37 protein-coding genes and 1 tRNA gene (1 of these 38 cut by a window edge) are annotated in these 57,671 nt (G+C 39.3%); 26 read left to right on the forward strand and 12 right to left on the reverse strand.

Features of this window, described 5'->3' with window-relative positions; all coding sequences use genetic code 11:
* Positions 1-198 precede the first annotated feature (198 nt).
* The 3 genes from DSM106972_RS22065 to DSM106972_RS22075 form a co-directional block, all read right to left on the reverse strand.
* Entirely contained in the window at positions 199-693 is a 495-nt protein-coding gene (locus tag DSM106972_RS22065) for a sterol desaturase family protein (protein WP_127082734.1), read from the reverse strand.
* Between the two features lie 311 nt (positions 694-1,004).
* Entirely contained in the window at positions 1,005-2,522 is a 1,518-nt protein-coding gene (locus tag DSM106972_RS22070) for a beta-barrel domain-containing protein (protein WP_127082735.1), read from the reverse strand.
* A 31-nt stretch (positions 2,523-2,553) separates the two neighbouring features.
* Positions 2,554-5,559: a peptidase domain-containing ABC transporter gene (locus tag DSM106972_RS22075; RefSeq protein WP_127082736.1), complete on the reverse strand. Its 3,006-nt coding sequence runs from the start codon at positions 5,557-5,559 to the stop codon at positions 2,554-2,556.
* Between the two features lie 695 nt (positions 5,560-6,254).
* Between DSM106972_RS22075 and DSM106972_RS53670 the strand changes: the two genes are divergently transcribed.
* Together DSM106972_RS53670 and DSM106972_RS22095 are read left to right on the forward strand one after the other, a co-directional pair.
* Positions 6,255-13,178 carry a choice-of-anchor I family protein gene (locus tag DSM106972_RS53670; RefSeq protein WP_233787402.1) on the forward strand — a complete coding sequence of 2,308 codons (6,924 nt, stop codon included), beginning with the start codon at positions 6,255-6,257 and terminating at the stop codon, positions 13,176-13,178.
* A 668-nt stretch (positions 13,179-13,846) separates the two neighbouring features.
* Positions 13,847-18,349 carry a choice-of-anchor I family protein gene (locus DSM106972_RS22095; RefSeq protein ID WP_127082737.1) on the forward strand — a complete coding sequence of 1,501 codons (4,503 nt, stop codon included), beginning with the start codon at positions 13,847-13,849 and terminating at the stop codon, positions 18,347-18,349.
* 35 nt (positions 18,350-18,384) lie between these two features.
* On the opposite strand, the gene DSM106972_RS22100 is transcribed toward DSM106972_RS22095, so the two are convergent.
* The 6 genes from DSM106972_RS22100 to DSM106972_RS22125 form a co-directional block, all read right to left on the reverse strand.
* Positions 18,385-19,641: a glycosyltransferase family 2 protein gene (locus tag DSM106972_RS22100; RefSeq protein WP_127082738.1), complete on the reverse strand. Its 1,257-nt coding sequence runs from the start codon at positions 19,639-19,641 to the stop codon at positions 18,385-18,387.
* 310 nt (positions 19,642-19,951) lie between these two features.
* Positions 19,952-21,148, reverse strand: coding sequence for an aminotransferase class V-fold PLP-dependent enzyme (locus DSM106972_RS22105; RefSeq protein WP_127082739.1), 1,197 nt, complete (start codon positions 21,146-21,148; stop codon positions 19,952-19,954).
* A 45-nt stretch (positions 21,149-21,193) separates the two neighbouring features.
* Positions 21,194-21,265 (reverse strand) — tRNA-Asn (locus DSM106972_RS22110).
* Positions 21,266-21,510: 245 nt separating this feature from the next.
* On the reverse strand, positions 21,511-22,059 hold the full coding sequence (locus DSM106972_RS22115) for an NYN domain-containing protein (RefSeq protein ID WP_127082740.1): 549 nt from the start codon (positions 22,057-22,059) through the stop codon (positions 21,511-21,513).
* A gap of 195 nt (positions 22,060-22,254) precedes the next feature.
* Positions 22,255-22,923: an energy-coupling factor ABC transporter ATP-binding protein gene (locus DSM106972_RS22120; protein WP_127082741.1), complete on the reverse strand. Its 669-nt coding sequence runs from the start codon at positions 22,921-22,923 to the stop codon at positions 22,255-22,257.
* Between the two features lie 21 nt (positions 22,924-22,944).
* Positions 22,945-23,217: a UPF0367 protein family gene (locus DSM106972_RS22125; RefSeq protein ID WP_127082742.1), complete on the reverse strand. Its 273-nt coding sequence runs from the start codon at positions 23,215-23,217 to the stop codon at positions 22,945-22,947.
* A gap of 427 nt (positions 23,218-23,644) precedes the next feature.
* Between DSM106972_RS22125 and psbD the strand changes: the two genes are divergently transcribed.
* From psbD to DSM106972_RS22170, 9 genes are all read left to right on the forward strand, one after another.
* Positions 23,645-24,703, forward strand: coding sequence for a photosystem II reaction center subunit D2 (gene psbD / locus DSM106972_RS22130; RefSeq protein ID WP_127082743.1), 1,059 nt, complete (start codon positions 23,645-23,647; stop codon positions 24,701-24,703).
* Positions 24,704-25,229: 526 nt separating this feature from the next.
* Positions 25,230-25,511 (forward strand): 4a-hydroxytetrahydrobiopterin dehydratase, encoded by a 282-nt coding sequence (locus DSM106972_RS22135; protein ID WP_127082744.1) that lies wholly within the window; start codon positions 25,230-25,232, stop codon positions 25,509-25,511.
* 468 nt (positions 25,512-25,979) lie between these two features.
* Positions 25,980-27,863 (forward strand): iron uptake porin, encoded by a 1,884-nt coding sequence (locus DSM106972_RS22140; protein ID WP_127082745.1) that lies wholly within the window; start codon positions 25,980-25,982, stop codon positions 27,861-27,863.
* Between the two features lie 195 nt (positions 27,864-28,058).
* Positions 28,059-28,496 carry an RrF2 family transcriptional regulator gene (locus DSM106972_RS22145; protein ID WP_127082746.1) on the forward strand — a complete coding sequence of 146 codons (438 nt, stop codon included), beginning with the start codon at positions 28,059-28,061 and terminating at the stop codon, positions 28,494-28,496.
* Positions 28,497-28,639: 143 nt separating this feature from the next.
* A complete protein-coding gene (gene cysK / locus DSM106972_RS22150; RefSeq protein ID WP_127082747.1) occupies positions 28,640-29,593 on the forward strand; it encodes a cysteine synthase A in 954 nt (317 codons plus the stop codon).
* A gap of 32 nt (positions 29,594-29,625) precedes the next feature.
* Positions 29,626-30,315, forward strand: a complete 690-nt coding sequence (locus DSM106972_RS22155) for a J domain-containing protein (protein WP_127082748.1) — start codon at positions 29,626-29,628, stop codon at positions 30,313-30,315.
* A 98-nt stretch (positions 30,316-30,413) separates the two neighbouring features.
* Positions 30,414-30,650, forward strand: a complete 237-nt coding sequence (locus tag DSM106972_RS22160) for an addiction module protein (protein WP_127082749.1) — start codon at positions 30,414-30,416, stop codon at positions 30,648-30,650.
* 290 nt (positions 30,651-30,940) lie between these two features.
* Positions 30,941-31,813 carry a 6-carboxytetrahydropterin synthase gene (locus DSM106972_RS22165; RefSeq protein ID WP_127082750.1) on the forward strand — a complete coding sequence of 291 codons (873 nt, stop codon included), beginning with the start codon at positions 30,941-30,943 and terminating at the stop codon, positions 31,811-31,813.
* Between the two features lie 56 nt (positions 31,814-31,869).
* The gene (locus tag DSM106972_RS22170; protein ID WP_127082751.1) at positions 31,870-32,064 is read left to right on the forward strand and encodes a hypothetical protein; all 195 of its coding nucleotides are present in this window, start codon (positions 31,870-31,872) and stop codon (positions 32,062-32,064) included.
* A gap of 103 nt (positions 32,065-32,167) precedes the next feature.
* On the opposite strand, the gene DSM106972_RS22175 is transcribed toward DSM106972_RS22170, so the two are convergent.
* Together DSM106972_RS22175 and DSM106972_RS22180 are read right to left on the reverse strand one after the other, a co-directional pair.
* Positions 32,168-33,085 carry a class I SAM-dependent methyltransferase gene (locus DSM106972_RS22175; protein WP_127082752.1) on the reverse strand — a complete coding sequence of 306 codons (918 nt, stop codon included), beginning with the start codon at positions 33,083-33,085 and terminating at the stop codon, positions 32,168-32,170.
* A 245-nt stretch (positions 33,086-33,330) separates the two neighbouring features.
* Positions 33,331-34,998, reverse strand: coding sequence for a DUF3352 domain-containing protein (locus DSM106972_RS22180; RefSeq protein WP_127082753.1), 1,668 nt, complete (start codon positions 34,996-34,998; stop codon positions 33,331-33,333).
* Between the two features lie 437 nt (positions 34,999-35,435).
* Between DSM106972_RS22180 and DSM106972_RS22185 the strand changes: the two genes are divergently transcribed.
* Positions 35,436-38,030 (forward strand): M1 family metallopeptidase, encoded by a 2,595-nt coding sequence (locus DSM106972_RS22185; RefSeq protein ID WP_127082754.1) that lies wholly within the window; start codon positions 35,436-35,438, stop codon positions 38,028-38,030.
* Between the two features lie 42 nt (positions 38,031-38,072).
* Here DSM106972_RS22185 and DSM106972_RS22190 read toward each other — a convergent pair whose 3' ends face one another.
* Positions 38,073-38,417 carry a hypothetical protein gene (locus DSM106972_RS22190; RefSeq protein WP_127082755.1) on the reverse strand — a complete coding sequence of 115 codons (345 nt, stop codon included), beginning with the start codon at positions 38,415-38,417 and terminating at the stop codon, positions 38,073-38,075.
* Between the two features lie 918 nt (positions 38,418-39,335).
* On the opposite strand from DSM106972_RS22190, the gene DSM106972_RS22195 reads away from it, so the two are divergent.
* From DSM106972_RS22195 to DSM106972_RS22260, 14 genes are all read left to right on the forward strand, one after another.
* A complete protein-coding gene (locus DSM106972_RS22195; protein WP_127082829.1) occupies positions 39,336-40,586 on the forward strand; it encodes a glycosyltransferase family 4 protein in 1,251 nt (416 codons plus the stop codon).
* A 176-nt stretch (positions 40,587-40,762) separates the two neighbouring features.
* Positions 40,763-41,950 carry a glycosyltransferase family 4 protein gene (locus DSM106972_RS22200; protein WP_127082756.1) on the forward strand — a complete coding sequence of 396 codons (1,188 nt, stop codon included), beginning with the start codon at positions 40,763-40,765 and terminating at the stop codon, positions 41,948-41,950.
* A gap of 151 nt (positions 41,951-42,101) precedes the next feature.
* Positions 42,102-44,240, forward strand: coding sequence for a GumC family protein (locus tag DSM106972_RS22205; RefSeq protein ID WP_127082757.1), 2,139 nt, complete (start codon positions 42,102-42,104; stop codon positions 44,238-44,240).
* Positions 44,241-44,293: 53 nt separating this feature from the next.
* A complete protein-coding gene (locus DSM106972_RS22210; protein WP_127082758.1) occupies positions 44,294-45,721 on the forward strand; it encodes an O-antigen ligase family protein in 1,428 nt (475 codons plus the stop codon).
* Positions 45,722-45,753: 32 nt separating this feature from the next.
* Entirely contained in the window at positions 45,754-46,767 is a 1,014-nt protein-coding gene (locus DSM106972_RS22215; RefSeq protein ID WP_325052201.1) for a glycosyltransferase family 2 protein, read from the forward strand.
* A 13-nt stretch (positions 46,768-46,780) separates the two neighbouring features.
* On the forward strand, positions 46,781-47,989 hold the full coding sequence (locus tag DSM106972_RS22220) for a glycosyltransferase family 4 protein (protein WP_127082759.1): 1,209 nt from the start codon (positions 46,781-46,783) through the stop codon (positions 47,987-47,989).
* Between the two features lie 2 nt (positions 47,990-47,991).
* On the forward strand, positions 47,992-49,005 hold the full coding sequence (locus DSM106972_RS22225; protein WP_127082760.1) for a glycosyltransferase family 2 protein: 1,014 nt from the start codon (positions 47,992-47,994) through the stop codon (positions 49,003-49,005).
* A 35-nt stretch (positions 49,006-49,040) separates the two neighbouring features.
* Positions 49,041-50,315 (forward strand): glycosyltransferase family 4 protein, encoded by a 1,275-nt coding sequence (locus tag DSM106972_RS22230; RefSeq protein WP_127082761.1) that lies wholly within the window; start codon positions 49,041-49,043, stop codon positions 50,313-50,315.
* Positions 50,278-51,117 (forward strand): ABC transporter permease, encoded by an 840-nt coding sequence (locus DSM106972_RS22235; RefSeq protein WP_127082762.1) that lies wholly within the window; start codon positions 50,278-50,280, stop codon positions 51,115-51,117. Before DSM106972_RS22230 ends, DSM106972_RS22235 begins: the two co-directional genes overlap by 38 nt.
* A 16-nt stretch (positions 51,118-51,133) precedes the next feature.
* Positions 51,134-52,387, forward strand: coding sequence for an ABC transporter ATP-binding protein (locus DSM106972_RS22240; protein ID WP_127082763.1), 1,254 nt, complete (start codon positions 51,134-51,136; stop codon positions 52,385-52,387).
* Positions 52,388-52,430: 43 nt separating this feature from the next.
* Positions 52,431-53,780, forward strand: coding sequence for a glycosyltransferase family 4 protein (locus DSM106972_RS22245; protein WP_127082764.1), 1,350 nt, complete (start codon positions 52,431-52,433; stop codon positions 53,778-53,780).
* A gap of 75 nt (positions 53,781-53,855) precedes the next feature.
* Positions 53,856-55,682: a glycosyltransferase gene (locus DSM106972_RS22250; protein ID WP_127082765.1), complete on the forward strand. Its 1,827-nt coding sequence runs from the start codon at positions 53,856-53,858 to the stop codon at positions 55,680-55,682.
* Between the two features lie 32 nt (positions 55,683-55,714).
* Positions 55,715-56,881: a UDP-galactopyranose mutase gene (glf, locus tag DSM106972_RS22255; protein ID WP_127082766.1), complete on the forward strand. Its 1,167-nt coding sequence runs from the start codon at positions 55,715-55,717 to the stop codon at positions 56,879-56,881.
* A gap of 105 nt (positions 56,882-56,986) precedes the next feature.
* Positions 56,987-57,671, forward strand: the beginning of a protein-coding gene (locus tag DSM106972_RS22260; protein ID WP_127082767.1) for a glycosyltransferase. The gene runs 1,130 nt beyond the window's last position; only the first 685 of its 1,815 coding nucleotides appear in the window; it begins with the start codon at positions 56,987-56,989; the stop codon falls past the right edge of the window.

Consider the following 57,671-nt stretch of genomic DNA (forward strand, 5'->3'; position numbering starts at 1 on the left):
CGCTGCTTGTCCACTTGCTGTTGCTAATGCGGCAACTCCTCTTCCAGTGCTGCTACCCGCTTTTCAAACATATCGGTTGTCGGGTTCATGATGCGCGTGTAAATATTGCCGAATTCTTGCAACGCGAATAAACTGGCGGTAAGCCTATGCAGTTACGTAATTTTATATTATATTATATCTTCAAAGCAAGCTTATCCTTTATGTCCGTTGCAAATGAATTCTTAGTAAACGTAGCCAAGACAGCCAAGCTTTTGCGGGTTTTTCAAAAATGCTGAAGATATCCCCGTAACCAACGCTGGTTTTTTCATGATGCAACCAGTGCCTTTCTGGAGTAGTGATAAAGAGAAACTGACATAAAATATCTAACCATTTTTGAGTTTGCCAACCCAGAGCGCTTGTGTGTCTCCACCATACATGTAACTGACCTAAAAGTAATCCGCTAATAACCCCGATAGGTGAAAATTGCCATAAAAATATCCCAACTATAATGTAGGGAATGGCACCTAAAACACCATCTAAAATAACATCAAAATTCAACGCTAAAACTGCGTAGTGACGAAAGTCTTTTTTCGCTGAATGGTGCGTTTTCAAATGCAAGCTACCAAAAACATGCTCAGGTATATGGTATAAAAATGTTGAAAGGAAGTCGCCAATAAACAGCAGTAGCCAAGCCAAAACAATAGCCTTTAGCATTTTAACTCCCGTTATAGTTGTGAATATCGCACATAATTTCAATCGATTATGTGCATACATCTAAAAATAGATAAACATATGAAATTTTACGATGCTCAGACAATAATTCTTTGATTATGGCGATACAAATAAAAAGATTCCTAATTTCTTAATAAAATCAAGAATCCAAATAATTTCAAAAAATTAAAGTAATGCTAAATGTTATATATAATACATTAATGCATCTGGTGAGTCGTCTCCTGTCTCTATGTACCCTGTGTCTCTATGGTAAAAAAGGCTACGTTACTTTAAAACTTCTGTCGAATTTAATTCTATCGAACTTGTTTAAGGTTATCAGCTTGATTTGTAAACATGTCGGTAATTAAGTTGATGACTCTTCGTTCTTCACGAATTTTAACGTTTGCGGTTATTGACATACCAGATTGTACACCAACTTCCCTACCTTTAATATTGAGCTTTTGTTTTTCTAATACGACTTTGGCAGGAAAACGATAGAATTGATGCGTTTGGTCGGGTGGTAATGCATCTGAAGCTATCCATGATATATTACCTTTAATTTCTCCAAATTCACTGTAAGGAAATGAATCAACTCGTACATCTACTTTCATTCCTTCTTTGACAAAACCAATATCTTTATTAGTAATGTAAATCTCTGCTACATAGTTATCGTTCGGGACAATTTTTAGTAGCTGCTGTGTCGGACTTGCTACAAACCCGGCATTTTTAGCTTGTAGATCAAATATAGTTCCAGCAATAGGCGCCCGTAGTTCCTGATATTTCATATTTAATTTTGCTTGAGCTAGTTTACTGTTGGTATCAGCTAAACGTTGCTCGTTCTCTAGCATAATTTTAGTAAATTGAGTATCTATTTCGGCAATATTTTTCTTATTATCGGCGATTTTATCATGAATATTCTTACCAGAAACAGCTACAGTATTGTCGGTTTGCTGGCGCCCTTGTTCAATTTTATATTGAAGACGCTGCTGTTCTTGTATGAGTGTAGCAATTTCAGCGTTGCGATTTTGCACTTTTTGCTGCTGTTGCAAATATTGAAGTTGAGCAATAGCGCCTTGTTCAGCTAATGGTTTGAGTTTATCTAAAATACTTTGTTCTATCTTTAAACTAGCTTGTGAGTCTTCGATTTTAACTTGATTTTGTGCTAGCTCTTTTTTGACTTGCTCTACTTCTAAACGTGCAGCAGCTGTACGAGTATCAAGTTCTTTTTTTGCAAATTGTAAGCGTTGTTGAGAGTCGTTATCAAATTGTTGCCCCTCACCCGTATTATCTAACTCTTTCCGCAGTAATTGATTTTCGGCTAGTAGTGCAGTGCGACTTTTGAGTAGAAAAATAACTTCGCGCGGTAATTTTTTTTGTAATAATTCTATTTGAGTAGGCGCCAATGAATCTGAAACTGTCAAGCTACGGTAAAGCTGGTTTTGCTGTAATATACTTGCACGAATCTTTTGTAATGATTCTATTTCTGCTCTGTTGGCGCCAGAATCAAAAGTTAATAGTAAATCCCCAGCTTTGACTTGTTGTCCATCTTTAATATAAAGTTGTTTGACAATTCCGCTAAACGGCGCCTGAACTTCTTTAATAGCTTCTTTAGGTTTTAATTGTCCGACTGCTGGTACAACTTGTTCAATTTTGGCGACACAAGCCCAAATTATACTAAAACAAGCTACACCCATCAAGGATACCATTATCGCACGCGACCATATTGGAGATTGACGCAATACAACGGATTGTTCAGAGGTAAAATTATGGCTTTTTGTCACCATTGGTAAATCGCGTGCGTCACGTATTGAACCGTTTTGTTTAGTTTTCATAAATTAATTGTTTTGAGTGAGTATTGTTAAATTAATTCGCCCCGACCTGTTGCTGATTGTATAAGTAATAATAATTACCTTTTTTAGCAATTAATTCTTCATGGTTGCCGTATTCTGCTATTTTTCCTGCTTCCATTACAAGGATAATATCGGCGTTACGGACTGTATTTAATCTATGTGTAATAAAAAATACTGTTGTTCCTTTGAAGGCGCCTGCTAAGTTAAGACAAACTTGCCGTTCGGTGGGATAATCGAGGGCACTAGTTGCTTCGTCCATCACTAAAAGTCTGGGTTTTTGCAAAACTGAACGCGCGATAGCTATTCGCTGTCTTTGTCCTCCAGATAATGAGGCACCTCTTTCTCCAACACGGGTGTTATAACCGTTAGGTAAACTCATGATAAAATCATGGGCAACTGCTATTTTTGCCGCTTCAATAATTTCTTCGGTACTTGCATCAGGGTTGGTTAGGGCAATATTTTCTTGAACGGTACCATCAAATAATAATGTATCTTGTGGAACTACACCGATTTGGCGCCGTAATGAATAAAGTTCAACCTTAGAAACATCGTAACCGTCAATTAATATTCTGCCAGCTTCAGGTTCGTATAAACGAATTAGTAATTTAGTTAGTGTACTTTTTCCGGCGCCGCTTTGCCCAACAATTCCCACAAACTTACCAGCCGGAAATTCGATACTAACGTTATTTAGCTGTAACGCGGTATTGGGATTAAATCGAAACGAAACGTTTTCATACTTGACCGTACCTTCAATAGCAGGAAGAGGGATATTGCCTTTATCTTGTTCTGCTTCTTGAGGTGTATCAACGATATCACTCAAACGTTCTAAAGATAATGCGACCTCTTGGAAACTTTGCCAAAGTTGGGCTAAACGTAATATGGGACTAGTTACATAACCAGAGATAATTCTAAAAGCGATTAATTCACCTAGCGTTAGCTCACCCTGAAGAACTAAATAGGCGCCTACCCATAGTACCAACAAGGCACTGAGCTTGTTGAGAAAATTACTAGCAGAACTTGCGAGTGTTGATGTAATAACTGTTTGGAACCCAGCACCAACAAACCGTGCGTATTTTTCCTGCCAAGTAAACCGTGAATGTAACTCGATATTTTGTGCTTTCACGGTTTGAATACCTGACATCACCTCTACTAAATATGACTGTGTTTCAGCATTGCGTTCAGCTTTTGCACGCAGTTGACGACTAATTAAAGGAGAGGCAACAATTGTCAACAAGATGAATATGGGGATAGTTCCCAAACCCACTAAAGTCAATTGCCAGCTATAAAACAGCATAACAACGATATAGACTACTGAAAATATCGCGTCTAATCCTACCGTTAATGCAGTACCAGTAAGAAACTGACGTATATTTTCTAACTCATTGATACGAGTAGAAAGTTCACCTACAGGTCGTTTTTCAAAGTATCGTAGTGGCAACCGTAACATGTGGTCAATAATCTGTGACCCCAAACCCATATCAATACGGTTAGTCGTATCGACAAATAGATATGTTCTAAGCGTAGTTAATATTGATTCAAATAAACTTATAACTACTAAAAGAACACCTAAAATATGTAACGTACCAATACTATTTTGAGTTATTACCTTATCGATAATTAGCTGAACAACAAGAGGGTTCGCGAGTGCAGCTAGCTGGACAAAAAATGAAGCAACAAAAACTTCGGTTAGTACACGCTTATGCTGTGATAAGTAAGGAAGAAACCAACTTAAGCCAAAACGCTGTTGTGGTGTCTCCTTGGTAGTCGAAAGTAATAATATCCGTGCTTGTGGTGGATAGCTACTTTCTTCAACTTCTAATTTTGTGATAAAATCATTTGGCTTACAGCGTTTTATACCTTCTGATGGGATACCGACAACTATTTGACGTTCGGTTGCTTCGTATAAAACTGCGTAGCTCTTACCATATCTAACAAGCGCAGGTGTGGGAAGGCGGGTAACAGAAGCAGCAGGTATATCTATAAGTTGGGGTTTTAGACCAATTAGCTGTGCCACGTACGCGCACATCTGAAACGATATTGTTCCATGACGTTTAATTTGTTCATTTAATATCCGACGCACAACTTCTTTGCGAAAAGGTATTCCCAAATGCTTTGACACCATTTGAAAACACACATAAATACTGTTTAGTTCACCTTTTCCACCAAAGAAAGGATATTTTTGATTACTGGATGTATCGCTTACTGGCAATGCTTCTTCATCGGGTGCATAAGGTATATCTATACTTACTTCTGTATTTTGCGGCACTATCGATGAATCTTTTGGAGTATTACTAGTTTGTGGTTGCTGGTCAAGAAATTCTAAATTTTCCGACAATAAGCCAATCAAACGAACTTGACCGTTGCCCTGCACGTTAATATTATCAGGAGCTTTTAGTGATTTTAAACGGGCGCCAGCTGAATATTTACTATCATTTCCGCCGCTGCTAAAAAACCAGTTTAAAGTATTATCATCTATGTGTTTGAGTTGAACATTTGACGAAGGATAAAAAACACGCGCGTTTTTGTAAACTTCTTCAGTGAGTTCCTTAAGATTAATATTGCTATTAGCTTGAACTTCTGGTTGTGCTGCGAGAATATCAAATACTTCTGCAATATGGCATTGATTCTGTACAACTTTTGCAAAAGCGGGATAATTGTTCAGCAAACGCGAGTACTCAGTCAAGCTGAAGGTTAAACAAGTCAACTCACTCGAAGCAATTACAGTTTCACACATTTGTGAGCGTAGTACATTCACGGCGCCAATGACAGACCCTTTTTCTAGTAACTTGAGGGTGATAGGCAGTTGTGTCCGTGAGTCATACCCTAGCAATCTTGCTTTACCTTCATAGATAATCGCAACACTGTTAGTCGCACGGTCTTTACCGATAATCTTTTGCCCGATTCGATAACGCAGTGGTTGAACCGTGTCAGCAAGGCGCTCGATAACATCTGCCGGCAACTCATTAAATCCCTCAAGGGAACTAAGAAATTCTTTAAAGGAAGTTTTAATATAAGTCATGTACAATTTTAGATTTACAAGATAAGGATTTTAATAAATTTGCAATTATAAATATCCTAAAAAATTAATTAAAATTTTGTATAAACTTGTCTTGACAGGATTATGTCAAAAACAATTTTCTTAAAGTTTTAAAAGTAAACAGGACTATATGAATCTGCTTTGCATATTTTTTATTTACGTTTACAGTGATTCACTCAATATATTAGATTTTTTGAAATTAGATTTTAACAATAGTTTATCTGAACATTATCATTTAATTAAGATTAGTTTAAAAAAGTATACACTTCATGAAAAATCTATTTAAAAAATATTTATCTAAAAGTTTAAATAAAATTTAAATAATGTATTCTAGTTGTCTTGCTTTTTGGCTTGAATGTACCGTATATTTCTCAAATTTTTTAAACCGCTATTCAGAACTTCCAAATATAAAAATCTCCACTCATTTCTTGTGGGTGGGCATCCGAGCAAACACCCCAAGATTAGAACATTAAGGCATTACGACATTATGGTATTAGGACGGGCGAGGACACCCATCCCACAAGATGGTTAAGATTAAGTTAATTTTTGTAAATTACTTAGAGTAAATTTATATTTCTATTGAATTGTTATCGTATAGTCACGCAAAATGTACTTTTGTGCTGTTTGATAGTTGAGTAGTCGCTATTTCTGGTTGATATACGGAGACTAACTCAAAAATGGCTAACGAATACCATAAACTATCTACTGGTGCCTTTACACAAAATTGGAGTAATACAGATTTAATTACAGCAAACGATAATTGGGACGCTGTTCCTAGCATTATTGGCTATCTTGGGGATGATCCAACAACAACTGCAACAGGTGTAGACCCGCAAACAGTTACCGCAGATGGAACTAGTACTGTAGATGTCATTGCTAACCAGACTAATCCTAATATAGCCAATGGTGGTGTCGCTGAGTTTGCTCTGACTGACTCAGTGGTTGCTCTTCAGGGTTCAGGAACTGCGGATGCTCCTTTTTTACTAATTCACCTGGACACCCTTGGTGTAACAAATGTTAATGTGTCCTACACGTTACGCGATATTGATGGGTCAGTAGACAACTCTATTCAAGCTGTTGCTTTACAGTATCGTGTTGGTACATCAGGTAATTTCATCAACATCCCTGCTGCTTTTGTGGCAGATGCGAGTTCCGGCCCAGACCTTGCAACTCAAACAACGACGGTTAACGCTACCCTACCAGCAGGTGCGGAAAATCAAGCACAGGTACAGTTGCGTATTATTACTACTAATGCATTAGGTAGTGATGAGTGGATAGGAGTTGATGATATCAATATATCAGCGGCGCCTGCTAAACCAAATATTCAAATCACCGAGTATATGTACAGCGGTGGTAACGGTGAATTTGTTGAATTTACTAACCTTGGTACTACCCCGGTTGACTTGACAGGTTGGAGTTTTGACGACAGTTCTCGTACTTCAGGTTCATTTTCGCTAACTGGTTTTGGAATTGTACAACCAGGCGAATCTGTTATCCTTACAGAAACCGACAGTGCAGCTTTCCGGACAGCGTGGAACCTACCTGCCTCAGTCAAGGTTATTGGCGGACTCACACAAAATTTAGGGCGTGCTGACGAAATAAACTTGTATGATAACAACAATCAACTTATAGACCGCCTAACTTACGATGACCAAACATATGCAAGTACTATTCGCACTCAGAATATTAGTGGTTGGACTAGAGTAGAGAATCTTAATAGCGAAGTCATCAATACAGATTGGGTACTTTCCACAGTAGGTGATGCTCAGAACTCCTACAGGTCAGTTAATAATGATACTGGCAATCCAGGCGTTTACATTACTAGTTCTGCACCAACTGCTGGTGTCACCGTTACACAGACGGATGGTACAACAAGAGTAACTGAAGGAGGCGCCACTCATACCTACACTTTGGTTCTTAACAGACAGCCAACAGCAGATGTTACCATCGCCATTAATTCAGGTACGCAAACCACTACGGCGCCAAACTCTCTCACCTTCACCAGTGCTAACTGGAATGTTGCTCAAACAGTAACAGTTAGTGCTGTAAATGATACAGCAATAGAAGGCGACCACTCTGGCACAATTACCCATACTGCCACTAGTACTGATACAAACTATAACGGTATTAGCGTACCTAGCGTTACTGCTGCTATTACCGATAACGACTTTGGCATCCTCAAAAAAATCGGCGGTTATGCTGCTGGCACATTAGGAGCAGAGATTACAAGCTACGACCCTGCATCTAAGCGTTTGTTTTTGATTGATGGTTCTGCAATAGCACAGATTCTGAATTTTTCAGACCCTACTAATCCAACATTAATTTCAACAATTAATCTTTCTGCTTATGGTGCAGCAGCTACTAGCGTTGCTGTTAAAAATGGTCTGGTAGCTTTTTCTATAGCAGATAATATTGAGACTGACCCTGGTAAGGTTGTTTTTTACAATACTGCTGGTAACTTTATCAAGGATGTTACCGTTGGCGCCTTACCTGACATGATTACTTTTAGTCCTGATGGCACTAAAGTACTCACAGCTAACGAAGGTCAACCAGGTAATACTATCGACCCTGTTGGTTCTGTAAGCATTATTAATATTGCCAATGGAGCCGCAAATGCTACTGTTACGACAGCAAGCTTCACCAGCTTTGATGGTCAGGAAGCTACTCTGCGAAGTCAAGGTGTTCGCATTTTCCCTAATAAGAAAGTTTCAGAAGATGTCGAACCTGAATATATTGCCTTTTCTAAAGATGGCGCCAAAGCTTGGGTGACACTGCAAGAAAATAATGCTGTGGCAGTGGTAGATATTGCAACTGCAACTGTTAGTAGTATTGTGCCTTTAGGTCTGGTTGATTACAGCCAACCTGGGAATGGCTTGGATACTAGCGATAGAGATGGCAGCATCAATATTAAGAATTATCCAGTATTTGGAATGTATATGCCGGATGCGATTGCTTCGTTTGAAGCTGGTGGTCGCACTTACTACATTACAGCCAATGAAGGAGACACTCGCAACGAAAACGCGCGCGTATCAACTTTAAATCTTGATGCAACCAAGTTCCCAGATGCAGCTACACTCAAACTGGAAACAAATTTAGGTCGGTTGGACGTTTCCACCATTGATGGTGATACTGATGGTGATGGTGATTATGACCGTTTATTAGCTTATGGCGCCCGTTCTTTCACAATTTGGGATGACCAAGGAAAATTAGTTTACAACAGTGGCGACCAATTTGAAAGAATTACTGCTGCCCAAATTCCAAGCCTTTTCAATGCCGAAGGTACTGCTGTTACCTTTGATAGCCGTAGCGATAATAAAGGACCAGAACCAGAAGGTGTAGCTGTTGGTGTTATTGATGGTAGAACTTACGCTTTTGTTGGGCTAGAACGGACTGGTGGTGTAATGGTATATGAAGTTACCAATCCTCAAAAGCCTCTGTTTGTAGAGTATTTACCCAATCAAACCGGAGACCTTAGTCCTGAAGGTGTAAGCTTTATTCCTGCGGCTGAAAGTCCAAATGGCAAAAATTTACTCGTGCTTTCCCATGAGGTAAGCAATACTGTTGCAGTGTTTGAGGTGAATCCACAAGTACGAATTAGCAATATTCAAGGCGCCGCACATACTTCTCCTCTCAACGGGCAAGCTGTACGAAATGTTCCTGGTATCGTTACAGCATTAAGAACCAACGGTTTTTACTTACAAGACCCTAACCCAGATAGCAACGATGCTACATCTGAGGGGATTTTTGTTTTCACAAGTTCGGCGCCTACGGTAGCTGTTGGAGACTCAGTACAAGTCAGCGGTACAGTATCAGAGTTCCGTCCTGGTGGTACAACTGGTACTAACCTGACTACTACTCAAATTAGCAGCCCGACGATTGTAAAACTATCGAGTGGTAATGCTTTACCTAGCGCTACAGTCATTGGTAACGGTGGACGTGCGATTCCCAACCAGGTAATTAGTAATGATGCAGTCGGTGGTACTGTCGAAAATCCTGGTACAGTGTTTGACCCAACCCAAGATGGTATTGACTTCTACGAAAGTGTGGAAGGAATGTTAGTACAGGTTAATAACCCTGTTGCTGTTGGCCCAACAAATAACTTCGGTGAAATCCCAGTTTTGGCAGATGACGGCGCCAATGCTGGTACTCGTACCGCTCGTGGTGGCATAATTATTCAGCCTACAGATTTTAATCCCGAAAGAATTCTCATTGATGATACTCTAATCGCCAATCCACCGCAGGTGAATGTAGGGGATAAATTCAATGGGTCGGTTGTAGGTGTAATGGACTACAGTTTCAGCAACTTTAAGTTGTTCAACACTCAAGCTTTGCCAACTGTTACTCCTGGTGGTTTACAAAAAGAAGTCACGAATTTAACTCCTAATCCGAATCAACTAACTGTTGGCACATTCAACGTTGAAAATCTTGACCCTAGTGACGGTGACACCCAGTTTAACAACATTGCCAACCGGATTGTAAATAATCTGAAGGCGCCAGATATTATTACCATCGAAGAAATTCAGGATAATAATGGGGCGACTAACGATAGTGTTGTTGATGCGAGCCAAACCTACAACAAATTAATTAGTGCAATAGCTGCTTCTGGTGGCCCGACTTATCAATTTCGGCAAATCAACCCAGTAGACGACCAAGATGGTGGTCAACCTGGTGGAAATATCCGTGTTGGTTTCCTATTTAACCCTAATCGTGTGCTTTTTGTAGAACGTCCAAGTGGCACTTCTACTTCAAACACTACAGTAAATAAAGTTGGTGGTGTACCCCAACTTTCTGCTAGTCCCGGTCGTCTTGACCCAACAAATACCGCTTTTACCGCTAGTCGTAAACCGCTAGTAGGGGAGTTTGTTTTCCAGGGTCAAACTATATTTGTAGTTGGAAATCACTTCAATTCCAAAGGTGGTGATCAACCTCTATTTGGACGCTTCCAACCACCAACTTTAACTAGCGAAACTCAGCGTAATCAGCAAGCGACTATAGTTAAAAACTTTGTTGAGAGTATTTTGGCGATTAACCCCAACGCGAATGTTGTGGTGATGGGAGACCTTAACGATTTTGAGTTTTCTAACCCCATTAGTACTTTAGAAAGTGCAGGGTTGAAAACTTTAATCGAAAGTCTTCCCGAAAACGAGCGTTATACTTACAATTTTGAAGGGAACGCTCAATCTCTTGACCACATTATGGTCAGTAACAACTTGTTCAACAATCTTGATGGTTTTGATGTAGTTCATATCAATTCCGAGTTTGCCGACCAAGATAGCGACCATGACCCAAGTGTTGCCCGATTTAATCTCAAAACTCCTGCAAACCAACCTAAAATTACAAATTACGACTTTACCAACCTACCGAAGTTAGGAACTACTAGCAAAGGTCAAGATATTTTCTTAGGTGGTTTCTCTGGATTATATTTCCAAGGATTGGCGCCGAACGGTAACCTCAAATTTGTCACTCACACCGACAGAGGTCCAAATGGCGAACCTACTGGTCAAAATAGACCATTTTTATTACCCAACTTCCAACCAGAAATCGTCAGCTTTGAACTCAACCGCAGTACAAGTGAGATTAACATTACCAAGAGAACGGGATTATTCCGTCAAGATGGTACAACCAAGTTAACTGGGTTGCCTAACCTCCAAGCTGCCGCAGGTGGTTTAGCCTACACTGATGAGGTTGGCGTTGATTTAGACGGTAAAGTTCTAACGAATGACCCACTTGGCGCCGATTTAGAGGGTATTGTTGTAGCTGAAAATGGTGATTATTGGATGGTAGATGAATACCGTCCAGCAATTTACCACTTTGATATTAACGGTAAGCTGCTTGAGCGCTTTATTCCCAAAGGAACTGCCACCGCACCCGAACCCGACCAACCTGCTGGAACATATGGTACTGAGGTGTTACCAGAAGTTTATGCTCAACGCCGCAATAATCGCGGGTTTGAAGCTGTAGCTTTGGAAGGTAACAAACTCTATGCATTTATTCAAAGTGCCATCGACAACCCTGACAACGCTGGAGATACAACATCTAGAAATTCCCGCAATCTCAGAATTCTGGAATTTGATATCGTTTCTAAGGCGGTAACAGGTGAGTACTTATATCTTCTCGACGATATTACAGCTAGTGGTCTTGCCAGAACAGACAAAATCGGCGATGCAGTTTCTCTGGGCAACGGTAAATTTGCAGTTGTCGAAAGAGATGACATCGCTACAACTGCCTCAAACAAGCTAATCTACCAAATTGATTTAGCTAAGGCAACCAATATTAATAACCCTGCTAATTTTAGCTTGCCGACAGGTAAGAGCATTGAACAACTTACCGTTGCCGAGTTAGCTACTGCCAAAATTAGCCCTGTGAGCAAGAGCTTAATCGCCAATGCTGCTCAATTGGGTTACACAGGGGTTGAGAAATTAGAAGGTTTGGCACTGGTGGCGCCTAACACTCTTGCTTTGATCAACGACAATGATTTCAACGTTACAGGAACAACCCCAGTTGAGAGACTAGGCATTCTGGAACTACCCAATAACTTGCCTGTTGCTCAATCTGCTTTGCCTAACAATGTCTACCTAACAAAAGCAACTGATAGTGATACTTTTACACTCACAGGTGGTCGCGGTAAACCTAAGCTTCAAGTTAGTTTGACAGGTCGTAATTCCGGTCTAGTCAACGAACTGGGAGTATTTACCGTTGATGATGCAACAACAGGTAAAATCGGTAACTTAACTCCTGGCGCCGCTGGTTATGTCGAAGCAGCATTAGCACGCAGCAAAACAATTTTATCTGCAATTTCCAATGCTCCTAATGGCTTTAATCAAAGCGAATTAAACCGCTTGCTGGAATTTGGTGATGGCGATAAGCTCAGATTTTACTTAGTCAAAAATAGTACTACTGATGCAGTACGTGCGAATTCTGCACTTCTAGGTAACGTTGTGTTTGCCGACCCAACCACACAGAGAGTGACAGCAAATACTGATGGTAGCTTCTCTTTAGGATTCAAAGATGGTTTAGGTAGTGACTTTAACAACTTAGTTGTAACAATTCAATCTTCAACTCAATCATCATTACTTTTAGGAACCAATCTTCAAGGACAAAAAGAAGGAGAAGTCTTCGATTTACGCTCAACTACGGGTAAAGTCAAGGTTGATTTTACAGTTAACCGCGAAGCAGCGTTCAACAACGTTATTGGCTTCTATAAAGTAGCAGATGAAAATGGCGGTATTGATATTACTGGTGATGGTAAAGCAGATATTGCTACTGGTCAAACTGGTTATGCTCAAGCTGCAATGAACGCGCGCGTTACCGATATCAACTTGGCAGTTGCCAACCAAGGTACGGCAACTTTCAATGATAAGTTGCTAACAGGTGGTAGCATTTTTGCGCCATTCTTACTTACCGATGGTAGAACTATCGAGCAGGTATTAGCTGGACAAGTTTCACAAGCCTACTTTGCATACCTTGGCGCCAACTCTGATAAAGTTGACCACGTTCGCTTATTAGGTAACAACACCTTCGGCTTTGAGGATATAGCTGGAGGTGGTGACTTGGACTACAACGACATCATTGTTAAAGCAACTTTGACTCCTGTCGTTTAGTAATTTATCTTTTTCTTTGTGTCCTTTGTGGTTCATTTTTTCTACCACATTTGGGTTTTGGTGGGCATTGCCCACCTTACAGATACTCAGGGCAACATATATCGTGCCCTTACGGAATATTTGGTTATTTATTAGTGTAAATAAATACAGTATCTATAACCATTATCATTAGCTATAATTGATAATAAGACTTATATATAAAAGCATTAACAGATTGAAGAATCTTCATTTAATGTTTGTTTTAGTATTTTCTTAACTAGTTCTTAACAATATTCAGATAATATAACTTTGAAGAATTGAATAAATGCCTTTTATTAAGGTGTTTATCTTTAACCTTTTGGATTAATGAACATCCACATATAATTTGCTATTCCTTTTGGTGGAAAGTACTTAATAATAGTGCTTTCGAGCAAAAATAGATTAGTATGATTGGTTTCAAAAAAAACAACGAAGACTTAGATCGTGTATTGAAGGTGAAAATGAGATTTATTCTTAAGCTTGTTTTTATTCACTTGTTTCAAATTATCACGAACAAAAAAAATCGGTTGTTTTCTAAATTCTGAAAGCATTCGACCAGAAGGTTTCGATCAGGTATTGGAAGCGCGTGTAAGCCAATCCAGTTCAGACTAAGGGCATCTTGAATTTCGTTTCTTAATTAATATACCAAAATGGCTAATCAACTTCAACTAAAATTTGCTGGCACTATTAAATTAGACGGTGCTGAGATTTCTGATTTTGACCCCAAAACTAAGCGTCTGTTTACAACTGGAGAAGTAGCAGGTAAACCTGTGCTTCAAATTACTGATGTTTCCGACCCTACCAAACCCACAAAAATCGGTAATATTGACCTCTCCAGTTTTGGTGCAGGAGTTCAAAGTGTAGCAGTTAGGAAAGGTACGGGTACTAATAACAGTATTATTGCGGTAGCAGTTTCTGCTACAACTGCTACAGACCCTGGTAAAGTCGTATTTTTCGATGCGACTGTTGGTATTGCGAATCCAACAGCACTTTCCCAGGTGACAGTCGGTGCATTACCTGACATGCTTACTTTTACTCACGATGGTACAAAAGTTCTAGTGGCAAATGAGGGAGAACCAAACGAAACCTACACTGTTGACCCCGAAGGTTCGGTAAGCATTATTGATGTATCTGGAAGTATTGCGGCTTTAGATAATACTAAGGTTACCACTGCTTCTTTTACAGCTTTTAACGCTCAAGCTGCTACTTTAAAACAGCAAGGTGTAAGACTTTTTGGTAAGCTTGCTGATGGTACTGCTTCCTCAGTTGCACAAGATTTGGAACCAGAGTATATCGCTGTTTCTCCCGATGGTAAGCGAGCTTTCGTAACTCTACAGGAAAGTAATGCTCTAGCAGTTCTCGACATTGCTACTTCCACAATCACCAGCGTTTTACCATTAGGCTTCAAAGACCACAGTCTAGCAGGGAATGGTTTTGACGCTAGCGATCGCGATACTATTGTTGGTGATATTAAACCTCATCCTGTTTTGGGGATGTACCAACCAGATGCAATCTCATCATTCCAAGCAGCTGGTAAAACTTACTATATCACCGCTAACGAAGGGGATTCGCGCATTCGTCCTACAGCAGATGGAGTTTTACCTGCTCCCAATGCCACTGAAGGAAGTATTTTTAATGAAGAAGTCAGAATTGGTAACAATGCAGTTGTTCTTGATCCTACAGTTTTTCCTAACGCTGCTGCGCTAAAAAATAATGCCAGTCTCGGTCGCTTGAGAATCACCAATACCCTTGGGGATACAGACGGGGATGGAGACTATGATAAATTGTACGCTTTCGGCGCTCGTTCCTTCTCGATATGGGATGATGCAGGTAAATTAGTTTTTGACAGTGGTGACCAGTTAGAACAAATTACTAAAACCCAAACACCAACACTGTTTAATGCGAATAATGGACTTGCCGCTGAAGTTGACACCCGCTCTGATGACAAAGGACCCGAACCGGAAGCTGCAACTATCGGTTATGTCAGTGGTAAACCCTACGCATTTATTGGTTTAGAGCGTGCTGGTGGTGGTGTAATGGTTTATGACCTCAGTAACCCGACAGCACCTCAGTTTGTTCAGTATATCCGTACTGATGGTGACATTAGTCCTGAAGGGTTAAAATTCATCTCTGCGGCAGATAGCCCAAATGGGAAACCTATGCTTGCAGTTTCCAACGAGGTTAGTAATACTGCGACCTTATACGAAATTGAAGCTCCAAATTTTACCCTCCAACTTCTCCACGCTTCCGACCAAGAAGCTGCTGTTCCTGCTCTCGATGATGCACCCCGTTTTTCTGCAGTTCTAAATGCGCTGAAAAATCAAGATGCAAATAAAGATGGTAGCCCCGATTACGCAAATACGATTCTACTTTCTTCTGGTGATGCTTACATTCCCAGTTTATTTCTCAATGCCGCAGCAGATGCTTCCCTAGCTCCTTTATTGGGTAAAGCGGGTCAAGGACGGGCTGATATCGTCGTTCAAAATGAATTAGGATTTCAAGCGATCGCATTTGGCAACCACGAGTTTGACCTTGGGACTGGGTTAATAAAAAGCGTACTTGCCCCCGACGGTGCTTATCCGGGTGCTAAATTCCCCTACCTGAGTTCCAACCTTAATTTTGCTCCCGATACAAATTTGGCGCCATTGGTAACTGCTGACGGTCAAGAAGCTAGCACTATCCCTGGAAAAATTGCCAAAAGCACAGTGATTACAGTTAACGGTGAAAAAATCGGTGTTGTTGGCGCCACCACACCCACCCTACCAAGAATCTCCTCTCCTGGTAGCGTCGGTGTCTTGCCAACAAACTCAGATGATATTGCTGCCTTAGCTGCGGAAATTCAAAAGTCAGTAGATGCCCTGAAAGCCCAAGGTATCAATAAAATTGTTTTGTTGGCTCACATGCAACAAATCGCGATTGAGCAACAACTGGCTGGTTTGCTCAAAGACGTTGATATTATCATGGCAGGTGGGTCAAATACCCGCTTAGTTGATAGCACCGACCGTTTGCGATCTGGAGACATTAAGCAAGGCGATTACCCCATTTTTACCAAATCTGCCACTGGTGAAGATATGGTAATTGTCAACACCGATGGTAATTATAAATACGTTGGTCGTTTAGTCGTTGATTTTGATGCCCAAGGAAAAATTATCCCCAGCAGCATCGACCCTGCCATTAGTGGCGCCTATGCAACTGATGACCAAGGAGTTGCTGCACTTAACGCACAAAACTTAGTAGATCCAGAAATTAAAGCCATTACCGATGCACTTCGTCAGGTAATTGTCAAGCAAGACGGTAACTTTTTTGGGATTACCAAACAATTCCTCAATGGTATCCGCTCTGATGTGCGTACCCAAGAAACAAACTTAGGGAATTTAACTGCAGATGCAAATCTCAGTTACGGGAAGCAACTTGACCCCACTGTTGTTGTTTCAGTGAAAAACGGTGGCGGTATTCGCAACAATATCGGTAGTATCTTCACCCCAACTGGTGCAACCGAGTCAGTGAGAATTCCCCCCGAAGGAAACCCGTTGTCAGGAAGACCCGAAGGTGGTATTTCCCAACCTGACCTGCAAAATGCTCTCTCATTTAATAATGCACTGACCCTGGTTACAGTTACTGCTGACCAACTCAAGCAAATTCTCGAACATGGTGTAGCAGCTAGCGCACCTGGTGCAACTCCTGGTCAGTTTCCCCAAGTTGGTGGTGTATCCTTCAGTTTTGATGCAACCAAACCTGCAAAACAACGCATTCAAAATGCAGCTATCCTCAACGAAGATGGTAGTTACAGAGATATTTTGGTCAAAGATGGTCAACTTCAAGGAAATAAAGACCGAGGAATTCGCATTGTCACCCTTGGTTTCTTAGCTGACGGTGGTGATGGTTATCCTTTGGGTGATTTTATTAAAGCTAATCCCACCTTTGCGAATCGAGTTGATTTAATCGGTGAGACAACTACAGACTCTAACCTTAACGGTAAAATCGACGCACCTGTTGACCCAGCAAAATTTGATTTAGGAAAAGCTAACTTTGCTACTTCGGGTACTGAGCAAGATGCATTCGCAGAATATCTCCAAGCTAATTTTGCTACTACTCCATATAATGTTGCCGATGTTGGAGCTAGTTTAGACACCCGCATTCAACGTTTAGATGCTCGTAACGATAGTGTTTTCGCTAAAGCAACTGTTGAGCAAGGTGGTGCTGCGGGAGTTGTCACTTTCAAGGGAGGAGTCGCAATAAATCAAGTCCGTTTCACCGTTAATGCCAATAATCCTAGCGCTGCGGTTAGCGAATTGGTTGCTTTTGAGTTTGATGGTTCAAGTAATGTTAACTTGAAACAACTATTGGATAGTGGTAAAGCTAAGGTAATTTCTTCTGTTATTAGCAACCGACCTACTGGTTTTGAGGGAGAGTCTGCTCGAACTATAGGGTTTGCTGCTAATGCTAGAATAGGTTTTGCCTTAATTAAAAACGGTACAGCAGATGATATTCAAGCTGGAAAAACCAAGGAAGTTGTTCTTTCCACTTCTAATAATTTTGTTTCCAATATCTCCACAAGTGGCTTTAATTTAGCCGTTGAAGGATTGAGTATTAAAGCCGAAACAGTAAGCGATATTCGTCCTTTGGGAACTGCTTTACAATCAGGAGAGCAAGGTGAATTAATTGACTTACGTGACATTTCTGGTAAGGTCGAAGCAACCTTTACAATCAACCGGGAAGCTGCATTCAATAACCAAGTTTACTTTTACAAAGTCAATAACGCTGATGGTTTAATTGGTAATTTAAACCCAGATAGTACCAGTAGCTCAGTTTATCTCGATGCTGCACTCAAAAATCTTGTTACAGGTGCAGATGGTAAAGCTGTCAAACTGGAAGTTGCTAATCAGGGAGAATCTACTATTAAAGCCATCGTTGATGCTGGTTCAATTCTAGCTCCAATGTTAATCGCCAATAGTACGATTGAGCAATTAACAGATACTAATCCCAATAATAACCCCGCTGTTTTCTTCCCATACTTAGGAGCTAATGTCAATAAAGTTGACCACTTGCGATTACTTGGAGATAACACCTTTGGATTTGAAGATTTAGTTGGTGGTGGTGATTTAGATTATAACGATGTGCTTGTCAAAGTAAGTTTGGCGCCCATCGTTTAATTTATAATAGATAAATAGGGTTAAACCCTATTTATCTACTGGCAATACGCTGCATTAGGGGCATTTGCGGTGGCATGAGGTCTCAATTTCTTTACACATCTCCGCAAATCAATAATCGCTTCCTGAATATCTACATACATAAACCGCGCGTCCCAAACTCCCTCATCGGACATACGCTGTTCTACTTGTTCAAACAGATGTCCAAACGTATTTGGTTGCGTTAATTCCTGTAGCAACCATTGAGTATCAATTCCCAAAGTATCCGAAATAGGCGCCACCTGATTTGAAGTCACCTGATAACCATTTAGAACACCTTTCCATATTTTTCGGAGTTGGTGACGTACGCGTAAACGTGTCTCAATAGCTTGAAAAGATTCAACAAGAAACACTTGATTTTGCCTTCCCATTTTTGTCCACTCATTCAATTGATTAGCCAAACCGTTATTTGTACGTCCAGTCTGTCTAGCTGAAGTTGTTACTCGCACTAATGGACTGTGGCGAAATCGCGCGTTCTCTCGTACTAAAGCATGGTAAAAAGCCACATCTTCAGGAGTTCGCACAGCTGGTAAACCACCAGCAAGCGCATACATTTCTGCGGTGACAGCCAAGGAAGCACCGTAGTGTTGATAGTGCCTAGGAAAAGGGTCAAACGGTTCTGGGTCAAGATAACTTTCTAATTCTGCAATTAAATACCGATAACCGACCTCACGCAAAAAACAAGCTTTTGCATAAGGGTCTAGCTTCCTACGACCATCAGAACTTGTGATTATTCTTCCTCCTATTGCATCGGCGCCGCAAGATATTTCATAAAGGTTAGCAGCAATCCAAGTAGGACTGACTTGTGAATCTCCATCCGTTGAAGCTATAACTCCTCGCTTGCGCCCAATAATGCTTAAACGACGATATGCTTCATCCATCAAAATCTGGCGCACTCTGCCAATATAAGCTTGCTCTGGAGGAAGAGTCATTTCTACAAGATGCAATTCTAATTCTTGATGTTGTTTGGCAAAACTCCTTGCAATATCTGCTGAGTTATCGCTGCAATTATTCAAGAGTACTATGACCTCGTAGCGTTTGGTATCTAAACGTTGCCTTTCCAGGTCAAATTGATGCAACAAAGCATTTAGCGTATGCACCAAAGTTTGAGCTTCGTTGCGAACTGGAACAATTACACAAACCTCGCAACTAGACAACGGCGCCTTTTGAACTAATACAGGTGAAAATGTAGGTAAAACGTGGTTGGGTTTTGCCGCTGGAAAGTCAGCAACTACTTGTAAAAGCTTACTTTCCATAAAAAATATTGCTTCCTTTCCAGAAGAATAAACAGATTGCGTTCATTCAAATTTAGAAATTATTTAATTTGTTAAGTTCATTTTGATAAGATTACTACATATTTGCAATACGTCTCCAGCATGATTATTTTTAATCTACCTACCGCATGATTTACATTGCTTACAAATCTACCAGAAGACATAAATTAAAATCATTTCTTCTTTTATATGACGTAGACTGTGTAACAGCATGAAAAATCCTGGAATAAAACGCAAAAACAAAAAGCTGTTACGCACCATCTACAAAAATAATATATTAAATAAAAAGTCATCAAGTTAGGTTTTTAACAATTTCTTGTAGCGTTTTACCCAAACTGTTATACTGTTCGATTGAATTGTAAATCTGTGCTGAAATTCTAAATAATAACTTTGATTCTCCGTGCCACGGAACTACTTGCACTTCAATTCCATACTTATCAAATAATTCATCATGAAGTGATGTATAAGTATATTTCTCTAATATCTTAGGAACGGTTAAAGTTGACATTGAGCCAATCATTTCTTCTGGACAGGGTGGCGCCATATTTAGCATTTCACAAATTATCTGTCTTCCCTGCATTACTAAATCGTGGTTGCGTTGCATTAATTCATTCCAACCACCATCTAAAAGTGAACCCATAAACTGTATAGATTCACCTACACACATGTAAGCCGTTGGGTCGTCAGTACCCATCCAGTCAAATTCTAATTGATACAGACTTTTATGTGTAAGCTTAGAGTTGGCGCCGTGACTTATAGTTAAAGGACGTATTTGTGACTGTTTTGAACGCTTAACGTACAAAAACGCAGCACCCTTTGGAGCGCACAACCATTTATGACAATTTCCTGTATAGTAAGTGGCGCCTATTTCACTCAAGTTTAAAGACAACATTCCGGGTGCATGGGCGCCATCTACTAGTACATCAACACCGCGCGCTTGTAATTCTTTGACTAATTGCTGAATTGGAAATATTAACCCAGTTTGACTTGTTATATGGTCTAAAAGTGCTAACCGCGTTTTTGGTGAAACTTTTTCTATAACTGCTTTAATAACTTGCTCTGATGACTCAATCGGAAAAGGAACATCTGCTACTATCACCTTTGCACCCGCACAACTTGCTACAAAATCAAGCGCATTCCGACAAGCGTTATACTCATGGCTTGTAGTCAACAACTCATCATTGGGTGAAAACTTTAGCGAACGCAGTACAGCGTTAACTCCTGTCGTCGCATTAGGTACAAATACTAAATCTTGTGGTTCTACACCTAAAAAACAGGCAAGCTTATTTCTCGAATCATCTAATAATGGTTCCCATTCTCTACCAAAAAACCTTAATGGTTCATTTTCTAATTGCGAACGTAACTTTGCCTGCACTTCTAAAACAGGTCGTGGACAGGCGCCGAATGAAGCATGATTTAAAAAGTTTATATTTCTATCAAGTAACCAGTACCTTTGAAAATAAGAAGCGTGAGGCTTAAAATTCATCATCTTACAAACCTCAACCTCTTCTATAATTATTCCGTATTTCTAATACTCCCCAGGCAGGATTCGAACCTGCGACCAATCGGTTAACAGCCGACCGCTCTACCACTGAGCTACTGAGGAATGTGGCGCACAATTAATAATAGTAGAGGTAAAGTTTAAAAATGGCAAGTGTTTTTGAAAATTTTTTTTGCTTTTTCTGATTTTTTCTTGAAAGCCTTACAAATAAAGCATTTCAGACGTTGTAATCATGAGTATTAATTGACTATATAATTATCTAAAAGCAGTGACTCCCTAATAGTAATATTAGAGAGTCACGCAACCGTGGTTATCGGTTAAGTTCATATTGTTGAATGCTGGTCAAGGAATCAAGGTAACATACGCAACTCAGCTAAACGCTGACGTGCTTTATCATCGATGGAATTAGCTAAAAATCTACCGTTAGATTGTTTACGTGGATTATACTTCTGACGCGCACGACAAACGTTTGTTTGAACATCGTGACAAAGTTGTAAAGCGGACATCCACTCGGCGCCGTAACCTTGTATCATCAGTTGCTGTGCGCGGTCCGATGTAGCGACAATGACACGCGATATTAAAGACTGGGCAATGTGATGACGGTAAGATGCACAACTTTTTTCTATATAAGTATCTGCTGTTTGGTTAAACTCAGTGTAATGAACAGATAAAAGCTCTGTTATTACCTCTCGATTGCTGCAAGTGTTTTGATACTGGGCATCGAAAACGATTTGAGTTTGATAGCCTTTAAAAGCACTGTAATTAATCATAGATTCTACTAATTCACCACGTGCTGCCTCAAGACCAGCTGTATCACGAGTCTTTTTTAGGCAAGACCAGGCGCCTATTATATTGTAGCCGTCCACTAATAGAACGGCTGGTGCAAGAGAACGGGACATGGTTTATATTCACAAATTTTCAAGAGTTAACAAATCGTTCATAACTCTTATAATAATCCAAGTCCCTATTGTAACATCATGTTACAATTTAAGTTATGAGTAATGAGTGCTGAGTGCTAAGGAACGAATTTAGGAGTTAGGAGTTAGGAGTTAGGAGTTAGGAGTTACTACTCAGCACTCAGCACTCAGCACTTTCTACTCCTCTGTTTCCATTAATCGTTGTTTAAGTCGCTGTGAAGAGCCACTATCAACGAGTACGCCTTTTTCGAGTAAAAAAGCTCCATCACAGTAATTTAATTCGTCCAAGCGGTGTGTCACCCAAAGAGCGGTGATACCTCTACTTTTAACTAAGCGACGAACACCATCAACAAGTTCGAGTTGGCTATCAGGGTCAAGTAATGCCGTTGGTTCATCTAATAATAGAACTTCACAATGACGTGCCAAGGCGCCAGCGATGGCAACGCGCTGCTTTTGTCCACCGCTCAATGCATAAATTGGGCGCTTTTGCAACGAAAGTAGGTTGACAGCATTTAATGCTTCTTCAACTCTAGCTTTCACAGCTTTGGACGGTAGTTTTTCTTCTACCAGTCCAAATGCCACATCAGCACCGACTGTAGGCATAACTAATTGGTGGTCAGGGTTTTGGAAGACAAAACCAACGGGTTGCAAAGTTTTAATTTCACCCGATAGTGGCACCAATAGTCCAGCTAACAGCCTTAATATAGTTGATTTACCGCTGCCATTAGTGCCTAAAAGCATCCAAAACTCACCTTTGGGCACTTGCAACGAACAAGATTTAATAACTTCTTGCCCAGAAGTCCAGTTAAAGTTTAAATCTTTGACCTCAATACCTAGTTGTACCATGCTGCTGTTTTTGCGTGCTGCTTATTCAGCAGTAACCGCAAAGAAACCAGGAGGTCTACCAGTACCAATTGCTGAACCTTCTTTCTGAGTCACTTGTAACCCAGAAATTTCACTTGCTCGAACGGCAATTTTCTTCTCTGTCTTACCTTCACACTTTAGCTCAATAATATCTGGGGTACCTGAGCGCATAGCTGTTGTAATCAGTTGGTAAACTGCCTCAGCATCTTCAGAAGACTTACGTTGTATCGAAAGAGGGAAAGCGGTATTTTTTACAGTTAAATCGATGGTGAACATTTCAGCTTTACTTCATTAAATCTCAGCCATCATTCTAGCGCGCAGAGTTGAGACAGTACATGTACGGTCTTTACAACTCCTGACTCCTAACTCTTGTACGGGCGGGTTTACTTGTGTCTTGGTTGATGATGGAAAATTTCGGTGAACCCGCCCCTATCTTTCTAAATATATTTTACTTATTCTTAATATTTCTCTACAATTGCTGTATTGTATGCTACGTATGCATTATTGCCCTGTTTCGTGCTGAGTTATATTAAAAACCCCCCTGGAAAAATAAGTAAATAGGCTTTACTATATTAGAGAGAGTAAAAAATTGTTAACTGGATTTGACGTCTAGTTGATTATCTGTCTAGAAGCCAATACTTTTATTTCGGCACATAGATAGGTAAAATTCTTGTAATTATAATATCCTGGAGATTCTCTAGTCATGACCATTGCAGTAGGACGTGCCCCCAGAAGCCGTGGGTGGTTTGACGTACTCGACGACTGGTTAAAGCGTGACCGTTTCGTGTTTGTAGGTTGGTCAGGGATTTTACTATTTCCCTGTGCTTTCCTAGCACTAGGCGGTTGGTTAACTGGAACAACTTTTGTAACTTCTTGGTATACTCACGGGTTAGCATCTAGTTACTTAGAAGGTTGTAACTTTTTAACAGTAGCTGTTTCAACTCCTGCAGATGCAATGGGACACTCATTGTTACTGCTGTGGGGACCTGAAGCACAAGGTGACTTTACTCGCTGGTGTCAATTGGGTGGTTTGTGGGCATTCGTAGCATTGCACGGCGCCTTTGGATTGATTGGCTTTATGCTACGTCAGTTTGAAGTTGCTCGCTTGGTAGGAATTCGTCCTTACAACGCAATTGCTTTTAGTGCGCCTATCGCTGTATTTGTCAGCGTATTTTTGATGTACCCCTTGGGTCAATCATCATGGTTCTTTGCTCCTAGCTTTGGAGTAGCAGCAATTTTCCGTTTCTTACTGTTTTTACAAGGTTTCCACAACTGGACACTTAACCCCTTCCATATGATGGGTGTAGCAGGTGTACTTGGTGGTGCGTTGTTGTGTGCTATTCACGGTGCAACAGTAGAAAACACATTGTTTGAAGATGGTGACGCATCGAATACCTTCCGTGCGTTCAACCCAACTCAAGCAGAAGAAACCTATTCGATGGTGACTGCAAACCGTTTCTGGTCACAGATTTTTGGTATTGCTTTCTCTAACAAGCGCTGGTTGCACTTCTTCATGTTATTTGTACCTGTAACAGGGTTGTGGATGAGTGCAGTTGGTATTGTTGGTCTTGCTCTTAACTTACGTGCTTACGACTTCGTATCACAAGAGTTACGTGCCGCAGAAGACCCTGAATTTGAAACCTTCTACACCAAGAATATTCTTCTTAACGAAGGTATTCGTGCTTGGATGGCGCCTCAAGACCAACCTCACGAGAAATTCATATTCCCAGAAGAAGTATTACCTCGTGGTAACGCGCTGTAAGCTTACGAATGTTTAAACATTAACGCTACGAGCATTAAGAGGAAAACCCTACCTTCAAGGTAGGGTTTTTTATGGAATTTTACTAAAAAACAGTAGACACGTTCCCATTAGTATGTGCTATATTTGTTTACAGGAATAAACACCCAGAAGCTTTAAGTTTCTGCCTTTTGAGACTAAGACCGTTTAGGCAACAAGGAGGTGATGCCCATGATAGAAAGTAGTATACGCATGGGTCATCAGGTTGCAGTTAGCCGGCTGTGCGCCGGGGCTGTTCTCTAGGAGTTACTCTTAGTCTGCTTATCTGACTAAGTTAGCTTAAGTGGCTAGATTATGCTTGGAGTTCCTTCCGGCAGTCTGGTTGCAACCTGAAGACCCGACTAGACCGCCCTTACTTAAGTCACCTGATTTAAGTAAGGGCGGATAGTTTTATAGATTGTTTTACTGATGTTTTACGTAAACATAAACAAATCGCTGTAAAATGCCTATATCAGGATAAAGTGCAGACTAGATATAAGGTATGTAAAACATGGCGCCATTACTAAACGAATCAGAGATTCAAGAACGTGTACAAGTGTTAGATGGATGGAATATTGAATCCAAGACACTGCGTGCAACACGTAAGTTTAAAGATTTTATTCAATCAGTAGATTTTGTCAATAAGCTGGTGGCGCCTGCGGAGTCAGCAGGACATCACCCAGATATAGAAATTTCTTATAACACAGTAAAAATAACTTTAACTACCCATGATGCAGGTGGGTTGACGCAGAAAGATTTTGACTTAGCTCAAGTTATTTCGCAAATCATTTGAAATACACGTGGCACCATAGAAACAGTATTTTTGATGAGTATTTAATAGAAATTTGCAGCAAATATCAAAAATAACTGAATTAATACTACGGTAATCAAAAATTGTTCAGTATTTAGACTGATACGGATAGTATAAAAATTGGGAAACAGTTTGAGAAACATCTACTGATAGTAATGGATTCGTAATTAAAAATATCCTTTATTGGGTATGTGACAGTTAGACATGTGAACGCTATCATCTTGTCAGAAGGCAAAAAAGTTGCTTTATAATGTAAAAGTTATAAGCAGCTTTATTGCATAAGTTAACTGTGAGAATAGTTAGCGTAACTCTATTAAATTTGCTAGAACTAGAATTGTAGATGCGGGCACTTTTGCCTGAATCTAGCAGTCAAGAACAGAAGTAGCATTAACTAAACAATTAGTTGCAGCAAACAAAATGTCTACACGAGGTGTGAGGAGAACAGTAAAAATGTCAAATATATTGTGGAAATCTTTGGTGGTAAGCCCAGCAGTCCTAGGCGCGACGCTTTTGGTGTCAACGTCCGCATTTGCAGCTGGTAGCAAAACAACTCAAGTGAATGCACCAGAGTCAAAAGTAGCTTCAAACGAAGCTGCATTAACAGCATCCACAGACAACACAACAAAGACAACATCAGTCTTTACAGCAGTTACCCCTATCGAAACTGCTCAAAAAACAGACTTGTTGGCACAAGCGCAACCACAACAAACTAATGTCAACAGTCTTGACCAAATCAATAAATACGGTAACGAAGGAAGAGGAAACTCTCAAGGACAAGTAACATCGGTTTCTCAGTTTTCCGATGTACAGCCAACAGATTGGGCTTTCCAAGCATTGCAATCGTTGGTAGAACGTTATGGTTGTATCGCTGGTTATCCTAACGGTACTTATCGTGGAAACCGCGCATTAACTCGTTATGAATTCGCAGCAGGATTAAACGCTTGTTTAGACCGTGTTAATGAGTTAATTGCAACCGCAACCGCTGATTTGGTAAGAAAAGAAGATTTAGCAACCTTACAGCGTTTGCAAGAAGAGTTTTCGGCAGAATTAGCAACCTTGCGTGGTCGCGTTGACAACTTAGAAGCACGTACTGCTGAACTAGAAGCAAATCAGTTTTCAACCACAACCAAGCTAGTGGGTGAAGCTATCTTCGCTGTAACCGACGCATTTGGCGACCAAGTAGACAGTCGTAATAACACAGTTCTGCAAAACCGCATTCGTCTTGACTTACAAACCAGTTTTACTGGTAGAGACGTATTGCACACTCGCTTGGCTGCTGGCAACGCAGGACGTTTCGACTTGGGTGCTGGCAACGTAAATGACGTTAACAGTACTTTTGAAGGAACTCAAACCTTTAACGTAATAGGAGGTAGCAATGCCAGTAATGGGGTAGCTTTAGATTGGTTAGCTTACTATGTGCCTATTGGACCTGCTCAATTGTATGTAGCAGCAACAGGTGGTGTTCATGCAGATTATGCAGCAACCAACAATCCATACTTTGAAGACTACGATGGTGGCAACGGTGCCCTATCAACCTTTGCATCTCAAAACCCCATATACCGAATTGGTGGTGGTGCTGGTGCAGCGTTAAATATTCCATTTGGCAGAAGTGGCGGTATTCTTAAGCCTAGTTCTATCACTGTTGGTTATTTAGCATCAGATAATCCTACTCCTAATGGTGATAATCAAGGACCAAATATTCCTACTCCTGGATCAGGTTTATTTGGTGGTAATTATGCAGCCCTAGGGCAATTAAATTTCAATTTGGGTGAGCGCATTGCTTTAGCTGCAACCTACGTACACGGTTATCATGGTGCAGGTAGCACATTATTCGATGCAGGGGGTTTTGGTGGTACTGGCGACATAGTTAGCCCAACTACTGGTCTGACAAGGAACACAAATATTCCTCTTGTTGGTACTCGCCAAGCTAACTTTAATGAAACTGCAACTTCGAGTAATTCTTACGGCGCCTCGGTTGCATTTAGACCTAGCGATAGGTTATCTATCAGTGGTTTCGTTTCTTACCACGACTTAAATAGCCAAGGTGCTAACAATGACCGTGAAGCTTGGAGTTACGGTGCTGGTATTGCTTTACCTGACTTTGGTAAAAGAGGTAACGTTCTTGGTATCTTCGCAGGCGCCCAACCTTATTCGTTTAATCGTGCAGGTAGTGGTCAAAGAGATGTACCGTACCACATCGAAGGTTTCTATAAGTACCGTGTTAGCGATAATATCTCCATCACTCCTGGTGTAATTTGGTTGACCTCTCCTGGTCAAAGCAACAATAACGATGATGCCATCATCGGTACTTTGAGAACCACTTTTACATTCTAAAATTGTTAGCAATTTTGAATCATAAGTCTTTCAGTCGAAAGCTCGTCAGAAAGACTTATAGGTAGGAGAATAGAACAAAATTTGGAATTCCCTGCGATATCGCGGGGAATTATTTTATTTTGTGGGGAAACCGAACAAACCCCAGTGGAGAACCGGAGTATACTATAGGAAATCTCTATAATAAATTGGCCGCCTGTGGAACTATCTTGTAAATCGGAATATGCGATATTGGCATTATTGGAACTGGCGTCCCAGTACCAAAACGGAGAACCATTACAAATTCGACAAATTGCGGCACAGCAAAATATACCTGACCGTTATTTGGAGCAATTATTAGCAACTCTTAGACGTGGAGGTATTCTCAGAAGTCAACGCGGTTCTAAAGGAGGCTACCTTTTAGCGCGCGAACCTTGGAAGATTTCAATATACGAGGTTTTAATTTGTTTGGAAGGTTTTGATATCCGAACTAACGAAGAAGAAGTCAAGCCTAAAACACCAGATAGCTCAGTTATTGAAGAAGTTTGGCAAGAAGCTCGCCAAGCCGCAAATGTAGTTTTACAGAATTACACTCTTGCTGATTTGTGCGAGAAGCGTGATGCACGCAAACAATTGGATATTATGTATTACATTTAGTGCTGATTGCTGAGTGCTGAGTCGTGAGTTATTAGTTATTAGTTAAATAATTTTTATTTAATTCTCTCTAACTCCTTACTTCCAACTCCCAACTCCTTACTCAGCACTCAGCACTCAGCACTCAGCACTTTGAACTATTAACTATGAACATTGCTCGTGATATTACTGAACTGATTGGTCGCACTCCTTTGGTGCAGTTAAATAGAATACCCCAAGCTGAGGGGTGTATGGCGAAAATTGTGGTGAAGATGGAAAGTATGAACCCTTCTGCTTCGGTGAAAGACCGGATAGGGGTGAGTATGATTAATGCTGCTGAAGCTGAGGGTTTAATTTTTCCAGAAAAGACTGTACTTGTTGAACCTACATCTGGAAATACTGGAATTGCGCTGGCAATGGCTGCTGCTGCTAAGGGTTATCGGTTAATTTTGACGATGCCTGAGACAATGAGTGGTGAACGGCGAGCAATGTTACGGGCATACGGCGCCGAGTTAGTATTAACACCTGGTATTGAAGGTATGGGTGGCGCCATTCGACGCGCGCAGGAAATAGTTGATACTACGCCTTATGCGTATATGTTACAGCAGTTTCGTAACCCAGCAAACGTCCAAATACACCGTGAGACAACTGCTCTAGAGATTTGGCAAGATACCGATGGAAAGGTTGATATGGTAGTTGCTGGTATCGGTACTGGAGGAACAATTACGGGTGTTGCTGAGGTTATTAAAGCTATTAAACCTAGTTTTAAAGCAATTGCTGTAGAACCAAGCAATAGTCCTGTGCTTTCAGGGGGACAACCAGGCCCTCATAAAATTCAAGGTATTGGCGCCGGTTTTATCCCGCAAGTCCTTAAGGTAAAATTAATTGACGAGGTTATTACCGTCAGTGATGACCAAGCAATAGCTTATGGGCGCCGTTTAGCACGCGAAGAAGGATTATTATCTGGAATTTCTACTGGCGCCGCATTATATGCTGCAATTCAAGTAGGTAAACGTCAAGAAAACGCTGGACGTTTAATTGTAATGGTTCAACCTAGCTTTGGTGAAAGATATTTAAGCACACCTCTATTCCAAGATTTAGAATCAAAAGTGGGTCAATAACTTTACCCCACAAAGGTTGATATATTTAGTTAATGACTGATACAAATCACTACGACACCCTTAAAGTCAGTAAAAATGCTAGCCAAGCGGAGATTAAACAGTCTTATCGCCGCTTGGTTAAATTGTTTCACCCAGATACTAATCCAGAAACTTCTGACTCTGAAGAAATTATTCGTATTAATGCAGCTTATGAAGTGTTAGGTGACGAAAAAAGTCGCAAAAGCTATGACCGTGGACTAAATAAAAATTCGCAAGTTCGTGAGAATGATTATAGTCAGCGAACACGAACAAAACAACAAGGCAAGCGCCAAACAGGGCGAGATATTGACGAATTAGTCGAACAATGGCTACAGAGAATCTATTTTCCAGTAAATGATACACTGACTTGGATTTTAGAATCGCTACAAGAACAAATCGACAATTTATCGGCAGACCCCTTCGATGATGACTTGTTAGAAGCATTCCAAGAATATTTAGACGACTGTCGTGCAAAACTCAAACAAGCGCAAACCTCATTTCGCTCACTCCCAAACCCACCATTATTAGCGAGAGCAGCAGCACATCTTTATTACAGCTTGAACCAAGTTAGTGACGGTTTAGACGAATTTAAATATTTTCCACTCAACTACGACGAAAACTATTTGCACACAGGACAAGAAATGTTTCGTATCGCAGAACATCTGTTATATGAAGCACAAGAATCTGTAGATATTTACAAGTAGCGTAAATTGTATGGCAAACCCATCAACACCTTTTGGATTATACAAGATACTATTGATATAGTTGTAACTTACCCAAGTTAATATAAAGGAGTACATTTATGGATGTTGCGGCTACATTCGCAGAAATAAAAGAATTAAGTGTCAAAGAACGGATTCAGATAGTTCAAGAAATTTGGGACAGTATCAGCCAGCAACCAGAACAACTGGAGTTGACTGAGGTACAAAAGCAAGAGTTATCGAGACGTTTAGCTGCTCATGAAGCGAATCCTAACGCTGTAGTTTCTTGGGAAGAAGTAAGATCTCAAGCTTTGGCGAGGGCAAGAGTTTCCGAATGAGCCTCAGTCATTCACTATTGTTTTTAAAGACGCTCGTCGTGCTGTAATTCCAAAATTTCCTTACTCTATTTTATATAAAATTGAAACCAATAATATAGTGGTGATTGCTGTGTTTCATAGTAAACGCAATCCGAAAATATGGCAGCAGCGAGCATAGCCAGCATAAACATCAACATACTGTCAGCACAATCGTAAGTAGTGAAAACACAACTAACTACTAGGTGCCTTATTGGTTTATGCTGGTAGTAGTGAAACGTTAAGAAATTTTAAATTCTGCTGCCAAGGTACTCATGCAATGCATTGTTAATCGCCGCGCACAGTTTTCGGCAAGTCACCGCTATTGGTTGCCGGAGTTGAGCGAAGTTGAGAATTTTGAGAAATTTGGTGCATGTGCTAAATTTCCCGGACATGGACATAACTATGTTTTATTCGTTTCCTTGCTTGGGGAACTTGATGAATATGGCATGGTGCTAAATTTATCTGATGTCAAACACGTAATCAAGCGGGAAGTCACAGGTCAACTAGACTACTCGTTTCTCAATGATGTGTGGTCGGAGTTTCAAGAAACTTTGCCAACGACAGAAAATATTGCACGGGTAATTTGGGACAAATTAACACCGCATTTACCTGTGGTTCGTATACAGCTATTTGAACATCCTGAACTTTGGGCAGATTATATGGGCAATGCAATGGAAGGTTATCTTACCGTCAGTACTCACTTTAGTGCCGCACACCGTTTGGCACATCCGAGCTTAAGTGACGAAAAAAACTTTGAGATTTACGGCAAATGCGCGCGTCCTAACGGTCATGGGCATAATTACCATTTAGAAGTGACCGTTAAAGGTGATATTGACAAACGTACAGGTATGTTAGTTGATTTAGGCGCCCTACAAAAAGTAATTGACGATTATGTAGTAGAACCCTTTGACCATACCTTCTTAAACAAAGATATTGCTTACTTTAGTGAAGTAGTACCCACTGCCGAAAACATCGCACTCTATATAAGTAACGTACTACGGGCACCAATTCAAAATATAGGTGCCAGTCTTCACAAAATTAAACTCATCGAGAGTCCCAACAACTCCTGTGAAATATACTGCAACAACTCTCAACAAAACATACCTTCTACAACACAAAGCCAACCACTGTTAGCACAAGTATAATCCAATGTAGAACAGGCATCCTGCCTGTTCAGCAACTCTCTCTTGGAGAACATTGGATGCAATTATCACCGAAAGCTGTTCGCTTTATCATAGAGGCACTAGATTATCGAATCAAAGCTTATAAAGAAAGCTTCAACAATATACATGCTGACTCTGATGAAAATTTTTATCTAGCAAATGACATTATATACTTAGAAGCTATCCGTGAAGAATTGGCGGAGGCGATAGTTCAAAAGTTAGAAAAAGTATAAACATGTCATTAGTCGCGTAGCGAAGAATCTAGAGTTTTGCTATATATAACCATATATAAGATGCTTCACTACGTTCAGCATGACACAGAAAGGTTAATGTCAATTATGCGACTTTAGCGATAATAGTACGGTGCCGAGGACTATTAGAAGCAATGACAGGCGCCGTAAAACCTGCTTCAATTAATGCTTGTTCTATATCCAAGCTAAAATAATCGTCCAAATAAGGTTCTGTACTTTTGAGCAGAGTAAATACATAAGGAGGCATCATTTTAAATGCTTCTGCCCTCGGATTCATATCCATTATTGCTAAATGACCGTTCGGACGTAATAGCCTTCGCGCTTCAGCAAAAATTTGTTTAGTGGCAGTTTGTGGTAATTCGTGACAAACAAGAAATATTGAAACTAAATCAAACGAAGCATTAGGTAAACCAGTTGACTCTGCTGCTGCATGAACCCAGTTGATTTTTGCTTGTCGCTCCTGTGCGCGATAATGGGCAACAGCCAAGAAGTAAGGTGATAGGTCTAAACCTGTAACTTGTGCGTTTGAATATAAATATTGCAGTGCAAAAGTACTCATGCCAACACTACATCCGATGTCGAGAATAGTTTGAGGTGGGTTTGGTATATGCTTTATAAGAATATTGTGATAATTTTGGCGCAGTTTTGTATCACCTTGGGCGCCTGCATCTTGCCAGATTTTTGCATGGACAGCATATGCAGCAGATTCGACTTCAAAAGCTGCTAGCCAACTCATATTACCACTTTCGTAAGCATGAAAGGAAGTTAGATAATACTCTGGGTATGATAAATCGGGATTTTTGACTTGAGCCAAATCAGATTGCCAGTCACGGGTTTTTAATGTGTCAACTTCGTTTTTCCAGGGTACACCAAGTTCATGCGCGCGTTTTATCATCATTTGACGTGCTTGATGTTTAGCAAAGTTAGCCAATGGTTTAATCGCTAGTACCCCGTTTACTAAACGCGATGCTATATCTGGAGTGTTTTTAATGGCAGCAGTCATAAAATTCGCTTCTTTTTACAAAAAAGGTTTCAAAATCTCAATAAAATCAATGCTAATCTAAAGCTGCTTTTTGAAAAAGGTCAGAAAGCGTGTATTTCAGCTAACTGGTATTACAGGTATTTTAAGTAAATTTGTATTTAAACGTCGCAAATTGGTACTACTGGTTTAGGCAAATAAGTAGCACAGGTGGGGCGCCTATGCTACGTTAAGGAGTAACTCATCCGTTACAGGAGTGGTACCGTTGCCTATTTTGCGGTTTTTGGTTTGAGTGATAACAACATTTCCATTTGGGTTGTTGATTCATTGTTACTATTGGCTGTTACTCCTATTCCACGAATTGAGTTGAGAATTGCTGCTGTGTCGGGTGTTATTGGGCCTGCTGCGGTTGCAAATTTGTTGACTATCAACATGGTTTTATCCATATCTATATATATATATCCACCGTTAGGTCTTTGTAATGACCCTGTGATGGTTTTGAATGAGTCGCTATTGTCTAAAGGTTGCCCACCTTTAATTGATAAGGTATCAGCGATGGGACCACCTAGTGCTATAAATACTGTGTCTTGGTCAAGCCAACCATGTGCTAATAGTCCACCTTGGTTAGGTATTTGCCACTCGGTTATGTCTCTATCACCTATTTTACGTGCTTGCACATTTACGTTTTGCGTTTTAACTATGTTGTCGATTTTTGAAAAAGTTGCTTCGGCTGTTTTGCGGTCGCTTGTGTCAAATACAAAGGCGCCACCAAATCCAAAACCTGCTAGGACTCCTTGGTCAGAAGGTATTGCTGCTAATCCAAATTCGCCGTCCATCCAACCAAAAACATCTTTGTCTAAATCTATATTTACAGATTGAAGTTGTCCTCGTGCTTGTTGAAGTGCTTGGTTTAGTTCTGGATAATTTTTAGATTCTTCAGTAACTGCTTTCCACCAGCGGCTTATTCCTTGTCCACTGACCAAAGCGAGTGTATTTGCTGGGAACTGAGAAACTACTTTAGAAGAACTTGGTTCATATTTATACTTTAAAAGTTTGGGGTCGATGTTAGCTACAGCTTTCATCCGCACGCCGTCATTATCAATACCAATACCTGCAACCATTGATTTAACTTGCTTTAACTGGTCTAAAGTTTGGCGAGGTATCTGTTTTGCTTGAGAACTATTTTTGATTAATTGCTCAAACATACTAGCATAATCTGGTACATATATCTGGGCAACTGCGTTTTGAACATCGACACCTTTGCTCAAAATTTCGCTGGCGCCTTGTTTACTCGCAAATGAGGGTTCGCCTTTAACGGTATCTATAGCTTGTTCGATGGCTATTTTATCTTGGGAGAATACTAAGTAATTATTATTGTTTATAATAGCGCTGTATGTAGGTTTGCCCTGTCCTTGGGTTTCGGTGATTTTTTCACCCTTATAATCAATTTCTTGGCTTTTTACGTCTTTTTGCGATTTTAAGCGATTTGCAAGATTTAAAGCGCTAATTTTATCTTTAATCCCAACCACCATCAAAACGTTCGGTTCTTGGGTTGCTTGAGGAGTTGCTTGAGTCGGTTTTGCTGGGTTAGATGGTAGAAGCGCTACCATTACACCACTTATCCAAGGCTTTAAGTCTTTTTCGTATGAAATATTACCATCAGCTAATGTTGTCTTATTAAAAGCTTCTAATGAATTAGATACAACTTTTTGAGCTTCTGGTGTACCAAACTGCGACAGTTTAGACCAAGCTTGTGGGTCAGTTGTTATATATGTGGCTACTAATGCGTCATCTGGAACTACTCGCGCGCTCGCTATGGCGCCAGAACTATCACCAGAAGGACCCTTGAAAAAATACATGTAGGCAGCAATACCACCAACTGCTACAGCCGCAGCACCAATCGCTGGGATTAAAAATTTTGACTTACTCTCAGGCATTGTTGTCTATCCTTGTTTTCTCAAATCGTCAAATTGCTTTTGGGTCATCAACGTAAGCGCAGAAAATATATGGATTTCTTTTCCAGCTCCACTAATTTAGCGGTAACTACTGATAAAATTAGTATTTCCTCAAACTAAGAAGGGCTAAAATCTGTTCCAAAATACTACTTCAAGTGCAAAACACGCAAATCCGCATTTCTGTTGGATATTGTCAATGCACGTTTACTACCCATATCAAAACTCACCATGCTTAAAACAACATAAACCAGTTATTTTAAGTTATACAGGTATCAATAGGGTACTTTTACTATATTGATTGGCAAGTGCAGGCAAGTAATTTGTCAATAACCTGCTAATCACCAAATTTGGTAGCAGCAATTGCTGTTTCTTTTAAGAGAATTTCGTTAAATCAGGATAATTAAGGTCACTTAACGTCGATGTCGCAGTTTTATTTTGATACGGAAAAAAGCCATTATAAGTCTTTTGAGTTACCAGGAGCTAAACCGCATTACACACCTGACCGTCCCGGACAGGTTGAACACATATTTCTTGACATCAACCTTGATGTAACCAAACAGAGTTATCACGGAACTTGCACTATCAGGCTCAAACCAATTCGCGATAGCCTTCACAGCCTAACCCTCGATGCTGTTAATCTCAATATCGAAGGTGTGGAAGTCGATACACAAGCGCAAAAGTTTGATTACGATGGCGAGCAGCTTTTTGTTCACCTCGATTCACCCACACAAGCTGGAAAACTAATCAACATTAGTATTAAATACTTGTGTACTACACCACAGCGTGGTATTTACTTTATCAAGCCTGACAAGCATTATCCGAATAAACCCATACAAGTCTGGACTCAAGGGGAAGACGAAGATTCACGTTTCTGGTTCCCATGTTTTGATTACCCAGGACAATTATCTACGAGCGAAATTCGGGTTCGTATACCTAAACCATATATTGCCATTTCTAACGGTGAGTTAATTAGTACTACTTCAGATGGTGGCGATTACAAAATCTATCATTGGTTACAGAAAGAAATTCACCCAACTTATTTAATGACATTAACAGTGGGTGATTTTGCTGAAATTCGCGATGAATGGAATGGTAAACAGGTAACTTACTACGTCGAAAAAGGGCGTGAAGAAGATGCTGTGCGTAGTATGGGCAAAACTCCCCGGATGATGGAGTTTTTGAGCAAAAAGTATGGTTATCCTTATCCTTTTCCCAAATATGCTCAGGTTTGCGTCGATGACTTCATTTTTGGAGGTATGGAAAATACCTCCACTACTGTATTAACTGATAGATGTTTACTCGACTCTGTAGCAGCACTCGATAACCGTAATACCGAAAGCTTGGTTGTTCATGAACTTGCACACCAGTGGTTTGGCGATTTAATCGTTATTAAACATTGGTCACACGCTTGGGTTAAAGAGGGTATGGCGACATACTCTGAGACTATGTGGACTGAACAAGAGTATGGCGCTGAGGATGCTGCTTATTATCGCTTAAATGACGCGCGTAGTTATCTCTCTGAAGATGCGGAACGTTATCGGCGCCCAATGGTAACACATGTTTACCGCGAAGCTATCGAACTTTATGACCGCCACATCTACGAAAAAGGCGCCTGTGTTTATCACATGATACGCACTGAATTAGGCGAAGATTTATTTTGGAAAGCTATACAAACGTTCGTACAAGATAATGCTCATAAAACAGTTGAGACAATAGATTTATTGCGGGCAATAGAAAAAGCGACTGGACGAAATTTAATGTTTCTGTTCGACCAGTACGTATATCGCGGAGGACATCCAGATTATCATGTTACTTACTTGTGGGATAGTGATGCCAACCTTGCAAAGGTAACAGTAAAACAAACTCAACCTGATTTGTTTGACCTAAAAATTCCTATTGGGTTTGGTGTAAAAAATGATGATGTGGCGTGTAGAGACGCGATTAATCGCGTCTCTACTTTTACCGTGCGAATTCATGAGCGAGAACAAAGCTTTTATTTCCCGCTTACCGAAAAACCTTTGTTTATTAGTTTTGATGTAGGCAACAATTATCTCAAAACTGTCTCTTTAGAATATCCAATACCTGAACTAAAGGCACAGCTTGAGTTTGACCCACATCCAACTTCCCGAATTTATGCTGCTGTTGCCCTTGCTAAAAAGGGTGGTTTGGAGTCGCTGAAAGCACTTGGAAAAGCGTTGAAGAATGACTCATTTTGGGGTGTACGGGCGGAGGTAGCGAAACAAATTGCAAATATATACCTTGACCAAAGTTTTGATTTTCTTATACCTGGTTTAAAAGATGATAGTCCTTATGTACGTCGTGCTGTCATCGAAGCGCTTGGTAAAATTAAAACTTACTCAAGCTATAAAGCCCTTAAATCGGTAGTTCAAGAAGGAGATGCTAGTTATTACGTTGAAGCTGCTGCTTGTCGTAGTATTGGAGCAATTGCTGGTGCGACGGGTGACGAAAAGCCTAAAGAAGAAAAAGTTATTAAAGTTCTCAAATCTGTTTTAGAAGATAAAGCTGGTTGGAACGAAGTCGTTCGCAGTGGCGCCATCGCTGGACTCAGTGAAATGAAAACCTCTGAAACGGCGTTAGATTTGATACTTGAATATACCAAGCTTGGCACCCCTCAACCGTTGCGTTTATCAGCAATTCGGGCATTAGGGAAAATATCCATTGGTCAAAATGCTACTAACTTGGAACGAATACTGGAGCGATTAACCGAGCTTGCACGCGATAGTTTCTTTCTAACACAAGTTGCGGTAGTTGTTGCTTTGGGGCAGATGGAAAATCAGAAAGCTATGACTATTTTAGAAAATTTAGCCCGTCAAACTCCCGACGGTCGAGTTCGACGGTTTGCGGATGAAGAAATAATTCAAGTTCTTCAAAAAATTGGCAAAGAGAACGGACTAAATTCCTTACGTCAAGAATTAGACCAACTCAAACAACAAAATCAAGAGCTACGAAGTCGCTTAGAAAGTTTGGAGGCAAAGTCAGAGAAAAAGGAATAGGTATTATGTAAGGTGGGCACTGCCCACCTTACTATAACTCTCTTACTGTTGCCAAATATCCATCGTTCTAACTTCGTTGTTTAAAACAGATTGTTCAGATTTTGGTATCGCGAAAACTATAGTACCTACAATTACAGCAGCAAATGTAGTCTGGCATACAAGTTTCATTTTTACGATGCCGCGATGATATTTTTTCATCGCTGGTTTTTTGTGTTCGTTAACTTGTCTAACACTTCCTGTTACTACAGCTTGATGTAATTCCATCAGAGCGTCTACATCTTCTTCATAATGACTGTATTTGAGTAAATTATGCAATTGCTGAATTTCTATATTACTAATATATCCAGTTTCAATCGCCTGTTTTACTATTTTGAGGATTGAGCGCATGTTTATAACCTGTGCATAAGGGTTGGAACGCACTGTAACTGTCTACTTTCTGCCTGTGTTATGCTGCACCAAATATACAATACACCTTGTTATTTATGCTTCCCCCGCTTGGTTCACCCAAGTGGGTGATTCATAAAATAGTACTTGCCTGTATACCTACTCCTTTCCGCTTAATATACTTTGCCTGCCTATCAAAAAAAAGGCGCCTAACAACTTGACGGACTATCTATCTGTTACATCCCTAATCATCAATAGATTTGATGGTTTTTATTAATCTATGCCACAAACCACGAGTATACATAGCTAGCAAGTAGTATCATTAAGCCTTAAACATTAATGTGAGAAATTCTACCAGTTGTCAAGCATCTAACGAGTTAACTAAATCACAATAGTGCAGATAAAATAAATAAAAATACCTATCAAAAGTCAGAAGTTAATTTAACTCAATTATCCTTTTATTAAAACATGCCGCTCTTTATGTGGCTCATACTTATACAACTCGCAATTTTCAAAAAAAAACCGAAACCCTTGCTAAATAGGCTTATCAGCTATTTTGGTATTTACCATTTATCGCATAAAAGTTGTATTTGATACTTATTGTTTTTAAGTATATATACTTGACAATAACTCAAATATAAAGTTATTATAAAGCTTTAAGGGTGAAAGATTCAAAAAAGTATACAATTACACTCTTTTTGTGTACGATATTGAGCTTTGATCTATATTGAAGATAAAAAAGATACTATGAGTATCAAGTTTTCATGAAGATTAGACGAAAAAAGTGCAAATAAAGTGTGAAGCGATTACGATTTTAAAAGTGTGATGAAGTTTATATGTAAAACCAGCAAAGCTTCTGTGTGCTAATTATGAAGGTGAGAATCCTTCTATGTGTTTTCACGATTATCCAAGGTTGTTATGATGCGTAAACCAGTTCTAACAATTTTTTACCAATTCAATCCTTGGAACAGTACTATCGGAGGAATTCAGACTCTAATTAGACTTTTCATCAAGTACGCACCCAATGATTTTGAGGTGAGACTTGTTGGGACAGGAGATAAAGGAGATAAAAATATCGGTGAGTGGCAAGAAGCTGTTTTTGCTGGTAGACCGATAAAATTTTTGCCTTTATTCGCTTTAGAGAATGATAATGTTAGAAATTTGATACCGACAACAGTCAAGTATACTGCGGCTTTGTTGGGACGTAATTTCGCTTCTGATTTCATGCATTTTCATCGTTTGGAGCCAACTTTAGCCACTTGGCATTGGCAAGGTGAGAAAACGTTGTTTATCCACAATGATATTCACGCGCAAATGAAAGCAGAAGGCGATAAGAAGGCGATTCTTTGGCGAAGATTCCCAAAAATTTATTTTGCTCTTGAAAGTTTATTGGTGCGTCAGTTTAATCAAATTTTGTCGTGCAATACTAAGTCGGCACAATTTTATCAACAGCACTATCCTAATTTGAGCGACCGTATAGCTTACATCAAAAATTCATTTGATGACGAAGTTTTTTATCCATTGCATCGCGATGAACGCGCGTCTATGAAACACGAATTAGCTCGAAAGTTCGCTAAGAAGGAGCAAACGAAATTTATTTTGTTTGCTGGTAGGTTGCATCCTCAGAAAGACCCTGTGTTACTTGTACAGGCATTATCTGTTATGAAAAAACAATTAAATAGCCAGTCAAATGAACAAGACGTTCATTTATTAATCGTTGGTGAAGGTGAGTTGGCACCACAACTGCGGGATCAGATAGATAATTTAGGTTTAACAAACTCTGTCACAATGTTGGGAGCTTTAAATCAAGCTGAGTTGGCAGATTTACACCGTGTTTGTGATGTATTTGCTTTAAGTAGCGCATACGAGGGTTTACCATTAGTTGCTTTGGAAGCTCTTGCTTGTGGAACTCCAGTTGTGACAACACAAACCGGAGAAACGCCATTACTATTAACTCATGACAGTGGAGTAGTTTGTAATGAACGAACCCCGGAATGTATTGCTTCTGCACTGCATCAAGTTTTAAGTAAAAGTAATAATTTTTCGCAAGAAGCTTGCACGCGCGTTGCTCGTCCATATGCTGCTCGCACTGTTGTAAATGAGGTTTTCGCTGATATGTTGCTTATTTGGAGTAAAAAAGTACGAGTTTTACAAGAAATACCTACAAATTAGTCAATTCGTTGAATTGCATAATTTATATGTTAGAAATAGAACTCGTTTATTTGAACCAATTGAAACGAACAATCAGATTCAACACAGTTGAATTAACTAGGGGGAAAAGAAGAAGAATAAAAAGTAATGTTACTAAGTTCATGAGTACACTTTGAGTTATTTATTTTACTTGGGTTATGAGAATAGCTGTTATTGGTGCAAAGGGTCTACCGCCTTTACAAGGTGGGATAGAGCATTACTGTGCGGAACTTTATCCGCGTATGGTTACTCAGGGTTGCAGTGTCGATTTATTCGCTCGCGCTTCCTATACAGAAACTAAATTGGGTAAACGTTATGACTATAAAGGGGTTAACGTTATACCTTTACCTGGCTTGAAAATGCGTGGAATTGATGCTTTCGTCACTTCCGCTCTTGGCGCCATCGCTTCTTCTACTAGTCACTACGATATAATTCACTTTCACGCGCTTGGTCCATCGTTATTTACATGTTTACCGCGCATTGCTTCAAATTCTAAAATTGTTGTTACTTGTCAGGGACTTGACTGGCAAAGAGCAAAATGGGGAAGTTTTTCGAGTGGTCTGATACAACTGGGTGAGCAAGCAGCCGTCAAATTTGCTCATGGTATTATTGTTGTTTCGGATGCGCTTCAGACTTATTTCCAGCGGACTTATGGTAGGCAAACTGTTTATATCCCCAATGCTCCTGCGTCTTATGCGGACTCTGACTCACAGTTCAATTATGGTAAAGAGTTGGGTTTAGAAAAGGGACGTTATATACTATTCCTGGGTAGAATGGTTCCCGAAAAACGTCCTGATTTACTTATTGAAGCATTTTCAAAATTACAACAAACGGGGTGGAAGTTAGTATTGGCTGGTGGTGTCAGCGACACTAAAACTTATACTGCCGAGATATTAAACAAAATTTCCAACAACCCTAACATTGTCTTTGCTGGAGAATTGCGAGGTGTGCGGCTTGCAGAGATTGTACGAGGCGCCGGGTTATTTGCACTACCTTCTGACCTCGAAGGATTACCTTTAGCAATGCTAGAAGCCATGCGCGAAGGCATTCCTGTTGTTGCGAGCGACATCCCTCCCCATCAACAATTAGTAGCAGGACGTGGAATACTATTTGAGGCTGGGAATGTAGATTCTTGTCTACAGTCGCTTCAATGGTCAATTCAGAATCCACAAGAATGTGCGAAAATGGCAAAAAATGCTCAAATTTATCTACAAAACAACTATAGTTGGGAACGAATCACCTCTGATACGATGCGACTATACACAAAATTGCTCAATTCACCTCTATCTGAAGGAGCATTAGAGACAACAGAAAGTGGACTTTTTACTATAACAGGAAAGAAGTAAGTATGGTATTAGTTTTTTGTCATTCAAAAAGAAACCCGGTTTATATTGAAAATCGTTGTTTTGATTGCAATTTATCGATAAGAAACTGGGTTTCTGGAAACTAATAAAGAATGACAATTAACTGTCAACAATAACCGTAAGGGTATATGCAATGGAAAAGGGCTTTTGGTCAGTATTGTCAGTTTTAAAACGGCGTGGATTACCTGCTTTAATTACTTTTACTGCGGTAATTGGTGGAGCGGTTGCTTATTTGAAAGTAACTCCGCGTCTATATGAAAGCTCATCAAGATTGATATTTGATGATAGACGAACGAGTGTTTCTGAATTAGGACGTGACTTATCACAAACATCAGTAACTAGTCCAGGAAATAGCCCTCTTGCAAATCAAGCGGAGTTAATTAAGTCTGAACGGATTCTTACTCAAGCATTAGCGATAGTAGGAAATTCAGATGTAGAAAATTCTGAGGATGGGCAAAATGGGTCAACTAAACTTACTGTCGATGAATTAAGTCAAGGAATAAGAGTCAAAACTATTCCTGCGACTAATATTCTCGAAATTAGTTATCAATCAAAGAATCCAGACCTTGCTGCCGCATATGCAAATGCCGTAGCAATGGCGACGATTCGCGATAACATTAAATCGATAAGTTCTGAAGCTACCAAAGTTCGCCAATTTTTACAGCAGCAGCTACCGCAAGCGCGAACCCAACTTCAAGCAGCAGAAGCGGCAGAAAATAATTATCGTCAGCAAAGTAGCATCGTCGATTTTGACGAACAAACCAAAAGCCTTGTTCAAAGTGTGGCATCCCTTGAAGACCAACAGCGTACTCTTGCAACACAACTTCAAGAAGCAAATTCACGCCTTGACTCGTTGCGTCAAGTAACCCAAGCTAAAGGACTTGATACAGCATATGAATCTGTTCGGGGTGGTCAAGACCAAGAACTGCAAAAATTGCGTGCCAAACTTGCCGAGCAAGAGACTCAACTTATCGAGGCTCGGTTAAAATTTACTGATAGTCATCCTACTGTCGTTAAAATGTTGCAGCAACGCGATGCTCTCCGCAATCTTTATGCCCAAGAACTCTCGCGTGTCGCTCCAGGAGCTGGCGTCAATAATTCAAATAATATAGCGGGCGACCCAATCAGCCAAGATTTAACGTCCCAACTTATAACAAATGAAATTGAAAGAGCGGCAGTTGCACAAAAGCTTCAGCTTACCCAAAATAATATAGCCCAACTCCGAAACCGACTCACCCAACTTCCCCTCCAACAACAACCCCTTACTGCTTTAATTCGTAAACGCGAAGAAGCTGCTGCATCACTCAAATTTTTACAAGCCAAATTTGAAGAAGCACGTATTGCCGAAGCGCAAAAAGTTAGTACCCTGCAAGTAATTCAAGCTGCAAAAGCCGCAAGTTTCGCTAGTTCTCCCAAACCTAACGTTGTACTTGCCCTTGCTGGCGCCTTCGGTTTACTGTTAGCAACTGGTGTGGTCATCCTCTTAGAAGTAATGGATAACACCCTACATGATGCTTCTGAAGCTGAAGAATTACTCAAATTACCTTTACTTGGCGTATTACCACGTTTACCAGCTAAAACATTAGCATTAGAACCCGCTGACGGTTTTCTCGATAATGTCGCTTTGGTCGAACCATATCGAATGCTATTTAAATCGCTCGAATTTCGTACTTCTGAACTACAGTTATTAGTAGTAAGTAGTACTATTTCCGGTGAAGGCAAATCTATTGTGGCTTCGCACCTTGCTGCTGTATCAGCCATGTTATCACGACGAACTTTAATAATTGACGCTGACTTACGGCGCCCTGTACAACATACTATTTTTAATCTGCCAGGGAAACCAGGTATTAGCGATATAGTCGAAGGAAATATCAGTTTAAAAGAAGCCGTACAGCCTACCGAAATTGAAAATCTTTCAGTACTGACATGTGGCGGAATATACGGTAGACCATCGCAAATACTAGAATCAGCAGCTATGAAAAAACTCATAGCAGAAGCTGCTGCTAACTATGATTTTGTCATAATTGACACACCTCCATTGAGCGCTTGTGCCGACACAGCCACCCTAGCCAAACAATGCGAAGGTGTGCTAATGGTAACACGTCCGAACATCACTGTTAAAGAAGTACTTCAACGCGCAGTTTCCGAATTAAACAACAATCACATACCCATCGTTGGAGTAGTAGTTAATGGTATGACTTCGCAAACTGAACAATATTACCGCTATCCCATGAGCGGTTATCAAATGAAACGTCTAAAAGCCAAAATTTAATTCCTAACTCCTTATTCCTAACTCCTAACTCCTAACTCCTAACTCCTAACTCCATGCTGACTCGTACTCGTTCCCATTTACTAGCGTTGTTTGTCTCACTTTTAGGAGTGGGTATAGCTGTGATGTCTGGGTTTATGGCAGGTGCAAGTCCAATGCTTTTGGGACTGGGGTTTGCGACAGTACCAATTGTTGCGTTTTTCTTTATGCAGTTTGAAGTCGCTGCAATTGGATTATTAGTACTGCGAAGTGCGCTCGACCCATTTTCAGGAATGCAACTTCCAGCAGCGTTTGCTATTGGTGTTAGTGCTTTGACTCTGCTGTATGTAGTAGTGCAGCTAATAACTAAAAAACAAGTAATTACTGAAAAGTTATGGTGGATATTTGCCACTTGGGTCGCTTTACAGTCTTTATGGCTAGTACTAATGTTTATAGGTGGCTTGGGGTCGGATGCTTCACAAATACAAACGAGTTTACGTGAGTGGGTACGAATTTTTTCTTGGTTGATGGTTTATTTGCTAATGTTGCAGCTTAAAGACAAAGTTCATCCAGAAATCATTGTCTCAAGATTATTTTTAGCGTTAATTGCACCTAGTACTATTGCATTAATGCAAATTTTTGCACCATCGCTTTTGCCTCCAATGTTTGGTGGTGGTGGAGATGAATACGGCGCCATTGGTGCAAGTATATCGCGCGTGAATGGTACACTAGGACACCCCAATACATTCGCCACATTTTTACTGTTATTCATTGGGTTAACGTTATGGAAACTAGGTAAAGCAAAGCAGCGCTTATACTGGTTGTGCTTACTGGGACTATTAGCGTTTTTCTACGTTGCAACCAAAGCTTTGTTTGCTTTAGCTATGCTTGGTGTTTTTCTTTTGGTATTTATTGCTCCAAAGTTGAGTTTACCAAAAATTATTGGCGGCGCCTTACTATTTGCAATAGCCATCGCCTTATTTGCCAGCACAGAATTTGGACAACAGCGTCTTGCATCACTCACAAGTACACCTTTGTTTAACTCCAACATAGACATATCACGTGCAATTTTATTATCAGCAAGCGACGGAAATAGTTTTAACTGGCGCATAGCACAGTGGACATTTTTACTACAAGCTTGGGAACACCAGCCAATATTAGGATATGGACTGGCAACGTGTAAACAATTAACTGTTTTTGATGCATATGCACATAACGACTATATCCGTGCTTTAGCAGAAGGTGGAATAATCGGATTTGCTACATTTATATTATTATTCATGGCACTATTTACATATTTATTACAAATCTTTCGTACAGCACAACCAAATAGTAAACAAAGAAACTTATGTTTAGTTCTACTTGCAATGCTATCTGCCATTATGGTGGGAATGTTAACTGAAAATATTTGGAGCCATACCACATTATTTTTCTATTTATGGACATTAATATCCGTAGCAGGATGGCAATGGAACGAAAAGTTAGTAGAAAGTGCTGAGTGCTGAGTTTTGAGAAAAAGAATTAGGAGTTAATTATCATGAATATGCCAATACCAAAAGTATCAATAGTAATTCCAGCATATAACGCGATGAAATATCTACCAGACACTCTCCAAAGTGTCTGGCATCAGACTTTTACCGATTTTGAGGTCATTTTAGTCGATGATGGAAGCTCAGATGATATAAAACAATGGGCTTCTCAAATCACAGATTCACGGTTTAAGTTTATTTTACAACCAAACCAAGGTGCATCTGTTGCACGCAATACAGGCATTTTAGTTTCTCAAAGTGAGTATATCGCCCTTTTAGACGCTGATGATTTATGGGCGCCAACTAAATTAGAAGCACACGTTTTTCAATTAGACAATAATCCGAACGTTGCGTTGAGTTATAGTTGGACGGCAATGATGAATTCTCAAGGCCAACCAACAGGTAGATTACTAAAACCAACCGCTGATGGTAATGTATATTCAAAACTACTAGTTAAAAATATCATTGACTGTCCCTCAGTTGTAGTTAGACGCAGTTGTTTTAATAAAGTTGGTTTGTTTAATACAAAAATTCGATATAACGAGGACTGGGAAATGTGGATTAGAATAGCCGCAGTTTATGAGTTTTCGGTCATCAAAGAACCATTAGTCTACTACCGACAGCACCCTAATAATGTTTCTAAAAACTGGCGCCAGATGCAGCTAGGTTTTAATGAAGTCATCAAAAATGCTTTCAAGTTAGCACCAAGGGAACTTCAGCATTTGAAAAAGCCAAGTTATGGGCATGCTAATTTAGTACTAGCTTGGAAAGCATTGCAAAGCAAAGACAAAGATTTTCAACTTGCAGCAAATTTTCGCGCTTCTGCTTTACGTTACGATCCCAAACAAATTTTATCGCCAGAGTTTTGGCGCCTGAGTGTCGCCATAGCATTAATGCGTTACTTGGGTATAGGAGGTTATAACCGTTTTTTAGAATTTGCTTACGCACTCAGAAAACGTCTTTCTAACCAAACATCTACACCCACAACACAAAACTGGAAACCAAACGAAATATTTTTCTAACCCCTTATCGACCATGAAAGTATCTATAGTAGTCGGTGGAAGATGGCACGCAATAGAACTCGCACGCGAGTTACATAAAAACGGTTACTTACACCGACTTATAACCAACTACCCTAAATTCAAAACACGCAGTTGGGGTGTACCTGATGATAAAGTCGTTAGCTTACCCCTAACATTACTATTAAATAAAGCCATTGAAAAAGTTGGTGGCGCCAAATTAGTTCGTAAATCATTACCTACTATATATCAAATGTTCGCCTCCGCAGCTGTTCGTCATCTGGAAGGCAGTACATTAGTTCATGGTTGGTCGAGTTGCTCACTTCCAGCAATTGAGTGGGCAAAGCGAAATAATGTACCATTTCTTTTAGAGCGAAGTTCAGCGCATATCAGTTACCAAGCAAAATTATTAGAAGCAGAATATCAAAAATTTGGGCTATCCTGTACAGAAATTCATCCGCAAATAGTTAAGACAGAATTAGCTGAATATGAATTAGCAAATCAAGTAGCAGTTCCAAGCTACTTTGCTGAACGTAGTTTTATCGAAGAAGGATTTCAAAAAGACCGTTTAGTTCATAACCGTTTTGGTACAAATTTAAAAACCTTCTCACCTGGAGTTAAGCAAGATGATGTATTTCGTGTTGTTTACGCTGGTTCTCTTAGCGTTCGCAAAGGAATACATTATCTTGTCGAAGGTTTTTGCAGTGCAAATATTCCCAACAGTGAACTTTGCTTAATTGGAGGTGCTACACCAGAAACAGCACAACTAATTGCATCTGGAGACTCACGGGTTAAGTGTATTGGTCACATTCCCGAACCAAAGTTAGCTGAATACTACCATCAGAGCAGTGTTTTTGTATTACCTAGTATTGAAGATGGATTTGCATATGTCATCTTACAAGCAATTGCCTGTGGTGTACCGTTAATTTGCACTACAAATAGTGGTGGTGAAGACGTATTGCGTATTAATAATGCATCACCAGTTAAGTTGGAAAATAGTATAGACGAGTATCCAGGAGGTTATATTATTCCTCCAGCGAATAGTGAAGTTATCGCTTCACTGTTAACAAAACTTGCAAATAACCCAGAGTTACTAGCTCAAAAACAGCAAAATGCGCTTGCATTTAAATCTGAAGACTTGAGTTGGGAACAATATGCACTACGGGCAGTGGAAGCATATAAAAAGTTAGGAGTGAGGAGTGAAGAGTTAGGAGTTAGGAGTTAAGTATGGTAAAAGTTTCTGTTATTATCCCAGCTTACAATGCAATGAGGTACCTGCCACAAACTTTAGATAGTGTGTTGCAGCAAACTTTCATCGATTATGAAGTCATAATTGTTAATGATGGTAGTTCTGATTCTATTATTGAATGGGCGCCGCAATCAAAGGATTCACGAATTCGATTAATTACGCAATCAAATCAAGGTGTATCAGCAGCACGAAATACAGGTATTGTCAATAGTCAAGGTGAGTATATTGCATTTTTAGATGCTGATGACTTATGGGTGCCGGAATATTTAGAGAAACAAGTAAAACATTTAGATAAATATGTAAATGTAGGTGTAGTTTACACTTGGACAAAATTAATAGATGAATTAGGAAATTCGATAAATCGTATTTTTGCATCTCATGCATCGGGAATGATATGGAAGGAATTACTACTTAAGAATGTTATATCAACTGGTAGTTCCGCAATGGTGCGGCGCCAATGTATAGAAAATGTAGGTGCTTTTGATACACAACTTGCCCATGCTGAAGATTTAGACTTTTGGCTACGAATAGCTAAAAAGTATGAGTTTGGTGTTATAAAAGAACCTTTAATCTACTATCGACAGCATCCATATAACGTTACTAAAAACCGTACAAAAATGATGCATGGACTACAAACAGTTTATGAAAGAGCATTTGCAACGGCGCCGTTAGATATGCTGTATTTAAGAAATCAAGCTTACGCAAGTTTATTTATCGGGTTTGCGTGGTTGGCAATTGATGATCAAGATATAAAAACAGTAATTAAATATCATAAACAAGCGTTTTTACATTATCCCTTTGTTTACTTCAAGGAAAGTTATTTGAGACTAAATTTAGCTATTTTTATGATGCGTTTATTTGGGAATGAAGGTTATAACGGAGTGCGAAATTTAACACGCGATTTTAAATGCATAATATTAAATTTTACAAAACACATCGAGAAACCGGATGCTCTCTTACGAGTTTTGTTCAAAAGTTTTAATGTCTCATAAAGAAGCCCGGTTTTTTATAAAAGGGAAGTCTTTTTATGTATATATTTGTTTTGGAAGAAAAACCAACTTCACAGCGGGGTGGACAAGAGTTAGTATTATTCGATATTTGTCGCGGTTTAGCTCAACGAGGGCATAAAATTGTACTGCTTTATTCGGATGAAGAAAATTTGTTGGAACAATATCAAAAGTTTTGTATTCAAACTATAAAAGTAAAACAGTTTCGAGTTTATCGTCCTTCACACATTATTAAATTCTTGACTAGTATTTTGCAAATCAAGCATCAAATTACTAGTACAGCGCCAGAATATACGTCAGAAAGCAGTATTGTTCTGAGTAACCAGTATCAAGATACCTTTATAGGTCGCATTCTCGCGTTTGCTCTGAATATTCCGCTTGTTTGCTATCTTCATCTGCCACCACCGCAATTAGCCACATGGCGCCAAAAACTAAAATTAGATTTTAAAGAATTAAAGCACCGTATTGCAATGCTTAATTTGAGTACTCAAATTAAAATTGGACTTCAAGGAGTTAAGCAATATATAGCTGTTTCAAAACAAACCAAAGCCGATTGGATACAAAAAGGCTATCAAGGAGATATAATTAACGTAGTTCATAATGGCATCAATTTAGATAAATATAAACCAACTACCAACTTTCAACAACGAAAACAATGGAATATTCCTGATGATTGCCGTGTAATTTCTTATGTCGGTAGACTCGACAAGGAAAAGGGATTAGAGATTTTATTAAATGCCTTTGCCTTATTACATAACCTTACCAAAACCAATAATAATGTCAATCAAATTAAACTTTTGATTGCGGGTAAACCTGTACTGTTAGGAGAGGAATATCAAACAAGCTTAGAACAATTAAGTATTAATTTAGGAATTCAAGATTACGTCAGCTTTCTTGGTTATGTAAGTGATACAACAAGTCTATATCAACTCAGTGATGTAACAGTTTTGCCGAGTCGATGGTCGGAACCATTCCCACGTTCGATTATAGAATCAATGGCATGTGGTACACCTGTAGTTGCAAGCCGTACCGGAGGGATACCCGAAAGTTTGACGGAAGAATTTCAGCGAGGACTTTTTGAACCAGGGAATGAAACCGACTTAGCAAATACTCTGAATAAAATTATTAATTGGAGACAAGAAGACCCACAACTAGGCGCCCGTTGTCGTAACCACGCGGTTTCCAAATTTAGTATTAACAGAATGATAAACGACATCGAGAAAAGTTTAGAGCAATTCAACCCTATCGTACTAATTTATGAAAACCAAGGAACAAGCCAAAGAACTTATAATTGAAGCGGGTCGAACCGAAGGTCAATATTGGCGAGACTTATGGAAGTATAGAGAATTATTCTATTTTTTAGCATGGCGTGATATTTTAGTTCGCTATAAGCAAACTATTATTGGTATGGCATGGGCATTAGTGCGTCCATTCTTAACAATGATAGTGTTTACATTTGTATTTAGTAACATCGCAAAACTTCCTAGCGAAGGAACGACACCATATCCCATCATGGTTTTTGCGGGGTTACTACCGTGGCAGTTTTTTTCTGGCGCCTTAAGTGAATGTAGTAATAGTTTGATTAATAATGCCAACTTGCTTTCTAAAGTTTACTTTCCTAGATTAATAGTTCCTACAAGTGCAGTTATTGTTAGCTTTGTAGATTTTATGATATCGGGAATCATTCTACTTGGGTTAATGGCATATTACAACTTTATTCCCGACTGGCGAATTCTGACACTACCATTATTTATAGCTATTGCGTTTGCAGCAAGTATGGGCGCCGGCTTATGGTTAGCAGCGTTAAATGTAGAGTATAGAGATTTTCGGATTATTGTTCCGTTCATAGTACAGTTTGGTTTATATGTGTCTCCAGTTGGGTTTAGCAGTCAAGTTATTGATGAAAAATGGCGCCTGTTATATTCACTCAACCCAATGCTAGGTGTAATTGACGGGTTTCGTTGGGCAATATTAGGAGGGGAATCTAATATATATTTACCAGGATTCGCTTTGTCAACTGCGCTAGTAATATTGTTGCTTGCAAGTGGCGTTTGGTACTTTCGCCGTATGGAACGTACTTTTGCTGACGTTATTTAATTTTATTTAAAAACCTATGTCTAAACCTGTAATCAAAGTTGAAAATTTAAGTAAGAAATACGTTATTCAACATCAACAAGATAGCTATAAAACATTTCGCGGTGCCATTACAGATGCGGCAAAGTCGATAGTTCGTGCAGTCACCCCACGTAGCAGAAACTCAATAAGTTTAGACCGTGAAGAATATTGGGCACTAAATGACGTATCGTTTCAAATTCAACAAGGTGATAGAGTCGGCATTATTGGACGTAATGGGGCAGGAAAATCTACACTGCTTAAAATTTTGAGTCGAATTACAGAACCAACAACTGGCAAAATTCGTATTTCTGGAAGAGTCGCTAGCTTATTAGAAGTGGGAACCGGGTTTCACCCCGAATTAACAGGTCGAGAAAATATTTTCCTAAATGGCGCCATTTTAGGAATGAGTAAATCAGAAATTAAACGAAAATTCGATGAAATAGTTGATTTTGCCGAAATCGATAAGTTTCTCGATACCCCTGTTAAACGTTATTCATCTGGTATGTATGTTCGCCTAGCATTTGCCGTAGCAGCACATTTAGAACCAGAGATATTGATTGTAGATGAAGTATTGGCAGTTGGAGATGCTCAATTTCAGAAAAAATGTTTAGGTAAAATGGGGGAAGTTGGCAAAGAAGGAAGAACGGTTATATTTGTTAGCCATAATATGCAAGCTGTTAGACGTTTGTGTACGCAAGCTATCTATTTAGAACGAGGTGTAACTTTACCAGTAAACGATGTTGAAGATGCAATTTCACGTTATTCATCTCAAGCATCAATGTCCGCATTTGATGTAGACCTTGACTTAATGCGACGTAACAGCGGATTTGGTGATAAAGCACGCTTATTGCGTTTGAATTTGGCGACGAATACTACCTTTAGTTATGGAGAACCGCTAGATTTAATATTTACCGTCCAATGTTTTCAACATATATCAGATTTAGCAATAGGTATTGGTTTTGAAACGCTCGATGGAAACCGTGTCATGACATTAGACTCTGACCACGAACAACCAGCGTTAGAAATGCCAGCAGGTGTTCACGAAATACATTTTCATCTACCGCGAAATCCACTTCATCCTAATATATATTCAGTTTCACCAGCAGTACTGTCAAATGCTTGCTTACTTGATTATATTCCTGGTGATATTACTTGGGAAGTTGGTTCAGGACCGCGAGATACTGTAGGAGATAGAGGATATGGTGGTTGTCGCTTGCCAATTAAAGTCTTAGTTTCTAGTCATGCTCGCTAATATATTATGTATAAACTATTTGAAGTAAATCAAATTATTTAATATGAAAGTAAACAGTATAGTAAACACTACAAAACAGGATAAAATCAAAATACAAATAGTTAGTCGTACTATTTTATTAGCTAACTCCTTTGGCAACGCGGCATATATCTTAGACTTTTTAAGATATTTACAGCAAACTGGTATTGATACAGAATTTATACTCCTTGATGAATCACCAAACGGTCGGAATCTATGGTATCTTATCCCTGAAAGTCTTAGAACTGTAACTAAAGTTGTAGCGATTGACCATTTTACAGTTGGTTCCTATCTTGTATCTAGTTCTATATCTAACTGGATAATCGAATCACTTAGGTTTATGTATAATTTATTGCTACCCAACAGAATAAAAAATATTTATCGTCGAAACCGAGACAAAAAAGAATTACCTCCTAGATATATATTACCTCTCAAACTTTGGGATAGATTGCTGGCGCCTAAAGAAATTGAATTCGTAAATTCACAGGTAGTTCGCTATCAACCTGATGTTGTAATTGCTAACTATGCTCATTTAAGCGATATATTCGATGCTCTTAAAGAAAAGACGAATATATTAAAAGTTATACTTACCCATGATGTCCGTCATCAGCGTACAGCTCAATTCCAAAAATTAGGACTCGATAGCTTTGAAGTTGAATGGAACCGAGAAAAAGAACGTCATGCATTAAAAAAAGCACAGGTTCTTTTAGCTATTCAACAAGAAGATTGTAAGATTTTTCAAAATATGGTGCCGGAATCTAAAGTTATTTGTATGCCACTTGCAGCTACATGTAAGTCGCATCAGTTTCCACAAGTGCCAGGTCGCTGTTTATTTGTTGGTAGCAATGCCAACCACAACTACTATGGATTAAAATGGTTTTTAGAGAATGTATGGGACAAAATTATCCAGCTAAATCCTAATAGTAGTCTTCATATTTGCGGTAATATATGTGATTTAATTAAAGAAACTTACCCCAACGTTCATATATTAGGTGTAGTTAAAGATTTAAAACCAGAATACAGCGCTGCTGAAGTTTGTTTAGTACCTTTACTCGCAGGTAGCGGACTGAAAATTAAGCTTGTAGAAGCAATGTCTTACGGTCGTGCTTGTGTTTCAACTAGTGTTGGTATTCAAGGACTACCTGAAATTTCAGGTCATACCACACTTGTAGCAGATACCGCTGAGGACTTTGCTAATTCTGTACATACATTATTTACTGATAGTCAAAAGCGAAAATTAATGGAGCAACAAGCATATAGGTACATTGAAGAAAATCTTTCGCCACAATCAGTATATCAACCATTTGTTGATTATATTTACCAACATGTGCAGCACCAACAAACCAATACCTTAGATACTATGGTTGCTGTATAAACTAGAAATGTTATAAATCACACTACTCAAATAGATTCATTCATTAAAATTCAAATCAAAGTAGGAGATAAGTATATGCAAGTCATAAGCAGATTACAATTACCGAACACTTTAGACACTTCTGATTTATACCTGAAGTTAGAAGGTAATCCATCTATAGATTTTGATGCTCACAAAGTTATATTGCATCAAAGTGACAAAATATCTTTCAATACATACTTTAACTCGATTTATGAAAGTTTCTACACTCAGTATACAATTCTTAATGAATTCAAATATCAACTCAAGCTTACAGGCGCCTTTAAAGTAGTAGCTTATCGAGAGCGATTTGAAAATCAAAAAGAACTCATTAAAAGCGAAAGGGTTGAGAATCAAGATTTATCAAATTATGTTGAGTTTAGTCTGCCACTTCTGAAGTCGTCACCAGATGCAGGTAGAATTTATTTAGAGATAACTTGTTTGAGTGAAGATGGTCTTTTTGTCGAAGGGTCGTTAGTAACTCAACAAGAAAAAGTACGCGATGTTAATTTAGCTATTATTACCTGTACCTTCAAAAAAGAAGCCTATGTGACAAAGACGGTAAATGCAATTACCCTCGACAACTTATTACAGAATAAGAAGTTCAAACTATTTGTAGTTGATAACGGCAAAACACTAAAACAAAGTGATTTTAACGATTCGAGAGTAACACTTGTTCCTAATCGCAATGTTGGTGGGAGTGGCGGTTTTACCAAAGGTCTAATCGAAGCATTGCAATCTGGTGTTTATACACACTTCTTATTCATGGATGATGATATTGATTTAGATAGCGAAGTTATCTACAAGCTTTTCTCGTTGTACGAGTATGGAAAGCAAGATTTTGCTATCGCTGGTAGTATGCTTGATTTGTATAGAAAACATATTTTGTATGAAGCTGGTGCGCTTTATAACAAATACACCGATAAAGAAGGAAATGTTAAAGATAGTGATTTTGCAACTGTTCCTCTCAAACACGAAGCTGATTTAAGCGATTCTTCAGCACTTAATTCGCTTTTGTTAGAAGATAATATTGATTATGGCGCCTTTTGGTTTTTTGCCTTCTCTAAAGAAGTAGTTGATAATATTGGACTACCGTTACCATTCTTCATCAAAATTGATGATATGGAATTTGGATTGAGAGTTAAGCAATATTTGAACCAACCTATAGTAGCATTTCCTTCTATAGCTGTTTGGCACGAACCTTTTTACGCTAAAAATCCTGGATGGGATGCTTATTATTGTATGCGTAATATGTTGGTGACTAATGCGATACATGGGTACTCAAAATACTGGGTTGCTTTAAAAAATTTATCAGGGGCAGTAATCTACAATCTACTGCTATTCGATTACAACAATGCATCAATATTTATTAAAGCTTTCGATGATTTTTTAGCGGGGCCAGACTTTATTAAGCAGAATGATGCAGAAATTTTGCATACGCAAATCTGTAAATATAGCAAAAGCCATAAAACCCAAACAGCAACACCTTCATCTGTCAATTTAGATAAAGATTACAAAATAACTAAAGTTGGAAAAGTTCAAAAGCTTGTAAGCTTGTTAACATTGAACGGACATTTATTGCCAAGCTTCATGATTCGCGATGAAAGTGCATTTATCAGCTACCCTCGAATTGAAGCACAACGCGATTCAATTTGCAAAGCATTCAGCAATAAACGAATTGTAATGAAGGTAAACGATATACCTGTTTTATATCAAAACGAGTTAGATCAGCGAGCTGCATTTAGTATACTATCAGCTTGGATGAAGTCAGTAGTTAAAACTACTTTGCAATGGTCAAATATCAATAAACAGTGGAAAGAAGCAGCAGACGAATTTACCTCGTTAGAATTTTGGCAAACTTATCTTAAACCTCGTCAAAGTTAGTTGTATTTAGTTGTATAAGGGGAAATATTAAAATGAAAGTAGATTGGTTGATAGTGGGAGCAGGTTTTTCTGGGTGCGTTCTCGCTGAACGTATTGCATCCCAACTTGGACAGCGTGTCCTTCTTATGGATAAGCGTGACCATATTGGTGGCAATGCTTATGATTATTACAATGAACATGGTATTTTAGTTCATAAGTACGGACCACATATCTTCCACACTAAATCAAAAAAAGTTTGGGACTACCTCTCTCAATTTACAGAATGGCGCCCATATTTTCACCATGTTCTAGGAGTCGTCGAAGGTAAAAAAGTACCAATACCTTTCAACTTAAATTCACTCTATGCACTATTTCCACCCAAGTACGCTGAAAAACTTGAAGAAAAACTGCTGGATAACTTCGGGTTTGGAGTAAAAGTCCCTATTCTTAAATTACGAGAAAGCGCAAACGGTGAACTCGAATTTTTGGCAAACTACATTTACGATAACGTTTTCGTCCGTTACACCGCTAAACAGTGGGAACTAAAACCCGAAGAACTCGATAAAGCAGTAACCGGAAGAGTACCAGTATATATCAGTCGTGATGACCGCTACTTCCAAGACCCATACCAAGCAATGCCAAAGTATGGTTATACAGAAATGTTCCGCAAAATGTTAGCGCACCCCAATATCAAAGTACTTCTTAACGCTGACTATCGCGAAGTCATCAACGACATCAAGTTTAACCGCATGGTTTACACAGGTCCAGTTGATACGTTCTTTGACTATATGTATGGTGAACTGCCATATCGAAGTTTAAGGTTTTCTTTTGAAACCTTAGACCAAGAACATTATCAAGAAGTTGGCACAGTTAATTATCCTAACGAGTACGATATTACTCGCATCACCGAGCAAAAATATCTCTCTGGACAAACGTCTCCCAAAACTACTTTAGTTAAAGAGTATCCTCAAGCATATGTTCCTGGTCTTAACGACCCATATTACCCTGTCCCGCGCGAAGAAAACCGTGCGCGCTATGAACTTTACCTCAAAGAAGCGAACAAACTCAATGGTTCAGTAATATTTGCCGGACGCTTGGCAGAGTACAAATATTACGACATGGACCAAGCAGCATTACGTGCGTTAGGTTTATTCGAGAAAGAAGTTCAAGAAAAAACCCCAGATACGATAATTGGTAGTATGCCAGTTATTATTGCTTAATATGATTGGCACCATCTCTAATTTGTCAATCTAATTTATTGTACATAAACCCTTGTAGAGACGTTACATGTAACGTCTCTACATACGTTAACCCAGGAGAAATAAATGCAAGTCGTTAGCAGATTACAACTACCCAAAACATCAGAAACTGCTGATTTATACGTAAAATTAGATGGTAATACACAAATTGACTTTGATGCAGGTAAAATTATTTTACATCAAGGTAGCACTATATCTTTCAACACTTACTTTAACTCAATTTACGAAAATTATTATACCAAATACACAACTCTTAACGAATTACAATATCGATTAAAACTTGAAGGCGCCTTTGAAATATTAGTTTACCGAGAACGCGAAAAAGCAAATACAAGAGAGTTGATATACAGCGAAAAAATTCAACACACAGATTTTTTAAACTATGTTGATTTAGCTCTCCCACTTTCGGCGCCGGATGCAGGTAGAATCTATTTAGAAATAAAGTGTTTGAGTGAAACAGGTTATTTTGCCGAAGGAGTATTAGTTACGCAGCAAGAAAAACAACGTGATATTACGCTTGCAATTATCACTTGTACATTCAAAAAAGAAATTTATGTCAAAAAGACAGTAGATTTAGTCACACAAGATAACTTACTACAAAACAAGAAATTTCAATTTTTTGTAGTTGATAATGGTAAAACGTTAAATCAGAGCGATTTTCCTTCTGATAGAGTAACACTACTGCCTAATCGTAATCTCGGAGGTAGCGGTGGTTTTGCAAAAGGATTGCTTGAAGCTTTACAATCAGGTC

The sequence above is a fragment of the Dulcicalothrix desertica PCC 7102 genome (assembly GCF_003991905.1).
In the GTDB taxonomy this organism is placed as follows: domain Bacteria; phylum Cyanobacteriota; class Cyanobacteriia; order Cyanobacteriales; family Nostocaceae; genus Dulcicalothrix; species Dulcicalothrix desertica.

Excerpts from the sequence above, each read along its gene's own strand:
- DSM106972_RS22065 (WP_127082734.1), bottom strand. The coding sequence starts at position 693 with ATGCTAAAGGCTATTGTTTTGGCTTGGCTACTGCTGTTTATTGGCGAC.
- DSM106972_RS22070 (WP_127082735.1), bottom strand. The coding sequence starts at position 2,522 with ATGAAAACTAAACAAAACGGTTCAATACGTGACGCACGCGATTTACCA.
- DSM106972_RS22075 (WP_127082736.1), bottom strand. The coding sequence starts at position 5,559 with ATGACTTATATTAAAACTTCCTTTAAAGAATTTCTTAGTTCCCTTGAG.
- DSM106972_RS53670 (WP_233787402.1), top strand. The coding sequence starts at position 6,255 with ATGGCTAACGAATACCATAAACTATCTACTGGTGCCTTTACACAAAAT.
- DSM106972_RS22095 (WP_127082737.1), top strand. The coding sequence starts at position 13,847 with ATGGCTAATCAACTTCAACTAAAATTTGCTGGCACTATTAAATTAGAC.
- DSM106972_RS22100 (WP_127082738.1), bottom strand. The coding sequence starts at position 19,641 with ATGGAAAGTAAGCTTTTACAAGTAGTTGCTGACTTTCCAGCGGCAAAA.
- DSM106972_RS22105 (WP_127082739.1), bottom strand. The coding sequence starts at position 21,148 with ATGATGAATTTTAAGCCTCACGCTTCTTATTTTCAAAGGTACTGGTTA.
- DSM106972_RS22115 (WP_127082740.1), bottom strand. The coding sequence starts at position 22,059 with ATGTCCCGTTCTCTTGCACCAGCCGTTCTATTAGTGGACGGCTACAAT.
- DSM106972_RS22120 (WP_127082741.1), bottom strand. The coding sequence starts at position 22,923 with ATGGTACAACTAGGTATTGAGGTCAAAGATTTAAACTTTAACTGGACT.
- DSM106972_RS22125 (WP_127082742.1), bottom strand. The coding sequence starts at position 23,217 with ATGTTCACCATCGATTTAACTGTAAAAAATACCGCTTTCCCTCTTTCG.
- psbD (WP_127082743.1), top strand. The coding sequence starts at position 23,645 with ATGACCATTGCAGTAGGACGTGCCCCCAGAAGCCGTGGGTGGTTTGAC.
- DSM106972_RS22135 (WP_127082744.1), top strand. The coding sequence starts at position 25,230 with ATGGCGCCATTACTAAACGAATCAGAGATTCAAGAACGTGTACAAGTG.
- DSM106972_RS22140 (WP_127082745.1), top strand. The coding sequence starts at position 25,980 with ATGTCAAATATATTGTGGAAATCTTTGGTGGTAAGCCCAGCAGTCCTA.
- cysK (WP_127082747.1), top strand. The coding sequence starts at position 28,640 with ATGAACATTGCTCGTGATATTACTGAACTGATTGGTCGCACTCCTTTG.
- DSM106972_RS22155 (WP_127082748.1), top strand. The coding sequence starts at position 29,626 with ATGACTGATACAAATCACTACGACACCCTTAAAGTCAGTAAAAATGCT.
- DSM106972_RS22160 (WP_127082749.1), top strand. The coding sequence starts at position 30,414 with ATGGATGTTGCGGCTACATTCGCAGAAATAAAAGAATTAAGTGTCAAA.
- DSM106972_RS22165 (WP_127082750.1), top strand. The coding sequence starts at position 30,941 with ATGCAATGCATTGTTAATCGCCGCGCACAGTTTTCGGCAAGTCACCGC.
- DSM106972_RS22170 (WP_127082751.1), top strand. The coding sequence starts at position 31,870 with ATGCAATTATCACCGAAAGCTGTTCGCTTTATCATAGAGGCACTAGAT.
- DSM106972_RS22175 (WP_127082752.1), bottom strand. The coding sequence starts at position 33,085 with ATGACTGCTGCCATTAAAAACACTCCAGATATAGCATCGCGTTTAGTA.
- DSM106972_RS22180 (WP_127082753.1), bottom strand. The coding sequence starts at position 34,998 with ATGCCTGAGAGTAAGTCAAAATTTTTAATCCCAGCGATTGGTGCTGCG.
- DSM106972_RS22185 (WP_127082754.1), top strand. The coding sequence starts at position 35,436 with ATGTCGCAGTTTTATTTTGATACGGAAAAAAGCCATTATAAGTCTTTT.
- DSM106972_RS22190 (WP_127082755.1), bottom strand. The coding sequence starts at position 38,417 with ATGCGCTCAATCCTCAAAATAGTAAAACAGGCGATTGAAACTGGATAT.
- DSM106972_RS22195 (WP_127082829.1), top strand. The coding sequence starts at position 39,336 with ATGCGTAAACCAGTTCTAACAATTTTTTACCAATTCAATCCTTGGAAC.
- DSM106972_RS22200 (WP_127082756.1), top strand. The coding sequence starts at position 40,763 with ATGAGAATAGCTGTTATTGGTGCAAAGGGTCTACCGCCTTTACAAGGT.
- DSM106972_RS22205 (WP_127082757.1), top strand. The coding sequence starts at position 42,102 with ATGGAAAAGGGCTTTTGGTCAGTATTGTCAGTTTTAAAACGGCGTGGA.
- DSM106972_RS22210 (WP_127082758.1), top strand. The coding sequence starts at position 44,294 with ATGCTGACTCGTACTCGTTCCCATTTACTAGCGTTGTTTGTCTCACTT.
- DSM106972_RS22215 (WP_325052201.1), top strand. The coding sequence starts at position 45,754 with ATGAATATGCCAATACCAAAAGTATCAATAGTAATTCCAGCATATAAC.
- DSM106972_RS22220 (WP_127082759.1), top strand. The coding sequence starts at position 46,781 with ATGAAAGTATCTATAGTAGTCGGTGGAAGATGGCACGCAATAGAACTC.
- DSM106972_RS22225 (WP_127082760.1), top strand. The coding sequence starts at position 47,992 with ATGGTAAAAGTTTCTGTTATTATCCCAGCTTACAATGCAATGAGGTAC.
- DSM106972_RS22230 (WP_127082761.1), top strand. The coding sequence starts at position 49,041 with ATGTATATATTTGTTTTGGAAGAAAAACCAACTTCACAGCGGGGTGGA.
- DSM106972_RS22235 (WP_127082762.1), top strand. The coding sequence starts at position 50,278 with ATGAAAACCAAGGAACAAGCCAAAGAACTTATAATTGAAGCGGGTCGA.
- DSM106972_RS22240 (WP_127082763.1), top strand. The coding sequence starts at position 51,134 with ATGTCTAAACCTGTAATCAAAGTTGAAAATTTAAGTAAGAAATACGTT.
- DSM106972_RS22245 (WP_127082764.1), top strand. The coding sequence starts at position 52,431 with ATGAAAGTAAACAGTATAGTAAACACTACAAAACAGGATAAAATCAAA.
- DSM106972_RS22250 (WP_127082765.1), top strand. The coding sequence starts at position 53,856 with ATGCAAGTCATAAGCAGATTACAATTACCGAACACTTTAGACACTTCT.
- glf (WP_127082766.1), top strand. The coding sequence starts at position 55,715 with ATGAAAGTAGATTGGTTGATAGTGGGAGCAGGTTTTTCTGGGTGCGTT.